This window comes from Mesorhizobium sp. M0136, assembly GCF_040322515.1.
Lineage (GTDB): Bacteria > Pseudomonadota > Alphaproteobacteria > Rhizobiales > Rhizobiaceae > Mesorhizobium.
Genome location: NZ_JAMYTP010000007.1, coordinates 227,127 through 278,337, shown reverse-complemented (window position 1 = coordinate 278,337; position 51,211 = coordinate 227,127). Strand labels below are relative to the sequence as shown.

The following is a 51,211-nucleotide window of genomic DNA, read 5'->3' as shown; positions in this document are numbered from 1 at the left end:
CCGGTCGGGGGCGCCGGCTTATGTTAATCCCACCACGACCCGCCCCCCCCCAGATCCCCCCCCCCCCGGGGCCCCCCACCCTCCCCCCCCCCCCGCGGCCCCCGCCGGCCCCCCCCGAGCTTCAGCGGATCGGCCAGCGCCGGGGCGTGGCGCTTCAGGCCGGCCTCGATGGCGACGATCTTGCGCACGAGGCCGGCATCGTCGACGCCAGTGCCGCGCCCGGTCCATCGTTCGGCGCCGCCGCCGAACAGCGCGGTTGAGATGGCCGCCGCCGGCGTGGTGTTGCCGATGCCCATTTCGCCGAAGCAGACGAGGTCGAGGTCCTTGCTGACCGCGTCGTAGCCGGCCGAGACAGCGGCGAGGAAGGCCTCGTCGTCCATCGACACGTCTTGCGTGAAATCGCCGGTCGGATGATCCAGATCAAGCGGGATGACGTCCAGCTCCGCGCCGGCGATGCGGGCAAGCTGGTTGATGGCGGCGCCGCCGCCGGCGAAATTCGCCACCATCTGCACGGTGACCTCCGACGGGAAGGCCGACACGCCTTGCGCGGTGACGCCGTGATTGCCGGCGAAGACGAAGACCTTGACACGGTCGAGCTTTGGCATGTCGCGGCCCTGCCAGCGCGCCAGCCAGGCGACTATTGTCTCCAGCCGGCCAAGGCTGCCTTGCGGCTTGGTCAGCGTGTCCTGGCGGCGGGCGACGGCATTGGCCGCGGCGTCGCTGCCAATGGGCAGGCCGAGGCAGGCGGCGCGCAGTTCATCGAGCGATTTGAAAGGCATGGGGGCAAAATCTCCGAAACAGAGTCAGGAAAGGGAAATGGAAGCGACGAGCAGGATTGCGATCTCGCCCAGCTGCTGAAGGGCGCCGACGGTGTCGCCGGTCTGGCCGCCGATCTGATTGAGGCAAAGCGCGCGGAAGGCGGCGAATAACAGACCGAGCAGGATGATCGCGAAAACGGCAGCGCCGAACCCAAGCGCCAACAGCGCGACCGCACCGAGTACGGCACCGATGCCAGCTGTTTTAGCCGAGACGGTGCCCGCTTCGGCCGAAAGGCCGTCGCTGCGGGCCGGCTGCAGCAGGTGCATGAAGGCGCCGAGCAGGCCGCGCGAGGCGGCATGCGCGGCAATCAAAGCCAAGAACACGTGGGCTGGGCCGGCGAATCCAGAGAGCACGCTCCAGCGGATCAGCAGCGAGATGCCGAGCGCGCAGGCGCCGTAGGCACCGATGCGGCTGTCACGCATGATCTCCAGTTTCCTGTCGCGGGTCTTGCCGCCGCCAAAACCATCAGCAACATCCGACAGCGCGTCCTCATGCAGGCAGCCGGTGACAAGCAAGATCGCGGCAAGGGCGAACGCTGCAGCAGGACCTCCGGCTAGGCCCAGCCTCGTGCCGACCGCGTAGGCCAGCGCACCGGCCATAGCGGCGGCGAGACCGGCGACCGGTGCAGCCCAGATCGCAGCGGCAAGGCTTCGGCCACGGAAGTCGGCTCGCGGCAGCGGCAGCCGGGTAAAGAAGACGATGCAAAGCGCGATATCATCGAGAATTTGCTGTTGCGAGGCCTTCATCCGCCCCTCGCAATGGCATGGAAGAACGTGCCGCTGACATTGCCGCGCCGGTAGCCGGAGGCGCCGAGCGGGTTGCCTTGCCCGTCGGCGAGATCGGCCAGCGGCTCGTCATTGCCGGTCGCAACCATCTGCGCGTAGTGGAACTCATGGCCGCGGATCAGCGTGCCTTGGCTGCCGAGCGGACAGCCGGACCGCAGCCGCGCCTCGCGGTAGCCGAGATTCATCTTGCGCTTGGCGAAGCTGGTCGAATGGCCGAGCAGGCCAAGCATCCGATGCGTCTCGCCCGATGCGTCCTCGAGCGCCTCGCCGAGCACCATGAAGCCGCCGCACTCGCCATGCACCGGCCGCGTGGCGGCGAACCTCGCCATGCCCGCCCTGAAATTCGCAGCGGCGGCGAGGCGGCCGGCGTGGAGCTCGGGATAGCCGCCGGGCAGCCAGCAGACATCGCAATTGTCGCCGGGCGCTTCATCGGCGAGCGGCGAGAATGGGACGATCTCGGCGCCGGCCTTGCGCCAATGCGCGGCAACGTGCGGATAGAGGAAGGTAAAGGCGGCGTCCTCGGCGAGTGCAATGCGCTGGCCGGGGGGCGGCAGCGCGTCGCCGAAATTGCCCGGCGCGGGCGTGAATGGCGCCGCCAGAGCCATGATGGCGTCGAGGTCGAGCGAGTGCTCGACCATATCGGCCAGCCGGTCGAGATGCGCCATCAGATTCTCATATTCGCCGGCCTGAACGAGGCCGAGATGACGTTCGGGCAGGTTGAGCGAGGGATCGCGCAGGATAGCGCCGACCACAGGCAAGCCGAGCGCTTCGATGGCATCGCCGCACAGTCGGCGGTGGCGTTCACTGCCCAATCGGTTGAGCACGACACCGGCCATGCGCACATCGGGGTCATAAGTAGCAAAGCCCTTGGCAACGGCCGCCGCCGTGGTCGACTGGCCGGAAACGTCGAGCACCAGCAGCACCGGCAGGCCATAAAGTCGGGCAAGGTCGGCGGCCGAGCCGGTGCGGCCCGGAGCAGCCGGAATTCCATCGAACAGGCCCATGGCGCTTTCGAGGAAGATAAAATCGGCATCTTCGGTCGCTTCGCCGGCCAGTGCGTTAAGCAGGGCGGGCGGCATTGCCCAGCTGTCGAGGTTGATGCCGGACAAGCCTGTGGCGGCGGTGTGGAAGCCGGGATCGATATAGTCCGGGCCGGACTTGGCGCCGCGCACCTTCAGGCCGCGCCGGGCGAGCGCGCGCAGAATGCCGATGGTGACGCTGGTCTTGCCCGAGCCCGAGCGCGGCGCGCCGATGATGATGGCGCGGGTCATGGCTCGCCCGCCAGTGCCGCACGCATAGCGACAATACCGCCGACGACGATCAGCGCCGGCGAGGTCAGACCGGCGGCTGCTGCCTCTTCCGCAATGGTGGCGAGCGTGGCGACGACGATCCGTTCCTGCGGTGTCGTCGCAGCGACAATCACCGCGGTGGGCGTCGAAGGCGCCAGCCCGCCCTCGAGCAGCGAGGCGGCGATCAGTGGCAGATTGGCCATGCCCATATAGATGACCACCGGCTGGCCGGTACGGGCGATGGCCGCCCAGTCGAGGTCGTCATCGGTGCCGGCGGCGTGACCGGTCGCCAGGATCAGCGCCTTGTTGATGCCGCGCATGGTGCCGGGAATGCCGGTGGCGGCCAGCGCGCTGAGGCCGGACGTCAGGCCAGGCAGGATGCGGAACGGGATGGTTTTCCCGGCCAGCGCAAGCGCCTCTTCGCCGCCACGCCCGAAAATATAGGGGTCGCCGCCCTTCAGCCTGACGACGCGCCGGCCCGCGCGCGCCAGCCGAACCAGCAGAGCGGTAATGTCGTCCTGCTTCATCGATGGTTTGCCACCGCGCTTGCCGGCATAGAACAGTTCCGCGCCCTCGGCGACGGCGACGACCGCGGGCGAGACCAGCGCGTCATAAACCAGCGCGTCGCACTGTCCGAGGGCGGCCAGCACTTCCAGCGTCAGGCAGCCGGGATCGCCAGGGCCGGCACCGGCCAGCCAGACATGACCGGGCTCCAGCTGGCGCGGCTTGAAGTCCAGCCGGGTGAGCGCCTGCTCGACCGTAGTGTTTCTATTGCTGCCGCTCACAACCCGCCCCGTCCGCGAAAGCGCCGCTGGTAGTGCGCGTCATACAATGAACTTTCGCCAAAGCCTTCCGCCGCCAGCGAGCGGCCGACGAAGATGATTGCCGTGCGCTCCATCGGATCGGCGGCCAATTGCGCCTCGATGGTGGCCAGCGTGGCGGTCAGCACGCGCTCGTCCGGCCAGGAGGCACGGAAGACGACCGCGACCGGGCAGTCGGCGCCGTAATGCGGCGTCAGCTCGGCGACGACGCGGTCGATGGCGTGGATGGCAAGGTGGATGGCCAGCGTGGCGCCGGTGCGGCCGAAGCCAGCCAGCGTTTCGCCGGGCGGCATCTTTGACGCGCGGCCGGAGATGCGTGTCAGCACCAGGCTTTGCGCGACTTCTGGAATGGTCAGCTCGCGGCGCAGCGCTGCCGCCGCAGCGGCGAAGGACGGCACGCCCGGCGTCAGCGTATAAGGGATGCCATGCTTCTCCAGCCGGCGGATCTGCTCGGCAACTGCGCTCCAGACCGACAGATCACCGGAATGCAGGCGGGCGACATCATGGCCGGCCGCGTGGGCGGCCAGATATTCGCCCTCGATCTCGTCGAGTGACATCGGCGCGGTGTCGATCAACCTCGTTCCGGGCGCGCAGTGCTGCAACAGCTCCGGCGCGACGATCGATCCGGCATAGAGGCAGATGGGGCAACTGCCGAGCAGGCGGCTGCCGCGCAAGGTGATCAGGTCGGCAGCACCTGGACCGGCGCCGATGAAATGGACGGTCATGCCGCATCTCCGCTGATCGCGATGGCGCAGGTCACAGCACCGAGCACCGTGCGCGGCCCGAGCAGCTTTGCGCCTTTGCCGGCGGCGGCAAGCGCCGAGGCTTCGGAAACAGACGGCGTGCCGGCATGCTCATGTGATAGGTCGGAACGGCTGGTCGTAGATGCAGCTTTGAGTTCGTCCTGCTCGACAACGATTACCGGGAGGCGGAGTTCACGTCCGGCGGCGAAGATTGCCGCTTCATCCTGCTTGAGAGACGCGGTCGCGAGGGCCGAAAGCGCGGGCAGGGCAAGCCCGTGCGCCTCCAGCGCGGTTTCTACCGCAGCAAGCACGTCGCGTGCGCTGACACCTTTGCGGCTGCCGATGCCCGCGACCATCATGGCTTGGCCCAACTCCATTGGGTGACCGGCATAGCCGGCCGCCAGGCCTGCATCGAACCAACCGGCGAAGCACGGGATATAGCGATCCGGGTAAGCTCGCCTCCGAGCGCAGCGTGACGGGAAAGCAGCAGTGCCTCCATCTCCAGGGTCACTGCGTTGGCGACGAGGCGGCCGCCGGCAGGTAAGGCATCGATGGCTCTTTCCAGCACGCCGGCATCGCTGCCGCCGCCGCCGATGAAGATCGCCGCTGGCGTTTCCAGCCCGGCAAGAGCTTGCGGTGCCGAACCTTCAACGACGGCGAGACCGGGAACGCCGCAGGCCGCGGCGTTGCGTCGGATGCGGGCGGCGCGGGCCGGATCGGCCTCAACGGCGATGGCACGCATGGAAGGATGGGCCAGCATCCATTCGATGCCGATGGAGCCCGATCCGGCGCCGATGTCCCACAGCAGTTCGCCGCGCCTTGGCGCGAGAGCGGACAGGGTGACGGCGCGCACTTCGCGCTTGGTGATCTGGCCGTCATGCTCGAACAAACGATCGGCACGTCCCGCTGTCAGCGGCAGGATGGGTGCTTGCGGAGTCGATTCAACTTCGATCGCGAGCACGTTGAGCGGATTGATCTTTGCGAGGTCGAAGGTGCCGGCGCTCGCCGAGCGCAGCCTTTCGTTCGGCCCACCCAGCGCCTCCAGCACCGTCAACCGCGAAGCGCCGAAGCCGAGCTCGGTCAGGAGACGGGCAATCGCTCCCGGTGCATCGCTGTCCGAGGTCAGCGCGAGAATGCGGGTGCAAGGATGCAGCAACGGCCGGATCAGGTCGAGCGAGCGGCCATGCAGCGAGACCGTCTCGACGTCCTGCAGCGCCCAGCCCAGGCGTGAGGCGGCCAGCGAAAAGGCCGAGGGCGCGGGGATCACCCGCATATCCTCTGCTGCGACCTTGCGGGCGAGGGTGACGCCTACACCGTGGTAGAAGGGATCGCCGGAGGCCAGCACGCAGACGCGTCTGCCGGAGAGCGCCAGCACGTCGCGCATCTCGGCATCGAAGGGCGTCGGCCAGGCGCGCGCTTCACCTTTGATCAGTGATGCGACAAGGGCGAGGTGGCGCTTGCCGCCGAAGACGAACTCGGCCTCAGCGATCAACCGCTTGGCCTCGTCGCCGAGACCCGCTACACCGTCCTCGCCGATGCCGACGATCGTAAGCCACTTTGAGGTGAGCTTGGCGCCGCGCGGAGCTTCAGCAGGCATGATGACCCACCGCATTCTGATCCTCGGCGGAACCACCGAAGCCCGGCAACTGGCCGGCAAGCTTGCCGCGCGCGCGGATATTTCGGTCATGCTGTCGCTGGCCGGTCGCACCGAAAACCCGGCCGCGCAGGGGGTGCCGGTGCGGGTCGGCGGCTTCGGCGGTGCCGGCGGGCTGGCGTTGTATCTCCACCAGAACAAGATCGACCTGCTGATTGACGCCACGCATCCCTATGCGGCGCGAATCTCCGCCAATGCAGCGGACGCTGCGCATGAGGCTGGCGTGCCGATCATGGCGTTCAGGCGCCCAGGCTGGCAGAGGGTCGAAGGCGATCGCTGGATACTGGTCGACACCGTTGCCGGTGCGGTCAAGGCGCTGGGATCGGTGCCGCGCCGTGTATTCCTGGCGCTCGGGCGACAGGAGGTCGCCGCCTTCGAGGCAGCTCCCCGGCATCATTATCTCATTCGCAGTGTCGACCCGGTCGAGCCCAGGCTCGCTGTGCCCGACGCGGCCTATCTCTTGGCGCGCGGGCCATTTCATGAGGTCGATGAGCGCGCGCTGCTCGAAAGCCGTGGCATCGAAGTCGTTGTTTCCAAAAACAGCGGCGGCGAGGCGACCTACGGCAAGATCGCGGCGGCGCGAGCGCTGGGAATCGAGGTGGTGATGATCCGCAGGCCGGCGTTGCCGGACGTTACGTCGGCCGAAACCATCGAATCGCTTGCCGCTATGGTCGATCATTTTCTGGTCGGTCATGTTCTTGGGCCCGCTGCCGAACGCGGCGTGTAGACCAGCGCGGCCTTGTCACGCCGCTTGATGATCCTGGTTTCCGGCGAGCCGATGATGATGCAGGTCGCCATGTCGGCCTTCGTGGCATCGGCGTCGGCCAGCAGAAAAACCTCGATGCGCTCGTCGGGACGGCCGGCGGCACGGCCGAAGATCACCGGCGTGGTGCCGGGCAGGATCGCTGTCAGGCACTCGAAGGCGCGGCCAAGCTGCCAGGGACGTGCCTTGCTGATCGGATTGTAGAGCGCGATCACGAAGCCGGCGCCCGCCGCGGCAAGTAGGCGCAGCTCGATCAAATCCCACGGCTTCAGATTGTCGGACAACGAGATGGCGCAGAAATCATGGCCGAGTGGCGCGCCGATGCGGGCGGCGACAGCGAGCATGGCGGTGATGCCGGGCACGATAGCGATGTCGACCGCGCGCCATTCGGGTGGGCCCGCCTCGATCGCCTCGCAGACGGCCGCCGCCATGGCGAAGACGCCGGGATCGCCGCCCGACACGACGGCGACATCGTGGCCTTCCGCAGCCTTCAGCAGCGCGTCCCTGGCGCGCGCGAGTTCCTCGCGATTGTCGGAAGCGACGCGGGTCTGGTCGGGGCACAGATCGAGCCGGTCGAGATAAGGCTTGTAACCATAGAAGAATTTTGCCTCGGCAACGGCGCGGCTGGCTTCCGGCGTCACCTGATCGGCGTTGCCGGGCCCGAGGCCGATGACGGTGAGGCGGCCGCTCATGCTTCGGCTCTCAATGCACTTGGCTGGCCCGACCAGCCGGCCACCAGCACGATGGCGAAATAGGGCGCCTGGTCGTCCTTTTTGTCGGCCAGCCGCATCGAGACGCCGCCCGGCATGGTGCCGCGCTCGACATAGATGGCCCGCGCCAGCTTGTCGGTTGCCTCCAGCGCGCGCCTGATCTTGGGCAGGTTGCGGCCGACCTTCATGATCACCGCGGCGTCGGTGTCGGCGAGGCGACGCGTCAGCTCGAATTCGCTCATCGTGCCCGGCAGCACCGTCAGCACGTCGTCGCCCTGGACGATCGGCAGGCCGGTCGCCGACCAGCAGCCCGACATGGCGGTGACGCCTGGGATGACTTCGGTCGGAAAACGGTGCGCCAGCCGGACATGAAGATGCATGTAGGAGCCGTAGAAAAGCGGATCGCCTTCCGAAAGCACCGCGACCATCCTGCCGGCGCTTAGGTGCGCGGCGACCTTTTCGGCCGACTCTTCGTAGAAATCCGATATCTGCGAGCGGTAATCGCTGTGATCCTTGTCGATCTCGGTCGTCACCGGATAGAGCAGCGGCAGTTCAATCAAATCGGGGCGAAAATGCGCGCCGACGATGGCCCGCGCGTTGCTGTTGTTGCCGCGCTTGGCGAAATGCGCGACGACTTCAGCCTCGGCCAACACGCGCACTGCCTTCAGGGTCAAAAGTTCCGGGTCGCCGGGTCCGGTGCCGACGCCGACAAGCCTGCCTTTTGCAATCGCATTCATAGGCCCGGCCTCGCCAATGCATTGAGGGCGGCGGCGGTCATGGCGCTGCCGCCCAGCCGGCCGCGCACGACGGCGTAAGGCACGCCATAGGAATTTTCGGCCAGCGCATCCTTCGATTCGGCGGCACCGACAAACCCGACCGGCATGCCGATAATCGCCGCCGGCTTCGGCGCGCCGTCGCGCAGCTTTTCCAGCAGATAAAACAGGGCGGTCGGCGCATTGCCGATGGCGACGACCGAACCGGCCATGCGCTCGCCCCACAGGTCGATCGCCGCGGCCGAGCGGGTGTTGCCGATCTTTTTCGCGATGTCGGCGGTCCGCGGATCGCGCAGCGTGCAGATTACCTCGTTGCCGGCAGGCAGCCGGGCGCGCGTGACGCCGTGCGAGACCATCTGCGCGTCGCAGAAGATCGGCGCGCCGGCGCCCAATGCTGTGCGCGCGGCGGCGACGAAATCGGTCGAGAAAACGAAGTGCCGCGCGGCCTCGACCTGGCCGCATGCATGGATCATGCGGATAGCGACGTCGGCCTCGGCTTCGGAAAAGCGCGACAGGTCGGCCTCGGCGCGGATGATGGCGAAGGAGCGCTCATAGATCGCCGTGCCATCATGGATGTAGTCGTAGGCGGTCATGTTCATTCCTGTCGGTAAGCTTTGACGACGCCCGCCGTGCCGAGCCTCGCCAGGCAGGCGGCAGCGGTTTCGCCGGGATGTCGTGCGCTGCGGATCGCCGCTGCAACGCGGCCGATGCCGTGCGCGGCGTCGTAGCCCGGCCTGTATCCGGCGGGCAATGCCTTTGCCGTCCCGTCCACGACAAGCCCGGCTCCGTTTTCGCCACCGACCAGGGTCAGCTCCGCCGGACCGGGATGGGCGCAGCCCTTGGCGCAGCCGGAGATGTGCAGCGTCAGCGAGGAATCGAGGATGTCGCGGTTTTCTGCAGCGATGATCTCGGCGATGTCGCGGGTGGCGATCCGGCCGGAGGCACAGGCGGGTGCGCCGGGGCAGGCGGCGATTTTCGTGCGCGGATCGGCTGCGTCGGTGACAAAGCCGAGGGTTGCGGCTGTCTGCTGAAGCGAGTGGTAGGCGGTTGGCGAAAGGCCGATGAAAAGCAGCGCGCGGCTTGGAGCGAGGCGGATTTCGGTGACGCCCAGGGCGATGGCTTCTTGCGTGAGGCCGATGAGTTTTTGCGCGGGCATGCTGCCGTAGGGCAGGCCGATGCCGAGAGCGTGGCCATTACTCAGGTTGAAGATGCCAATGAGCGGGTGATGGCGCTCGACGGCGCCCCCCTCTGTCCTGCCGGACATCTCCCCCTCTAGGGGGGAGATTGCACCTTGGTCTCCGCCTTCGCTAATCGCCGAAGTCGCGCCAAATACCAAGGCAGCAGAAGGACGGCCGTCGGCGGAACTGCCGATCTCCCCCCTAGAGGGGGAGATGTCCGGCAGGACAGAGGGGGGCGCGAAGGAATGCCAGCTTGCGAGTGATCTACGCTGCCGTTCCGTCAAATCCCTTGCGTGAGCGTCGCGGCCTTTTTCGGCGACCATCCTTAGAATCGCGACGGCGATATCACGGGCTGCTTCCTCCTCGGCCATGGCGAGAGGCTTGGCATTCTGCCCGTCGCCAGCGACGGCCATCAGCCAGCGGACGCCCGCGTCGGTTCTGATCGCAGCCAGTCGTATGTCGGCCGTAACCGCATCCATTGTCAGCCGCCCGCCGCCGTCGACGATCACCGAAACCTTCGGGCCAAGGCGTTGCGTAACACCGGCGTCCTCAACTGCCGCCCGAATCCGCTCCGCCATCGGGCGCGGGTCGGCTATCTCCTCCGGGTCGAGCCCGGCCAGCGGGCCGGTCTCGACCGGCACGCCGGTGCGCACGGCGATGCCGAGCGCATCGACCTCCATCGCCAGTAACCGCGCGCTTGCCGGCGTCAGGCCGCGTATCTGCAGGCCGCCGCGGGCGGTCACTTCCATGATGCCGTTGCCATGGCGCAAGGCGGATTCGCAGAGTCCGGTCAACGACTTCGGCAACAGTCCTCCAGCGACCGGATTGAGCCGCACCAGCAGCCCGTCGCCGGTTTGCATCGGCGCGGACAAGGCAGGGCAGGCGCCACGGCGCGAGAAAGCGTTCATGCCGCCACTCCCAGAGCTTGCGCTTCGGCAATCAGTGCGGCGAGATCGTTATCGATCGAGTTGCGCAGCGGATGCCAGAGCCCGCGCCGCCGTGCTGACAGCAAACGCTCGGCAATCACCTTCGCCGCCGCCGGGTTCTCGCGCAGGATGAAGGCGCGCACCACGGGGTCGCCGAGATAGGCGTCGTGCACGGCCTCGATCAGCGTGCCTGATATGGCATGGGTAGTCTCGGCAAAGCCGACCAGCCGGTCGACCGTCTCGGCGAATTCCGAGGCGCCGCGCGGCCCGTGCCGCATCTGGCCGGCGATGAAGCGCGGGTTGACCGCGCGGGCGCGAACTACCCGGGATACGGCCTCACCAACCGAGCGCGGCTTGGGCTTTTGCGGGTCCGTGGTGTCGAGCACGATCACGTCGGCGTTCTTGCCGAGCGCGGCAAGCGCTGCCGAAAAGCCGCCGATAAAGGCGACGTCGGCCGAGCCTTCGAGGATGTCGCGGCCGGGGTCGTCGCCGGTATGAACCAGAAGGTCGGCCTCAGCGATGCGACCCTCAAACGCGCCAGGCGCCGAAATGCCTTCGCCCTCGGCGCCGCCATAGGCATGCGAAGTGGCGTCGAGATAGGCGCGGCCGATCTCTTCGCGCGCCGACCAGTCGCCGCTCGACAACATGTCCTCGACGCCGGCGCCGTAAGTGCCGGGCGAAGTGCCGAAAATGCGCGGGCTGATCTTGCCGTCGATGCGGGTCCTGGCCGCCAGCGGGTTTTCCGAATCGTGCTCGTCGCGGGTCGCCACGGCGTTGGCCGCGGCGTCGATCAGCGCGATCTGGGTCGGGAACATATCGCGGAACAGGCCCGATATGCGCCAGGTGACGTCGACGCGCGGGCGGCCGAGCGTTGCCGGCGGCAGCACCTCGATGCCGGTGATGCGGCCGGTGGCTGAATCCCATTGCGGCCGGCAGCCCATCAGCGCCAGGCCTTGCGCGATCTCCTCGCCGCCGGTGCGCAGCGAGGCCGACCCCCAGAGGTCGATGACCAGCGAGCGCGGCCAGTCGCCATGCGATTGCATGTAGTTGCGGACGACTTCTTCCGCTGCCGCCTTACCCAGATCATAGGCGGTCGGCGTCGGCATGGTGCGCGGGTCGGCCGTAAACAAATTGCGGCCGGTGGGCAGCACATCGCTCCGGCCACGCGCCGGCGCGCCGGCCGGACCGGCAGCGACGTGGCGGCCGTCGAGGGCGGCAAGCAGCGCGGTTTTTTCAGCTGCCGCACTTTGCCGCCGTACCGGATCAGCTTCGCCTTCCGGCGAGCGGCCGTAAATGTGCAGGCCGTCCTTGATGGCGAAATCCTTGAGATCGCAGAGCCAGGCGTCGATGCGGCGCAAAGCCTCGTCGGCTGCGTCGGTCCTGGCGACACCAGCCTCTGAGGCGAGGCCGGTCTTTTCCGCCGTTTCGACTATCAGCTTCGCCAGGCGGTCGCGGCGGCGGCGGTCGAGCCCGTCGGCCTGGGCATATTCGTCGACCAGTCGTTCGAGCCTGTGCTGGTTTTCGTCCAGCCCGGCGCCGGTCAGCGGCGGCGGCAGATGGCCAAGCGTGACGGCGGCAACGCGCCGCTTGGCCTGCGCTGCCTCGCCGGGGTTGGAGACGATGAACGGATAAATGACGGGCAGGGCGCCGGTGACGATTTCGGGAAAGCAGTTTTCGCTGAGCGCAACGGTCTTGCCGGGCAGCCATTCCAGCGTGCCGTGGGCGCCGACATGGACAATTGCATGGATGCCGAGCGACTGGCGCAGCCAGAGGCCAAAGGCGACCAGCGCATGGCGCGGCGGCAATGTCGGTTCGTGATAGTCGGCGCGGCGGTCGACCGAGCGCCCGCGATCGGGGGCGAGCGCCACGGTGATGTTGCCGAACGTGGCCGTGCGGAAGCGGAATTTGGCGACAGCAGGCGCTTGAACACCCCCCTCTGTCCTGCCGGACATCTCCCCCTCAAGGGAGGAGATTGCTCCGTGACTTCTGCTTTCGCCAACTACCGACGGTATTAAGGTAGAACCGTCGGCGAAACAGCCAATCTCCCCACTTGAGGGGGAGATGTCCGGTAGGACAGAGGGGGGCGCCTCGCGCGAACCTGTCTCATCTTCCGCCTTACCCCATGCCGCCTCCACGGCAGCGAGTGCCGCAGTCGGTAACTCTGCAGAAAGAGCGAGATAATCGTCCAGTCTCAGCCCACCATTCCCCCGTTCCAGCAAATCCAACAACTCCCTTGGCGTTTGCGGAATCCTTTCAACGGCGTAGCCCTGTTCGCTCAGATCGTGCAGCATTGCCAGCACGCTGGACGGCACGTCGAGGCCGACGGCGTAGCCGGTGCGACCGGGGGCGCTCGGATAGTCGGGGATCAGGATGGCGAGCTTGCGTTCCGCGCGCGGCGTCCGCCGCAGGCGCACGAATGCCTCGATACGGTTCGCCACTTGCGCGACGCGGTCGGGCTCTGGCCGGTTGGCGAAGGCGCGGAAGGCCAATGCGGGATCGGTTTCCCTTTCGCCCTTGAAGGAAATGGCGCCGGCCAGGATGCGGCCGTCGAGCTCGGGCAGGACGACATGCATGGCAAGGTCGGCCGGCGCCAGGCCGCGCTGATTGGTTTGCCAGATGTCGCGGCGGGTGGTTGCGACGATGACCTGGAACACCGGCACCCCGGCGCGGTCGAACAGGGTTTCAACGCCCGGCTCGGCCCCGGAGGCGAAAGCTGTGGCGGTGATGATGGCGGCAGGCTTCAGCGCTGCAAGCGCGGTTTCAACAAAGGCGAGTGAGGCCGGGTCCTTGAGGCTGGAGACGAAGATAGGCACGGGAGCCATGCCGCGCGCGCTCAGCGCTTCGAAAAGCGCGTCGATGGGCGCGACGTCGGCGGCGAGCAGCATCGAACGGTAGAAGAGAATTGGCACGACGTCCCCCTCCCTCTTGAGGGGAGGGTGGCCCGAAGGGCCGGGTGGGGTCATTGCGGCAGTGCTCGGCGCCTCTTTGAGTCGGCGCGCTTCGGAGAGGACCCCACCCCCGGCCTTCGGCCGGACCCTCCCCTCGAGGGGGAGGGGGACGACCCCCAGTCCCGGCTCGTAAAATCCCGCCTTTGGCACGCTAACAGGTTCGGCTACCGCCGCACCCGATCCAGCGAGACTTGCCAGCCTCCGCACCAGCGCCGTCATATTTGTCGGCCCGCCCTCGCGGAAATAGCCAAGCAGGGCGTCCAACTCCTCGCGCGGCAGCGTCGAGCCTTCGATCAGTCGCAAATCCTCGTCGTGGCTCTCGCCCGGTAGGAGCGCCAGCTTGATACCGCGATTTCGCGCGATAACGGCGAGCTGGTCGCAGCCATAGCGCCACCACTCGTAGCCGCCGAGAATGCGGACCAGAATGACCTTGGCATCGCGGGCGACGCTCTCGGTCCAGAGGTCGACGGACATCGGATGGCGCAGGTCGCGCAAGGCGGCGAGCCGCATCGAGGGCAGGCGGTCCGCATCCGCCTTCCACGCCGCCGCCAGCCCGGCCAGGTCGCTGTCGGTGAAGGACAGGGCCACGACATCCGCAGGCGTTTGCCTGAGATCGACAGGCTCGGCGAGATCGTCGAGCGAGGCGGATGTGGTGGTGAGGATGTGCATCGCGGCTCGTACCTGGGGTCAGCCGGCGAGGATACGCTCTATCGCCGGGCGGTTCAGCCCTTTCAGACCGATGACGACGAGGCGCGAGCGGCGGTCGTCGTCAGCCGTCCAGGCGCGGTCGTAATAGTGGTTGACGCGCGGACCGACAGCCTGCAGCAGGAGCCGCATCGGCTTGCCGCCAACCTCGACGAAGCCCTTGACGCGCAACACGTTTTCTTCCTCCGCCGCCGTGGCGACGCGTTGTGCGAGCTCGTCCGGGTTGGACACGGACGCGATGTCGATGACGAACGAGTCAAAATCGTCATGTTCGTGGTCGAGCTCGTCGTCGTGATGGGTCTTGCGGGTCTCGATGTCGTCCTCGACGGCGAGGCCGAGGCCGAGCAGCACCGACGGATCGACCTTGCCTTGCGAAGTCGGCACGATCTTCACCGCCCGCGCAACATGCTTGCCGATGACGGCATTGGCACGGGCCGAGCCGGCTGCGTCCATCAGGTCGCTCTTCGACAGGATGATCAGGTCGGCGCAAGCGAGCTGGTCCTCGAATACTTCCTCGACCGGATCGTCGTGTTCGAGCGTCTCGTCCTGCGCGCGCTGCGCCTGCAGGGCGTCCATGTCGTTGGCGACGCGGCCATCCGCCAGCGCCGGTCCGTCGACGACGGCGATGACGCCGTCGACGGTCACCCGGCTCTTGACCGACGGCCACTGGAAGGCCTGGACCAGCGGCTTGGGCAGGGCCAGCCCGGATGTCTCGATCAGGATATGGTCGACCCTCGGCATCAGCGACAGGATCTGGTCGAGCGCCGGGACGAAATCGTCGGCGACAGTGCAGCAGATGCAGCCATTGGCCAGCTCGACGATGTTTTCCTCGGGGCAGGTGTCGATGCCGCAGCCCTTCAGGATCTCGCCGTCGATGCCGATGTCGCCGAACTCGTTGACGATGATGGCCAGCCGCTTGCCTTTGGCGTTCTCGAGCAAATGGCGGATCAATGTCGTCTTGCCGGCGCCGAGAAATCCGGTAACGACGGTGCAGGGGACGCGCGAAAGGGAGGCAGCGGTCATATCAAGTCCTTCAAAAGGTCGAGGGGAGGGATGCGGGCAACCAGACCGCGCTTCAGGCAATCGGGACGGCCGCGCCACGGAATGAGCCCATCCGTCGAGGTGGCGAAGAGCTTTGCGCCGGTTACGAGATCGGCGCCGCTGGTCGCGGTCAGGTCGCCGAAGACGTAACTCCAGCAGCCGTCGCGCAGCATGGCGGCGCTGAGCCGGCGCTTGCAATTGCCGAGGCATTCGACGGTGCGGATTTTGATGTTTTCGCCGGAAGCGGCGCGGCGCGTGTCCTCGGCGAGCAGTTCGCCGGCGCGGGGATGAGCGTCCGAACCGGTCTCGTCACGGCAGGAAGAGCAGACGATGACGCTAACGCCGGCCAGGGAATCGTCAGGGCCGGACAATAAATCCGCTGTCTCAGCCGAAAAACTGCTGTCGCGTTCCAAATCAGGCTCCTTGCCCGGAAAACCCGCCAGGCGATCGGATTCTTATGTCCTAGACGGCAGGTCTCCTGGCTCGCGGGTCATCGCCTTGGTGCCGCCTTCCCGGGAATATCCCAGTGGTTTTCGGCCTTGGCTCGTCGCTTACAGTTGCGGGGACAGCCGCGGATTTGAAATCGAGATTTCGCACCGCATTCCCTCTTGGCCCCTGCCGTTGCGGGCAGGGGACCGTCTGGAACGGATTTAGGCTTGTGGAGGCAGTCGTGTCAACGCACGTCTACGACGCGGCAATGTCGGCCAGCGCCGGCCCAAGATCACCGGCAGCTGTCACCTCGATGCGCTCAAGCCCGAGCCAGCCCTGCATCTGCTTCAATTCTTCGAAAAGCTCGGCGGCGGTTTGCGGCGGGGCGCCGGGCTCCGCATAGGCGGCATGGACGCGCAATACGCCGGCCGGACGGTCGGCCCTGAGGTCGACGCGCCCGACGATGCTGTCGCCGAGCAGGAACGGCAGCACATAATAGCCATAGCGGCGCTTTTCGGCCGGCGTGTAGATCTCGATGCGGTAGTGGAAGTCGAACAACCGCTCGGTGCGCGACCGCTCGAAGACCACGGGATCGAACGGCGCAAGCAAGGCGCGCGCCTCGGTCCGGCGCGGCAAACGGGCGTTCTTGTGGAGATAGGCTGTTTTGCTCCAGCCGTCGACGCTCACCGGCAACAGCTCGCCAGCCTCGACCAGCTCCTCGATGCGACCCTTGATATCGGCGGGCGAGAGGCGGAAATAGTCGCGCAGATCGCCTGCCGTGGCGACGCCATGGGCGCGGGCGGAGATACGCAGCAATTCGCGGTGCGCATCCTCGGGGCAAGGAACCGGCAGAGCGAGTACCGCCGGCGGCAGTAAGCGCTCCGGCAGATCGTAGAACCGCTCGAAGCCGCGGCGATGCGCTGTGGTGATGCGGCCGGCCCAGAACAGCCATTCGAAGGCGTGCTTGGCATGGCTCCAGCCCCACCAGCCACCATTGCCCTTTTGGCCTTCGAGGGCTGAAGCGGCGATCGGGCCGTGATCGACGACCTGGCGATAGATCTCCTCGATATAGGCGGCGTGCTCGCGGCCCCATTTGGCCAGTCCGCTGTACATTTCCTCGCCGCGCTCGGCCCGCTGCATGCGCCAGCGCATCAGCGGATAGGTCTCGACCGGCAGGAAGGAGGCTTCGTGCGCCCAATATTCAAAGACCATCCGCTTGCGCGTTATGGCGGCGTCGTCGAGCAGCGCCAGCTTGTAGGGGCCAAGCCGCGAATAGAGCGGCATGTAGTGGGCGCGCACCACGGCGCTGACGGAATCGATCTGCAGCAGGCCGGTACGGGCAAGCACGCGGGCCAGATGTCGGCGGTCGGGTGTACCGGCGGGTCGGGGGTCATTGAATCCCTGTGCCGCCAGCGCGATGCGGCGGGCCATGCGAAGCGAGATTTTTTCCTTCATCAATGCGGGTATCCTGATGATGCCGGACAGAGCAGAGAATCTGCGATTCCGCGCCATGCTAGCAGGGTTTTGTCGGTATCCATGTCAGGAGAGAAAAGTGGAGTGAAAAGTGAAAGAAATCAAACAGGAGCGGATCTGACCAGTTTTCCCGGATATGCCGCCCAGTACCGCGATTTGAACAAGGTTTGACTTGCTTCGCCGAAAGCGCTGCGCTAACCCTCGCCGCGTTGCAGCATAGAGCCCCCTTAAAACGGTTCAGTGGTTAAACTGTCACGCTTCCGCAAGTGGGTCCGGTGCTGTAATCAGAGTGGATTGGCCGCCAACGGAAACTGCAGCATGAACGCACTTTTAGGTTCGTACCTGCCCATCGTCCTGTTCATCGGCGTGGCGCTGGTGGTCGGGCTGGCGCTGCTTGCCGCACCCTTCCTGGTGGCCTACCGCAACCCCGATCCGGAAAAGCTTTCGGCCTATGAATGCGGCTTCAACTCGTTCGACGATGCGCGCATGAAGTTCGACATCCGCTTCTACCTGGTGTCGATCCTGTTCATCATCTTCGATCTGGAGGTGGCCTTCCTGTTTCCTTGGGCGGTGTCGTTCAGCCAGATCGGCATGCTCGGTTTTTGGTCGATGATGGTGTTTTTGGCGGTGCTGACCATCGGCTTTGCCTATGAATGGAAAAAAGGAGCGCTGGAATGGGATTGAACGACAGTTCCGGCACGCTCGTCGCGCCGAAGCCCAAGGGCCTCATCGACCCCAACACCGGCAGGCCGGTGGGGGAGGATGATCCGTTCTTCCTGGAGATCAACAACGAGCTCGCCGACAAGGGCTTTCTCGTCACCTCGACCGAGGCGCTGATCACCTGGGCGCGCAGCGGCTCGCTGATGTTCATGACCTTCGGTCTCGCCTGCTGCGCGGTCGAGATGATCCATACCTCGATGCCGCGCTATGACTCGGAAAGGTTCGGTGTTGCGCCGCGCGCGTCTCCGCGTCAGTCCGACATCATGATCGTTGCCGGCACGCTGACCAACAAGATGGCGCCGGCGCTGCGCAAGGTCTACGATCAGATGCCGGAGCCGCGCTACGTCATCTCGATGGGCTCCTGCGCCAATGGCGGCGGCTATTATCATTATTCCTATTCGGTGGTGCGCGGCTGCGACCGCATCGTGCCGGTCGACATCTACGTGCCCGGCTGCCCGCCGAGCGCCGAAGCGCTGCTCTACGGCATCCTTCTCCTGCAGAAGAAGATCCGCCGCACCGGCACGATCGAGCGGTGAGCGGCATGACCCAGGCGTTGAATGACCTCTCGACCTATCTCGGCGAGAAGCTGACCGGCCGGATCGGCGAGGTGGTGTTTGCCTATGGCGAACTCACCATCTCGGTCGAACCGCGCGACCTGATCGAGGTAGTGACCTTCCTGCGCGACGACCCGAAATGCCAGTTCATCTCGATCATCGATGTCTGCGGCGCGGATTATCCGTCGCGGGCAAAGCGCTTCGACGTCGTCTATCATTTGCTGTCGCCGAGGCAGAATATCCGCATCCGCATCAAGGTCCAGGCCGACGAAGAGACGCTGGTGCCGTCAATCACCGGCATATATCCCGGCGCCGACTGGTTCGAACGCGAAACCTACGATCTCTATGGCGTGCTGTTTTCGGGTCATCCCGATCTGCGGCGGATTCTGACCGACTACGGCTTCGAAGGCCATCCGCTGCGCAAGGACTTTCCGCTGACCGGCTTCGTCGAGGTGCGCTACGACGACGAAGCCAAGCGCGTCATCTACGAGCCGGTGGAGCTCAAGCAGGAATTCCGCAATTTCGATTTTCTGTCCCCATGGGAAGGCACGGATTATGTTCTGCCGGGGGACGAGAAGGCGAAACAGTGAGTAGTGAGTAGTGAGTAGGAATTGGAAAAAAGGATCGAATCTTATCGCGACCTGAAGGTGTGGCAATCGGCGATGGTGCTTGCTGAAGATTGTTACCGCATCAGTAAAGGGTTTCCGAAGGAGGAGATCTACGGCATGACCTCGCAGATGCGCCGATCGGCGGTTTCGATCGCAGCCAACGTCGCGGAGGGATACGGTCGAGAAAACAGAGGTTCGTTCGTTCAATTTTTGCGCATGGCGCAAGGTTCGTTGAAGGAACTGGAAACGCACATTTTGCTGGCATGCCGGGTTGGGCTGCTACGAAAAGACGATGAGATTGAACTGCTACTGCGATGCGAAGAGATTGGAAAAATGACGAGATCTCTTATCCGGACGGTGCAGGCCAAGCAGGCGGAATGAAGCAGGCATTGAGGTTGATGATCACTACTCACTACTCACTACTGACTCTTCGCCAGAGGCGCCTCCATGGCTGAAACCTCCGTCCGCAACTTCAACATCAATTTCGGCCCGCAGCATCCGGCTGCGCACGGCGTTTTGCGCCTCGTGCTGGAGCTCGACGGCGAGGTCGTCGACCGCGTCGATCCGCATATCGGACTGTTGCATCGCGGCACGGAAAAGCTGATCGAGCACAAGACTTATCTGCAGGCGGTGCCTTATCTCGACCGGCTCGACTATTGCGCGCCGATGAACCAGGAGCATGCCTTTGCGCTTGCAGCCGAGCGGCTGCTCGGCATCGAGGTGCCGAAGCGCGGGCAGCTTATTCGAGTTCTCTACTCTGAGATCGGCCGCATCATGTCGCACATCCTCAATGTGACGACGCAGGCGATGGATGTCGGCGCGCTGACGCCGCCGCTGTGGGGCTTCGTCGAGCGCGAAAAGCTGATGGTGTTCTATGAGCGTGCCAGCGGCTCGCGCATGCATGCAGCCTATTTCCGGCCGGGCGGCGTGCATCAGGACCTGCCGCAGAAGCTGATCGAGGACATCGGCAAGTGGATTGACCCGTTCCTGAAGTCGATCGACGACCTCGACGCGCTCTTGACCGGTAACCGTATTTTCAAGCAGCGCAATGTCGACATTGCCACTGTCTCCCTGGCGGACGCCTGGGCCTGGGGGTTTTCCGGCGTCATGGTGCGCGGCTCGGGTGCGCCGTGGGACCTGCGCAAATCGCAACCCTACGAATGCTATGCCGAGCTGGACTTCGACATTCCGGTCGGCAAGAACGGCGACTGTTTCGACCGTTATCTGGTGCGCATGGAAGAGATGCGGCAGTCGGCGAAAATCATGCGCCAGTGCGTCGACCTGTTGCTCGGCAAGGAAGGCGGCGGGCCGGTGTCGAACCTCGACGGCAAGGTGGTGCCGCCGAAGCGCGCGGCGATGAAGCGCTCGATGGAAGCGCTGATCCATCACTTCAAGCTCTACACCGAAGGCTACCGCGTGCCGGCCGGCGAGGTCTATGCCGCGGTCGAGGCTCCGAAGGGCGAGTTCGGCGTCTATCTCGTCTCCGACGGCACCAACAAGCCCTACCGCTGCAAGCTGCGCGCGCCGGGCTTTGCGCATCTGCAAGCCATGGACTTTTTGTGCCGCGGCCACATGCTGGCCGACGTCACCGCCGTTCTCGGCTCCCTCGACATCGTGTTTGGTGAGGTCGATCGCTAAATGTCAGTCCGCCGTCTCGCAGAAGCCAGCCTCCAGCCAGCCTCCTTCGCCTTCAACCGGGCGAATGCGGCAGCGGCGAAGCAGTGGATCAAGAAATATCCGAAGGGGCGCGAGCAATCCGCGATCATCCCCTTGCTGATGCTGGCGCAGGAGCAGGAAGGCTGGGTGACCAAGGCGGCGATCGAGGCGATCTCCGACATGCTCGGCATGCCCTATATCAGAGGGCTGGAAGTCGCCACCTTCTATACGCAATACCAACTCAATCCGGTCGGCAGCCGCGCCCATATCCAGGTCTGCGGCACCACGCCCTGCATGCTGCGCGGCTCGGAAGCGCTGATGGATGTGTGCCGCTCGAAGATCCATCACGACCAGTTCCACACCAACGACAAAGGCACGCTGTCGTGGGAGGAGGTCGAGTGTCTCGGCGCCTGCGTCAACGCGCCGATGGTGATGATATTCAAGGACACCTATGAGGATTTGACGCCGGAGCGGCTTGCCGAGATCATCGACCTTTATGACGCCGGTAAGGGCGCCACGGTGGAACCGGGACCGCAAAACGGCCGCGTCACTTCCGAGCCGGCCAGCGGCCTGACGACCCTTAAGAGTGAAAAGGCGATCCTCAAGGCGACCCGCGACCGGGAAACCAGGGCCGCGACCAAGGCCGCCAAGGAAGCGGCGCCGGCGGCCGCTGCCGCAGCGCCGGTTCCGCCTGCTGCCGCGCCTGCACCGGCGCCAGTTGCGCCCTCGAATGCCAGCAAGCCGAAGACCGATGCGGTCGAGACCAGCCCGGCGCTGAAATCGCCGTCGGCGACAAAAGTCGCGCCCGCGGCGGAGAAGGCGGCGAGCGTTGCAGCGCCTCTGCATTCGGCCGCCAATGCCAACAAGGCCGAGCCGCAGGTCGAGGACGTCTCGAAACAGCGCAAAGGCTCCAAGAACAAGGCCGAGCCGGCGTCGGCTTTCAAAGCGCCGGAGGCCAAGGTTAAACCGGCGAAGGCTGCCGCCGAAGCGGCCAAGCCGTCGCCCGGAAACAAGCGCCGGCCGACCGGCAAGAAGCCGGTCTGAGGAACGAGCAATGCTTCAGGACAGAGACCGCATCTTCAACAATATCTACGGCCGCTTCGACAAGTCGCTGGCCGGCGCCATGGCGCGCGGCGCCTGGGACAACACGCCCGGCATCATCGCCAAGGGGCGCGAGTGGATCGTCAACGAGATGAAGGCATCGGGCCTGCGCGGCCGCGGCGGCGCCGGCTTCCCGACCGGGCTGAAATGGTCGTTCATGCCCAAGCAGAGCGACGGCCGGCCGAGTTATCTCGTTGTCAATGCCGACGAATCCGAACCCGGCACCTGCAAGGACCGCGATATATTGCGCCACGATCCGCATACGCTGGTCGAGGGCTGCCTGATCGCGGGCTTCGCCATGGGCGCGGTCGCCGCCTACATCTATGTGCGCGGCGAGTTCATCCGCGAGCGCGAGGCGCTGCAACTCGCCATCGACGAGGCCTATGCGGCCAAGCTGATCGGCAAGAACAACACCTCCGGCTATGATTTCGACATCTACATGCACCATGGTGCCGGCGCCTATATCTGTGGCGAGGAAACGGCGCTGCTCGAAAGCCTCGAAGGCAAGAAAGGCCAGCCGCGGCTGAAGCCGCCGTTTCCGGCCAATGTCGGCCTCTATGGCTGCCCGACGACGGTCAACAATGTCGAGTCCATCGCCGTGGCGCCAACCATCCTGCGCCGCGGTGCGGCCTGGTTCTCGTCCTTCGGCCGGCCCAACAATGCCGGCACCAAGCTGTTCTGCATCTCCGGCCACGTCAACAATCCGTGTACCGTCGAAGAGGCGATGTCGATCCCGTTCCGCGAACTGATCGAGACGCATTGCGGCGGCATCCGCGGCGGCTGGGACAATCTGCTGGCGGTCATTCCGGGCGGCGCCTCGGTGCCGTTGGTGCCGGCCGAGCAGATCATCGACGCGCCCATGGATTTCGATGCGCTGCGCGACCTAAAATCGGGCCTCGGCACCGCGGCTGTCATCGTCATGGACAAATCGACCGATATCGTGAAAGCGATCGCGCGGTTGTCCTATTTCTACAAGCACGAGAGCTGCGGCCAGTGCACGCCCTGCCGTGAGGGCACGGGCTGGATGTGGCGGGTGATGGAACGGCTGGTGCGCGGCGAGGCGCAGAAGCGCGAGATCGACATGCTGCTCGACGTGACCAAGCAGGTCGAGGGCCACACGATCTGCGCTCTGGGCGATGCGGCGGCATGGCCGATCCAGGGCCTGATGCGGCATTTCCGTGGCGAGGTGGAGCGGCGCATCGACGAGTTTTCGCGCAACGCACACCGAGCCGAACCGGTGCTGGCGGCGGCGGAATAGAAGAATTCAAAAAAATGCGGGCGAATGCCCGAAACGAGGAAACGAGCGCGGGGCAGACGGAAACGACCAGGAGACCACCTATGTCGCTGTTTTCGATACCCGACGATTTGACGCCCGATGGGGACCCGTTCTTGAAGATGAACCAGGACCTGACCAGGACAATGCCGAAGGAGATGGCCAGCGCCGTCAATCTCCTGGCGCATCCTGTCGCCGGCGCGGCGGCGATGACGGCACTCGGCATCGGGCTTGCCAACCACGCCTTTGGCGTCTGGATGGGCGTGCTTTCAGGCGTGGCCGAGACCTCGCAGCGGCTTTGGCAGCCGGTCACCGAGGATTTCGAGGCCCGGACCGAACGCGTTTCCGCGACCGGCAAAAGCTCCTCGACCAAGGCGCGCGCAGCCACCAAAACCCTGATTGCCGAGGCGCAGTCCTTCGCCAATGACGTGACCGACATTGCGACAAGCACTGCGGCGCGGAGCGTGGCGAATGCGAGCACCGTTGCAGCGGACGCATCGGCCGGGCTCATGCCGGAAGATTTCAAGCAGCCCAAGCCGATGGACCGGCCAGCCGTGCCCGTCGACCTCAAGGCAATATCGGGCATCGGGCCGAAACTGGAAAAGGTGCTGAACGGCCTTGGCATCTGGACATACGCCCAGATTGCCGCGTGGACGCCGCAAGAGATCGCCTGGGTCGAAGATTACCTGTCGTTGAAGGGCCGTATCGGCCGTGACGGCTGGATCGGTCAGGCGGCCGCATTGGCCGAGGCCAAAAATTGAATTCAATATCGTGCGCGGCGTCGGCTGCGCACGGAAGGAAAGATTGCGGAACGTCCGCAGGGGTTTGAGGCGAAATGGCAAAGCTCAAGGTCGACGGGAAAGAGATCACTGTACCCGACCACTACACGCTGCTGCAGGCGGCCGAGGACGCAGGTGCGGAAGTGCCGCGCTTCTGCTTCCATGAGCGGCTGTCGATCGCCGGCAATTGCCGCATGTGCCTGATCGAGGTGAAGGGCGGCCCGCCCAAGCCGCAGGCGTCCTGCGCCATGGGCGTGCGCGACCTGCGCCCCGGTCCAAATGGCGAGCCGCCGGAAATCTTCACCAACACGCCGATGGTCAAGAAGGCCCGCGAAGGCGTGATGGAATTCCTGCTGATCAACCATCCGCTGGACTGCCCGATCTGCGATCAGGGCGGCGAGTGCGATCTGCAGGACCAGGCGATGGCGTTCGGCGTCGATTCCTCGCGCTACCACGAGAACAAGCGGGCGGTCGAAGACAAGTATATCGGGCCGCTGGTCAAGACGATCATGAACCGCTGCATCCATTGCACGCGCTGCGTCCGCTTCACCACCGAGATTGCGGGCATATCCGAACTCGGCCTGATCGGCCGCGGCGAGGATGCCGAGATCACCACCTATCTCGAAAGCGCGATGACTTCGGAACTGCAGGGCAATGTCATCGACCTTTGCCCGGTCGGCGCGCTGACCTCCAAACCCTACGCCTTCCAGGCACGGCCTTGGGAACTGACCAAGACAGAATCCATCGACTTGATGGACGCCGTCGGCTCGGCGATCCGCGTCGATAGCCGGGGCCGCGAAGTGATGCGCATCCTGCCGCGTACCAACGAGGCGGTGAACGAGGAGTGGATTTCCGACAAGACCCGCTTCATCTGGGACGGCCTGCGCACGCAGCGCCTCGACCGGCCCTATGTGCGCAAGGACGGCAGACTGGCCCCCGCAAGCTGGGCGGAGGCTTTTGCCGCGATCAAGGAAGCGGTGTCGAATGCCGCACCCGAAAAGATCGGCGCCATTGCCGGCGATCTCGCAGCCGTCGAGGAGATCTACGCGCTGAAGTTGTTGATGGCTTCGCTCGGCTCGAGGAACACCGACTGCCGCCAGGACGGGGCCGCACTCGATCCGTCGCTCGGCCGGGCCAGCTATGTCTTCAACCCGACCATCGAAGGCATCGAACAGGCCGATGCGGTGCTGATCATCGGCGCCAATCCGCGCTTCGAGGCATCCTTGCTCAACGCCCGCATCCGCAAGCGCTGGCGGGCCGGCAATCTGCCGGTCGGCGTCATCGGCGATGTCGGCGATACGCGCTATGATTACGAGCAGCTCGGCGCCGGGCCGGAATCGCTGAAGGATCTGGCCGACGGCAACGGCAAGTTCTTCCAGCTGCTGAAGAAGGCGACGCATCCGCTGATCATCGTCGGACAGGGTGCGCTGGCGCGTCCGGACGGCGCGGCCGTGCTTGGCCAGGCGGCGAAGCTCGCCGTCGCCGTCAATGCCGCAAGGGCCGACTGGAACGGCTTTGCCGTGCTGCACACCGCCGCGGCACGCGTCGGCGGCCTCGATGTCGGCTTCGTACCGGGCGAGGGCGGCAGGAATGTCGCCGGCATGCTGGGCGAGACCGACGTGCTGTTCCTGCTCGGCGCCGACGAAATCGACATGGCCAAGACCGGCGGCGCTTTCGTCGTCTATATCGGCACGCATGGCGACAAGGGCGCGCATCGCGCCAACGTCATCCTGCCGGGCGCCGCCTATACCGAGAAGTCGGGCACCTTCGTCAACACCGAAGGCCGCGTGCAGCAGACCAACCGTGCCGGCTTCGCGCCCGGCGAAGCGCGCGAGGACTGGGCGATCCTTCGGGCACTGTCGGATGTGCTCGGCAAGAAGCTGCCGTTCGATTCGCTGCAGCAACTGCGCGCAAAGCTCTATGCGCAATACCCGCATCTTGCCCGCGTCGACCATGTCGCGGCCGGCGACCCGGCCGACATCGCCAGGGTGGCCAAGCTCGGCGGTCGGCTGAACAAGGGCACCTTCACCTCACCGGTCAAGGATTTCTACCTGACCAATCCGATCGCGCGGGCTTCCGCGGTGATGGCCGAATGCTCGGCTTTGGCGAAAAACGGCTTCAGGCAGGCGGCGGAGTAGATATGGACACCTTCTTCTCCTTTTATGTGCTGCCGGCGCTGCTGATCCTTTTGAAGTCGGTCGTGCTGATCGTCGTTCTGTTGATCTTCGTCGCCTATGTGCTTTACGCAGACCGCAAGATCTGGGCGGCGGTGCAATTGCGCCGCGGACCGAACGTCGTCGGCCCGTGGGGCACGCTGCAGGCCTTCGCCGATCTGCTGAAATTCGTCTTCAAGGAACCGGTGATCCCGTCCGGCGCCAATAAGGGCGTTTTCCTGCTGGCGCCCTTGGTGTCGGCGGTGCTGGCGATCTCTGCATGGGCGGTCATACCGGTCAATGAAGGCTGGGCGATCGCCAACGTCAATGTCGGCATCCTCTATGTCTTCGCCATCTCCTCGCTCGAGGTCTATGGCGTGATCATGGGCGGCTGGGCGTCCAATTCGAAATACCCGTTCCTTGGCGCGCTGCGCTCGGCGGCGCAGATGGTGTCCTACGAAGTCTCGATCGGCTTTGTCATCGTCACCGTGCTGCTTTGCGTCGGCTCGCTCAACCTGTCCGACATCGTCCTGTCGCAGCAGGACGGGCTGGGCACGCGGCTCGGCCTGCCCAACACCTTCCTCGACTGGCATTGGCTGTCGCTGTTCCCGATGTTCATCGTCTTCTTCATCTCGGCGTTGGCCGAGACCAACCGTCCGCCCTTCGACCTCGTGGAAGCCGAATCGGAACTCGTCGCCGGCCATATGGTCGAATATTCCTCGACGCCGTTCCTATTGTTCTTCCTCGGCGAATATGTCGCCGTCGTCCTGATGTGCGCGTTGGCAACCATCCTGTTCCTTGGCGGCTGGCTGCCGCCCTTCAACTTCGCGCCGTTCACCTGGGTGCCGGGGCTGATCTGGTTCGTGCTCAAGGTCTGCCTGGTGTTCTTCATGTTCTCCATGGTGAAGGCGTTCGTGCCGCGCTATCGCTACGACCAGCTGATGCGACTCGGCTGGAAGGTGTTCCTGCCGATCTCGCTGTTCATGGTGGTCGCCACCGCCGCTTTCCTAAAGATCACGGGGTTTGCCTGATGTCTGCATTATCCCAGGCCGCCAAGTCACTGCTTTTGCAGGATTTCGTCGGCGCTTTCTTTCTGTCGATGCGCCAGTTCTTCGCGCCGAAGGAGACGATCAACTATCCGCATGAGAAGGGACCGGTCAGCCCGCGCTTCCGCGGCGAGCATGCGCTGCGCCGCTACCCGAACGGCGAGGAACGCTGCATCGCCTGCAAATTGTGCGAGGCGATCTGCCCGGCACAGGCCATCACCATCGAAGCCGGCCCACGCCGCAATGACGGCACGCGGCGCACCGTGCGCTACGACATCGACATGGTGAAATGCATCTATTGCGGCTTCTGCCAGGAAGCATGCCCGGTCGACGCCATCGTCGAGGGACCGAATTTCGAGTTCGCGACGGAGACGCGCGAGGAACTTTACTACGACAAGGACAGGCTTCTGGCCAATGGTGACCGCTGGGAGCGTGAGCTGGCGCGCAACATCTCGCTGGATGCGCCTTACCGCTGATATTTGACGCATGGACGGGGCGAGGGCCTCGTTCAGAGGATGATCCCGAAAAGTTGCAGACTTTTCGGACAAGATCATCCTCCGGAATGAAAGAGTGTCGCATGTTTTCTTTTCGATCGGGTCTTTCAACCCGATCGGAACATGCGATAGGAACACGCAACTTGCCGACCGGAGGCGGTGGCAAAAAACAGGACGAACGTCCTGTTCTGACAGGAAACCCGGGGGAACCCATGCTGAGTGGACTAGAGGCGGCCTTTTTCTACCTCTTCGCCTTTGTCGCGGTGGCATCGGCGTTCATGGTCATTTCGGCGCGCAATCCCGTGCATTCGGTGCTGTTCCTGATCCTGACCTTCTTCAACGCCGCCGGCCTGTTCATGCTGACCGGCGCCGAGTTCCTGGCGATGATCCTGCTCGTCGTCTATGTCGGCGCGGTGCTGGTGCTGTTCCTGTTCGTGGTCATGATGCTCGATGTCGACTTCGCCGAGATGAAGGAAGGCGCCCTGCAATATGCACCGATCGGCGCGCTGGTCGGGCTGATCCTGGCGGCGGAGCTGATCGTGGTGCTCGGCGGCTATACATTCGCGCCGAAACTGGCGGCGACGGTCGCCAAGCCCATTCCGGACCTGGCCGCGCGCTCCAATACGGCAGCGCTCGGCGACATCCTCTATACGGATTACCTCTATTACTTCCAGGTAGCTGGCCTGGTGCTGCTGGTCGCCATGATCGGCGCCATCGTGCTGACGCTGCGCCACAAGCCGGGCGTCAAGCGGCAGTCGATCGCCGCCCAGGTCGGCCGCACGGCGGCAACCGGAGTGGAAATCCGCAAGGTCAAGACGGGCGAAGGAGTCTGAGATGGTCGTCGGCATCGCGCACTACCTGACCGTATCGGCGATCCTGTTCACGCTCGGCGTGTTCGGTATCTTCCTGAACCGCAGGAACGTCATCGTCATCCTGATGTCGATCGAGCTGATCCTGCTTGCGGTCAACATCAATTTCGTCGCCTTTTCGGCGGCGCTCGGCGATTTGGTCGGCCAGGTGTTCGCACTGTTCGTGCTGACGGTCGCGGCGGCCGAAGCGGCGATCGGCCTCGCCATTCTCGTCGTCTTCTTCCGCAACCGCGGCTCGATCGCGGTCGAAGACGTGAACATGATGAAGGGTTGACGGAAACCACCATGTATCAGGCCATCGTCTTCCTTCCGCTGCTCGGCTTCCTGATCGTCGGCCTGTTCGGCACTTCGCTCGGCGCCAAGGCTTCCGAATACATCACCTCCGGCTTCCTGGTGATCGCCGCTGTGCTGTCGTGGGTTGCCTTCTTCTCGGTCGGCTTCGGCGGCGGCGAGGTGTTCACCGTGCCGGTACTGCGCTGGATCCAGTCAGGCGGCCTCGAAGCGTCGTGGGCGCTGCGGATCGATACGCTGACCGTGGTGATGCTGGTCGTCGTCAATACGGTGTCGGCGCTGGTCCATGTCTACTCGATCGGCTACATGCATCACGACCCGGACCGGCCGCGCTTCTTCGCCTATCTGTCGCTGTTTACCTTCGCCATGCTGATGCTGGTGACGGCCGACAACCTCGTGCAGATGTTCTTCGGCTGGGAAGGCGTCGGCCTTGCCTCCTATCTGCTGATCGGCTTCTGGTACAAGAAGCCGTCGGCCAATGCAGCTGCGATCAAGGCCTTCGTCGTCAACCGCGTCGGCGATTTCGGTTTTGCGCTCGGCATATTCGGCGTGTTCGTGCTGTTCGGCTCGGTCAATCTCGGCACCATTTTCGCCAATGCGGCGACGTTCATTCCAGCCGAAGGCGCGCCGCAAGGCGCGGCCGTACTGACCTTCCTCGGCTATGCGCTCGATAAGCAGGCCGCGATGACGGTCGTCTGCCTGCTCCTGTTCATGGGCGCGATGGGCAAGTCGGCGCAGGTGCCGCTGCACACCTGGCTGCCGGATGCCATGGAAGGCCCGACGCCGGTCTCCGCACTGATCCATGCGGCCACCATGGTGACGGCAGGCGTGTTCATGCTGGCGCGGCTCTCGCCGCTGTTCGAGCTGTCGCATTCGGCACTGACGGTGGTCACCTTCATCGGCGCCTTCACCGCCTTCTTCGCGGCGACAGTCGGTCTTGTCCAGAACGACATCAAGCGCGTCATCGCCTATTCGACCTGTTCGCAGCTCGGCTACATGTTCGTGGCGCTCGGCGTCGGCGCCTATGGCGCGGCGATTTTCCATCTGTTCACCCACGCCTTCTTCAAGGCGCTGCTGTTCCTCGGCTCGGGCTCGGTCATCCACGCCGTCTCCGACGAGCAGGACATGCGCAAAATGGGTGGCCTAAGGACGCTGATCCCGACGACTTACTGGATGATGGTGATCGGCACGCTTGCGCTGACCGGTGTCGGCATTCCGGTAACGATCATCGGCACGGCCGGCTTCTTTTCCAAGGACGCCATCATCGAAGCGGCCTTCGCCGGCCACAATGCGGTCGCCGCGTTTGCCTTCATATTGCTGGTCATTGCTGCCTGCTTCACCTCCTTCTACTCCTGGCGGCTGATCTTCATGACCTTCCACGGCGAGCCGCGGGCCAGCCACGAGGTCATGCACCATGTCCATGAATCGCCGCCGGTCATGCTGGTGCCGCTGTTCATCCTGGCCGCGGGCGCGCTGTTCGCGGGGGTGATCTTCCACGGCGCCTTCATCGGCGAGGGCTATGCCGAATTCTGGAAGGCGTCGCTGTTCACGCTCCCGGACAACCATATCCTGCACGAAATCCACGAAGTGCCATTATGGGTCGAGCTGTCGCCGTTCATCGCCATGCTGATCGGCTTTGCGATAGCCTGGCAGTTCTATATTCGCGCGCCGGAAATGCCTCGGAGCGTCGCCGCCAACCACCGCCTGCTCTACGCCTTCCTGCTCAACAAATGGTATTTCGACGAGCTCTACGACTTCCTGTTCGTGCGGCCGGCAAAGCGCCTCGGCAGCTTCCTGTGGAAGACCGGCGACGGCACCGTCATCGACGGGCTCGGGCCGGACGGCATTTCGGCGCGCGTCGTCGACGTCACCAACCGGGTCGTCAAGCTGCAGACCGGCTATCTCTACCACTATGCCTTCGCCATGCTGATCGGCGTTGCCGCACTCGTCACCTGGATGATGCTCTGATGACCGCCTGGCCGATCCTATCGCTGGTCACCTTCCTGCCGCTGGTTGGTGTGCTGCTCATCCTTTTCGTGCGTGATGACAGCGAGAACGCGCGCCGCAACATCCGCGCCATCGCGCTTTTCACGACTGCGTTCACGTTTGTGATTTCGCTGTTTATCTGGACCGGCTTCGACAATTCGCAACCTGGCTTCCAGTTCGTCGAGAAGTTTGCCTGGCTGGATTCCGGCATCTCCTACCATATGGGCGTAGACGGCATCTCCATGCTGTTCGTCATCCTGACCACCTTCCTGATGCCGCTTTGCATTCTCGCCTCGTGGGAATCGATCGAGAAGCGCGTCAAAGCCTATATGATCGCCTTCCTGCTGCTCGAGACGCTGATGATCGGCGTGTTCTGTGCGCTGGACATCGTCTTGTTCTACGTCTTCTTCGAAGCCGGCCTGATCCCGATGTTCATCATCATCGGCGTGTGGGGCGGCAAGCGGCGCGTCTATGCCTCGTTCAAGTTCTTCCTCTACACCCTGGCCGGCTCGGTGCTGATGCTGCTCGCCATCATGGCGATGTTCTTCCAGTCCGGCACCACCGATATCCCGACGCTTCTGACGCATAATTTCCCGGCCAATATGCAGACCTGGCTATGGCTTGCCTTCTTCGCGTCCTTTGCGGTGAAGATGCCAATGTGGCCGGTGCATACCTGGCTGCCGGACGCGCATGTCGAAGCGCCGACGGCCGGCTCGGTGATTCTGGCCGCCATCCTGCTCAAGATGGGCGGGTACGGCTTCCTGCGTTTTTCGCTGCCGATGTTTCCGATCGCATCCGAAATGTTCGCGCCGCTGATCTTCACGCTTTCCGTTGTCGCCATCATCTACACCTCGCTGGTGGCGCTGATGCAGGAGGACATGAAGAAGCTGATCGCCTATTCGTCGGTCGCTCACATGGGCTTCGTTACCATGGGCATCTTCGCGATGAACCAGGAAGGCGTCCAGGGCTCGATCTTCCAGATGCTGTCGCACGGGCTGGTCTCCGGCGCGCTGTTCCTCTGCGTCGGCGTCGTTTACGACCGCATGCACACGCGCGACATTGACGCCTATGGCGGGTTGGTCAACAACATGCCGAAATATGCAACCGTGTTCATGATCTTCACCATGGCCAATGTCGGCCTGCCCGGCACCAGCGGCTTCGTCGGCGAGTTCCTGACCATGCTCGGCGTGTTCCGGGTCAACACCTGGGTGGCGTTCTTCGCCGCCACCGGCGTCATACTGTCGGCGGCCTATGCGCTCTGGCTCTACCGCAAGGTGATCTTCGGCGCACTGACCAAGGAAAGCCTGAAAGGTTTGCTCGACCTGTCGACGCGCGAAAAGGTGATCATCTATCCACTGGTCGCGCTGGTCATCTTCTTCGGCGTCTATCCGGCGCCGATCTTCGACGCGACGGCCGAATCGGTCAAGGCGCTCGTTACCAATGTCACCGCATCCATCGGCGCCGCGCAGACCGCGGCGGCGAACTGACTGGGGGTTTGCGAACCATGACGCCGGACCTTCTCTCCAGCCTGTCGCTCTCGACGCCAGAGCTGATCCTCGCCATCGGCGCCTTGGCGCTGTTGATGCTCGGCGCCTATTCTCGCGCCAACACCGCCGTCACGATGAGCGGCCTTGCTGTTGCCGTGCTGGTGATCGCCGGCGCCTGGCTGATCTTTTCCCCGGGGCAGGGCAACGCCTATGGCGAAGCCTTCATCCAGGACCCATTCGCCCGCTTCATGAAGATGTTGGCGCTGATCGGCTCGGCGGTGACGCTGGCCATGTCGGTTCGCTTTGCCCAGGCGGAGCGTTTCGACAAGTTCGAATATCCGGTGCTGATCCTGCTCTGCACGCTCGGCATGATGCTGATGATCTCGGCCAACGGCATGATCGGGCTCTATCTCGGCCTCGAGCTGCAGTCGCTGGCGATCTACGTGCTGGCGGCGATCAACCGCGATAATCTGCGCTCGACCGAGGCCGGGCTGAAGTACTTCGTCCTTGGCGCGCTGTCGTCGGGCATGCTGCTTTACGGCATCTCGCTGGTCTACGGCTACACGGGCAACACGGGCTTCCAGGAGATCGCCGCGGCGCTCAGCGGCGGCGAGCGCCAGCTCGGCCTCGTCTTCGGCTTGGTCTTTGTGCTGGCCGGCCTTGCCTTCAAGATCTCGGCGGTGCCGTTCCATATGTGGACGCCCGACGTCTATGAGGGCGCGCCGACGCCGGTGACGGCCTTTCTGGCGGCGGCACCCAAAATGGCGGCGATGGCGCTGATGGTGCGCGTCACCATGGGCGCCTTCAAGCCGATCGCCGCCGACTGGCAGCAGATCATCGTCTTCATCTCGATCGCCTCGATGGCGCTCGGCGCCTTCGCTGCCATCGGCCAGACCAACATCAAGCGGCTGATGGCCTATTCCTCCATCGGCCATATGGGTTATGCTCTGGTCGGCCTTGCCGCCAACAGCCAGGACGGCGTGCGCGGCGTCGCCATCTACATGCTGATCTATCTGGTGATGACGCTCGGCACCTTCGCCTTCATCCTGGCCATGCGGCGCAAGGAGGGCAATGTCGAGCAGATCAGCGATCTCGCCGGCCTGTCGGCGACCAACCCAATCATGGCGACGATCCTCACCATCATGATGTTCTCGCTGGCCGGTATCCCGCCGCTCGCCGGCTTCTGGGGGAAATGGTACGTGTTCCTCGCCGCCATCAATGCCAACCTCTACGCGCTCGCGATCATCGGCGTGCTGGCCTCTGTGGTGGGCGCCTATTATTATCTGCGCATCATCAAGATCATGTGGTTCGACGAACCGGTCGGCGGCTTCGTGCCGATGGCGACCGAACTGCGCGTCGTGCTCGGCGCCTGCGGCGCTTTCGTGCTGTTCTACGTGCTGATCGGCGGCCCGATCGGAACCTACGCAGCCGCCGCGGCCAAGACCTTCTTCTAACGGAATGACGTTCAGGCTGGCTCCAACCGCGGCTTCGGAAGGGTTCCGGCTCGAGGCGCACGATACGGTCGGCTCCACCAATGCGCTGGCGCTGGAGCACGCGCGGGCCGGCGATCCGGGCAAACTCTGGGTCGTCTCAAAAAAGCAGGAGGCGGGGCGTGGCCGCCGTGGCCGCGCCTGGGCGACGCCCGAGGGCAATCTGGCAGCGACGCTGCTGGTGATCACCAACACCGAGCTTCGACTTGCCGCGACGCTCGGCTTCGTTGCCGGACTGGCGCTGGCCGACGCGCTCGACGCCGTCGTGCCGAAAGGCAGGATCGCAATTGGCCTGGACGGCGCGAGCCAGGGCAAGAACCGCTTCGAGTTGAAATGGCCGAACGACGTGCTCGCGTCGGGCGCCAAGCTCGCCGGCATCTTGCTGGAATCGGCGATGCTGGATGGCGACCGTTCGGCGGTGGCTGTCGGCATCGGCGTCAATGTGGTGGCTTATCCCAATGATTTGCCCTATCCAGCGACGTCGCTCAACGCGCTGGGGTCGGCTTGCGATGCCGAGACGCTGTTTCTGGCGCTGTCGGATGCGTGGAGCGAGAATGCCCGGCTGTGGAACGAAGGGCGTGGGCTTGCCGCCGTCAGGCGGCGCTGGCTGGCGCGCGCGGCGGGGCTTGGCGGGCAGGTTGCTGTCAGAATTGACGGTAATGTGGTGCGCGGCACCTTCGAGACCATTGACGAAGACTGCCGTTTCGTGATCCGCGACGATGAAGGCTCGGTTCTGACGATCGCCGCCGGCGACGTGCATTTCGGCGCGGTCGCATCGGCCGTCGGTTGACTGGCCAATACGTTTGACTGGCCAGGTATTTGACCAGCTTGAATTTGACCGGCCGACAATTTTGATTGGCCGACAATTTTGACCGGCCCACAATTTGACCGGCAAGGAAGGAAAGACCATGGCGACAGCGGAAAATGCCGAACTTGTCTTCGTGCCGCTCGGCGGTGTCGGCGAGATCGGCATGAACTTCGCCCTCTACGGCTATGGGCCGGCCAATGCGCGCGAATGGATCGTCGTCGACGTCGGCGTTACTTTTCCCGATGCAACCCTGCCCGGCGTCGACCTGGTACTGCCCGACACCCGCTTCATCGAGGAGAATGTCGCCAATCTGCGCGGCATCGTCATTACCCATGCACATGAGGACCACTACGGCGCGCTGCACGACATCTGGCCGAAGCTCAAGGCGCCGGTCTGGATGACGCCGTTCGGCGCCGGCCTGCTGGAAGCCAAGCGGCAGGGCGAGCAAGGGGCGCCGAAGATCCCGGTGACGATCTACCAGGCCGGCGAGAAATTCACCGTCGGTCCGTTCGAGATCGAGGCCATCCCCGTCGCGCACTCCATTCCCGAACCGATGTCGCTGGCGATCACCACGCCGGCCGGCGTCGTCATCCATACCGGCGACTGGAAGATCGATCCGGCGCCGACGGTGGGGCCGATGACCGACGAGGCACGCTTCCGCGCCTATGGCGACAAGGGCGTGCTGGCGTTGATTTGCGATTCCACCAACGCGCTGCGGGAAGGGGAATCACCGTCGGAAGTGGCGGTGGGCGAGGGTCTCAAGGGTGTCATCCAGAATGCCAAGGGCCGTGTCGCCGTCAGCAGCTTCTCCTCCAATGTCGGCCGCATCGTCTCGATCGCCAAGGCAGCGCGGGATGCCGGCCGCCAATGCCTGGTGCTTGGCCGCTCGATGAAGCGCGTCATCGATGTGGCTGATGAACTCGGTTATATGGACGGGTTGCCGGAATTCATCGCCGAGGAGGATTACGGCTTCATCCCGCGCGAAAACCTCGTCATCATCTGCACCGGAAGCCAAGGCGAGCCGCTTGCCGCACTTGCCAAGCTGTCGCGCGACGAGATGAAGTCGGTGGCGCTGACGGCCGGCGACACGGTGGTGTTTTCCTCGCGCACCATTCCCGGCAACGAGAAGGCGATCCTCGAAATCAAGAACCGCCTGATCGATCTCGGCATCAAGATCATCGAGGACGGCGATGCGCTGGTGCATGTCTCCGGCCATCCACGCCGCAGCGAATTGCGCAAGATGTATGAATGGGTGCGGCCGCAGATCGGCGTTCCCGTTCATGGCGAGGCGGCGCATCTGGTGGCGCAGGGCTCGCTGATGTCGACGTCCGGCATCGGCCAGGTGGCGCAGGTGCGCGACGGCGACATGCTCAGGCTGTATCCGGGTGCCGCCGCCATCATCGACCAGGTTCCGTTCGGCCGCATCTACAAGGACGGAAGGCTGATCGGCAGCGATCAGGCGATGGGCATTCGCGACCGCCGCAAGCTGTCCTTTGCCGGCCATGTCGCCGTCAATGTCGTGCTCGACGACAAATACGAACTTGCCGGCGATCCCGACCTCGTCGCCATCGGCGTCGCCGAGGCCGACGGCAGCGGCGAGAGCCTGGAGGACCTGATGATCGATGCGGCAATCGGCGCCGTGGACTCCATCCCCCGCCAGCGCCGAAAAGATCTCGACCTGGTCCAGGAGGCGGTGCGGCGCGCGGTGCGCGGCGCGGCCAACGAAGCCTGGGGCAAGAAGCCGCTGGTGACAGTGTTCGTCACAAGATGAGGGAGTAGGGGAGTATGGCAGTAGGGAAGTAGGAAGTAGGAAGTAGGAGCGCAAACAGTCTGCACTTCTAGATCCTTTTTCCCTACTCCCCTACTGCCTTACTCCCCTACTCCCTTAACCCGGGAGTACCCTATGCTCGGACGCCTCAACCATGTCGCGCTTGCGGTGCCGGATCTGGCCGCGGCTGCGGCGGTCTATCGTGATACGCTTGGCGCCCGCGTAACCGCGCCGCAGGCGCTGCCGGAGCATGGCGTTACGGTGGTGTTCGTCGACGTCGGCAACACCAGGATCGAGTTGCTCGAGCCGCTCGGCGAAGCCTCGCCGATCGCCGCATTCCTCGAGAAGAATCCGTCCGGCGGCATGCACCATCTCTGCTACGAGGTGGACGACATTGTTGCGGCGCGCGACCGTCTCAAGGCCAGCGGCGCGCGCGTGCTGGGCGACGGCAAGCCGAAGACCGGCGCGCATGGCAAACCGGTATTGTTTCTGCACCCCAAGGATTTCTTCGGCACGCTGGTCGAACTGGAGCAAGCATGAGTTGGGTTTCGTTTGTCGCCCTGTTCTTCGCCACATGGTGGGTGGTGTTGTTCGCCGTGCTGCCGTTCAGCATGCGGACACAGGACGAGGACCGGGACGTGACGCTTGGCACGGTTCCGAGTGCACCGCGCGGACCGCATATGCTGCGCGCGGCGCTGCGCACGACAATCGCCACGCTGGTCCTCATGGGTATCTTCTACGGCATCACGAGAGGGCTTGGCCTCGGCATCGACGACATCCCGCATATCGTGCCGGATTTCAACCAGAGCCCAGCGCATTAGCCGGCTATCTACCGTGTCCGGCTATCCCAGCCTAGCCGACGCCCTGAAATCAAGCCGAGCCAGCAAGGTCAACCCAAGAAAAGCCCCGGCGCGGGCTTGGGCTGACGCAACGTCATGTAGTTTGGTAATCTGTCGTGCTAACCAAATGATTGCACAAAAAAAATGCAAGGCGCGAGGCCTTGCAATTTAAACGCGTCCGATCTGTTTCCGGTGTCCGGCGGCAGCGAGTTACCGCGCCTAGATCGCATCCTCCCAAGACTTTGACCGCGTAGGAGGGCAGATTTTTCTCTACCCTCTCGGTTATCTGGGCACACTAGCCTAAGGCGGGTGAAAATGTCACGAAGAATTTTGCCCGGAAACAGGCAATCTCGTGCTGCAGTGCACAATAGTACGGCAGGCGTTGCTTGCGAAACGGCCAGCAAGCCGTGTGCGGCATTTGCGGCGCCTGTGCAGCGCCTGGGCCGGGTTTCCATTCCGCCATGAAATGGCTATGAAGCCGGGGCAAGCAAGCCTGTGCCGCGCCGATTCCGGCGCCGCCATCCTCTCTCACGGACCAGTTCATGCGTTTGTCGCGCTATTTCCTGCCCATCCTCAAAGAAAACCCGCGCGAGGCCGAGATCGTCTCGCATCGGCTGATGCTGCGTGCCGGCATGATCCGCCAGCAGGGGCAGGGCAGCTTTTCCTGGCTGCCGCTCGGCAAGCGGGTGCTGGACAAGGTCTGCCGGATTATCCGCGAGGAGCAGAATCGCGCCGGCGCGCTCGAAATCCTGATGCCGACCATCCAATCGGCCGAGCTGTGGCGCGAAAGTGGCCGCTATGAAGATTACGGCAAGGAGATGCTGCGCATCAAGGACCGGCAAGACCGCGATATGCTCTACGGGCCGACCAACGAGGAGATGGTCACCGAGATCTTCCGCTCCTACGTCAAGTCCTACAAGGACCTGCCGCTCAATCTCTATCACATCCAATGGAAGTTTCGCGACGAGGTGCGCCCGCGCTTCGGTGTCATGCGTTCGCGCGAGTTCCTGATGAAGGACGCCTATTCCTTCGACCTCGATTATCAAGGCGCCAAGGCCGCCTATAACCGCATGTTCGTGTCCTATCTCAGGACGTTTACGCGCATGGGGCTTCAGGCTATCCCGATGCGCGCCGACACCGGGCCGATCGGCGGCGACCTCAGCCATGAGTTCATCATCCTGGCCGACACCGGCGAGAGCCAGGTGTTTTGCCACCGCGATTATCTCTCGCTGGCAGTGCCTGGCGCAGACACGGATTTTTCGAACGACCCCGAGATCGGCGCCATCGTCAAGACATGGACGACGCCCTATGCCGCCACCGACGAGATGCATGACGAGGCGGCATGGGAGAAGGTGCCCGCGAGCGACCGGGTCTCGGCGCGCGGCATCGAGGTTGGGCATATCTTCCATTTCGGCGACAAATATTCCAAGCCGATGGGCGCCAAGGTGACCGGCCCGGACGGCAAGGATCATTTCGTTTCTGGCGGTTCCTACGGCATCGGCCCGTCCAGGCTGGTCGCCGCGATCATCGAAGCCAGTCATGACGATAACGGCATCATCTGGCCGGAGGCGGTGGCGCCGTTCGATGTCGGCTTGATCAACATGAAGGCCGGCGATGCCGAATGCGATCGCGTCTGCGGCGAGCTGCACGCCGCTTTTGTCGCCGCCGGCAAGGAGGTGCTCTACGACGACACCGACCAGCGGCCGGGCGGCAAGTTCGCCACCGCCGATCTGATCGGGCTGCCTTGGCAGGTGATCGTCGGGCCGCGCGGCATCGCCGCCGGCGAGGTCGAAATCAAGAACCGCAGGACCGGCGAGCGCGAGACGCTGCCGATCGCGGACGTGAAGCAGCGTTTCGGTGCCGCCGCATGAACAAAGCGGCGGCAGCAAGACCATCGGGCGCCGGGCCTTTTTCCGGCTTCGAGCGCATGGTGGCGTGGCGCTATCTGCGCTCGCGTCGCAAGGAGACGGTGATCTCGGTCATCGCCTCGATCTCCTTCCTCGGCATCATGCTGGGCGTCGCCACGCTGATCGTCGTCATGGCGGTGATGAACGGCTTTCGCGCCGAACTGCTGACGCGCATCCTAGGCGTCAACGGGCACCTGATCGTGCAGCCGCTCGACATGCCGCTGGAGGACTATGCCCAGGTCGCCGGCCGCATCAACGGCGTGCCCGGCGTTAAATACGCCATCCCCCTGATCGACGGGCAGGTGCTGGCGCAAGGCAATGTCGGCGGCGGCACCGGCGCGCTGGTGCGCGGCATACGCGGCGAGGATTTCGGCAAGATCACCATCGTCGCCAACAATATCAAGGAGGGCTCGATCGTCGGCTTCGACACCGGCGAAGGCGTCGCCATCGGCAGCCGCATGGCCGAGAATCTCGGCCTAGTGCTTGGCGATACGATCACGCTGATTTCGCCCGAGGGCGACATCACGCCGCTTGGCACGACGCCGCGCATGAAAGGCTATCCCGTCACCGCGATCTTCGAGGTCGGCATGTCGGAATATGACAGCTCGATCGTCTACATGCCGTTCTCGGAAGCGCAGCTTTATTTCAACATGGACGGCCGGGCGCAGACGATCGAGATCTACGCCGACAATCCCGACAATATCGACGCGCTGAAGCCGAAGGTCGAAGAGGCGGCGCAGCGGCCGATCGGCCTTGTCGATTGGCGGCAACGCAACAAGACGTTCTTCGACGCGCTGCAGGTCGAACGCAACGTCATGTTCATGATCCTGACCCTGATCGTGCTGGTGGCGGCGCTCAACATCATTTCGGGCCTGATCATGCTGGTGAAGGACAAGGGCCACGACATCGCCATCCTGCGCACCATGGGCGCGACGCGCAGCGCGATCCTGCGCATCTTCCTGATGACCGGGGCTGCGATCGGTGTTGTCGGCACCATCGCCGGCGTGCTGCTCGGCATCGTGATCTGCCTCAACGTCGAGCGCATCCGCCAGTTCTTCTCCTGGCTGGCCAACGAGCGGTTGTTCAATCCCGAGCTTTATTTCCTGAGCCAATTGCCAGCTCGCATGGATGCCAGCGAGACAATCTCCGTCGTTCTCATGGCGCTGGCGCTGTCGTTCCTGGCGACGCTGTTTCCGGCGTGGCGCGCGGCCAGGCTCGACCCGGTCGAAGCGCTGAGGTACGAGTGATGGCCGATGCCATTATCGAGCTGAAGAGCGTCGAACGGCACTATGTGCAGGGACCGCGCAAGCTGACCATCCTGAACGGCGCCGATTTTTCGCTGAAGCGTGGCGAGATGGTGGCGCTTGTGGCGCCGTCGGGCACCGGCAAGTCGACGCTGCTACACACCGCCGGGCTGCTGGAGCGACCGGACGCCGGCGACGTGATCCTGGCGGGGCGCGCCTGCGGCCGGCTTTCCGACGACGAGCGCACGGCGATCCGCCGCAACGACGTCGGCTTCGTCTATCAGTTCCATCATTTGCTGCCTGAATTCTCGGCGCTGGAAAACATCATGATGCCGCAGCTGATAAAAGGGCTGCCGCGCAAGGAGGCGGCCGAGCGGGCGGCGCAATTGCTCGACTATATGCAGATCGGCAAGCGGGCACAGCATCGCCCCTCCGAGCTCTCCGGCGGCGAGCAGCAGCGGGTCGCCATTGCGCGTGCCGTCGCCAATGCGCCGCTGGTGCTTTTGGCCGACGAGCCGACCGGCAATCTGGACCCGGTGACCGCTTCCTATGTGTTCGAGGCGCTGGCAGCACTGGTCCGGCAATCGGGCCTGGCGGCGCTCATCGCCACCCACAATCACGAGCTCGCCTCGCGCATGGACCGCCGCGTGACGCTGGCCGACGGCAAGGTTGTGCCGCTTTAGGGTGCGCTGCAATTGAGGCGATGACGGCCTGCGAGCTGCCGTGCGCCGTCCCGCCGCTTTCGCGCGCCTGTCGGCCCCGAAACGCCCGGCATCTCCCCCTCAACCCTTTCTTAACCCTGTCGAAATGACCGAGCGCAATTCCGGTGACGCCCGGGCTGCGATCGTTGACATTCGAACAAAATTAGAACAAAATACGAACATACTAACAACAGGAGAGAGTTATGACCGATCTTGTTCAGGATGTCGTTTCGTTGGTGTGCATGAGCACGTTCCTCATTTCCATGGCAATCTGGATCGGCGCGATGTGAGGATTGACGGGCGGGCTCGATGCTGATGAGCGAGGGCCGCCTTCGCATATTGGCGCAGGCATTGGGCGAGTGTTTCAGCCGGCCATGCGGGACACTTCGACAGGCGACACCGCGGCGGGCCCGAACACGTCCTCGAAAGCGGATTTCAGGGCCAGGTCGAGGTCGGCCATGGTCACGGGAAGGCCGAGGTCGACAAGGCTGGTGACGCCGTGGTCCTGGACGCCGCACGGCACGATGCCGCTGAAATGGCTAAGGTCCGGCTCGACATTGATGGCGATGCCGTGAAAGCTCACCCAGCGCCTCAGCCTGATGCCGATGGCGGCGATCTTGTCCTCGGCCGCCGAGCCGTCGGGCAAAGTGGGACGGTCCGGCCGAACCACCCAGACGCCGACGCGGTCCTCGCGGCGTTCGCCGCGTACGTTGAAGGCGGCCAGCGTGCCGATGATCCATTGCTCGAGTGCCGCGACGAAGGCGCGGACATCCTCGCGCCGCCGCTTCAGGTCGAGCATGACGTAGGCGACCCGCTGGCCCGGTCCATGATAGGTGTATTCGCCGCCACGCCCGGCGGCAAAGACCGGGAAGCGGTCCGGCTCGATCAGGTCCTCGACGCGGGCGCTGGTGCCGGCGGTGTAGAGCGGCGGGTGCTCGACCAGCCAGACCATCTCGCCGGCGGCGCCGCTGCGGATTGCCTCGGCGCGCGCCTCCATCACGGCGAGCGCATCGGGATAGGCGGTGAGCCCAGGCTCGATCCGCCATTCGACCGGCGCCGAGCCGGGCAAGGGCAGGAACGACGTGGCGATCTGGCTGCGTTCTGTCATGATATCTCGTCTCGCCACTCATATGGCGGCAATCGGTACAAACGTCCAGTTCCGGCACGTTCGGCCCCTTGAAGAGTTGTGCCGATGTCCGGCCGATTATTGCTAGCCGCGCACTTGTTTCACCGGAAACGATTTGCTACACGCCGCGGGCCGGTTGGTTCCGGCTCCTACCACGTGCGGTCGTGGCGGAATTGGTAGACGCGCAGCGTTGAGGTCGCTGTGGGGCAACCCGTGGAAGTTCGAGTCTTCTCGACCGCACCAATCAGTCTTTTGGCTGTGGAAGTTATTGCGATTTTTCAGGCTTGTCGCACAGCCGTGCAAATACGGCAAAAAGCGCACTGTCACCGTAATTTGTTAATTCGCGTCCTATGCCGTCTGTTCTTTCCCGGACATCTGAGTTCACGGTTGGTGATGGGCATCGCAGCGAAAGCAAGCACCTTTGCGCTTGCCTTGAAGGCATCCTATTCTGGAGGATAGCATCCGCTCGTGGGCATAGAATGTCGGTACTGCCGTTCTTAAGAATTTACGCGCCGCTCAACGCGGTGCTGGCTGCGACTGGGCTTGTGGCGGTGGCTGCGCTCACGACACCGGACATGTCCGGGCGAAGCAGACTGGCTTTGGCTGCCGTGCTCGCGGTCATTTGGGGCATCTATCTCCTGGAATTGGCCGAGAAACTGCTCAGGCGCCGGGCGGGAGACGTTCGGGACAGGACGCCGGCAATCGCCATTGATGCGCTCGCGGTTTTGGTTCCACTCGCCGCATTTCTGCTCGTCGGCACGCCCGACCGGAGCCTCTACTGCGCTGTCTGGCTGCTGAAACCGCTGCGCGATTCAACTTTCTTCCCGCTGCTGGGCAGAATCCTGACCAACGAAGCGCGCAACCTGATCGGCGTCGCCACGGTCTTCGGCATCGTTCTGTTCGGTGTTGCGCTCGCAGCCTATGTGATCGAGCGCGACGTCCAACCGCAAAAGTTCGGCAGCATCCCCCAGGCAATGTGGTGGGCGGTGGTCACGCTGTCCACCACCGGCTATGGCGACGCTATTCCGGAAAGCTTCGCCGGCCGCGTCCTTGCCGGGGCGGTCATGATGAGTGGCATCGGCATCTTCGCGCTCTGGGCTGGCATTCTTGCCACCGGCTTTTATCAAGAAGTCCGTCGCGAGGATTTCGTCCGCAATTGGCAATTGGTCGCCGCCGTGCCGTTGTTTCAGAAGCTCGGCCCGGCCACACTAGTCGAGATCGTGCGCGCATTACGACCTCGCAGCGTGCCGGCAGGCGCTGTGATCTGCCGCAAGGGCGAGACCGGTGATCAGATGTTCTTCGTCGTGGAGGGGCGCGTCAGCGTCGCGACGCCGAACCCGGTGGAGCTGGGCCCTGGCGCCTTCTTCGGCGAGATGGCGCTGATCACCGGCGAACCGCGCTCGGCGACCGTCAGCGCCACAACGGTGGTCTCACTCCTGTCGCTACACTCGGCGGATTTCCAGATGCTGTGCAGCAGCAGCCCGGAGATCGCAGAAATCATTCGCAAAACCGCGCTCGAGCGGCGCGGCGCGGCGCCTAAGGGTTGACCGCACTAGGTGTTTGTCAGGAGGAGGATGCGCTGCCAGGGCGGCCAATTGCCCGCCGACAGTGGCTGGCTGGAACTACATGCTCTGCCGCTGCCGAACCGCCCTCAATACAAATCGCCGCGGAATCGTAGAGAAATGCTTTAGAATCAACGCGGCAGGCGTTGCGGCGCTGCATCTCGACCGCACCATTAAATTCGAAAGCGGAATCTCTTCCTCGTTGAATTCTCGCACGGCGGGGAGCGTCCTTGTCGGGGCACGTGCTTTGTGCCTGATTGCGGTCGCGAGTTTGGCTTATGCGAACTGGCCATCGGCGGGCATGGCCATCCATCGACAAGCGCACATAACTATTCGCGCACCAGGCGTCCGGTCGCCCACCAGATCACCGATACAACAACGATCGATGCGTAGCCGTCCACGGCATAGTGCCAGCCAGTGAACACCGATCCGTACAGGATCAGGGCTGCAAAGGTCCAACCCAGAACGCCAAGCCAGCGATTGATCGATGACAGCAAATAGGCGTTCAATACGGCAAAGGCGACATGCATGCTTGGCATGGCCGAGATGCCGCCGCCAAGACTTGGCCGGCCGCTCTGGTAAGCCTTCAGGAGATATGCCGCGGGTTCCCGCACCATGTAACTATGGTCCAGCCTGTCCAGGGCCGCATTCAATCCGTGGAAGCGATCCACGCCGACAAAGTGGTGGTAGTAAACCGGTCCGACCGATGCCAGCGCCAGGGCCAAGACCGTTCCGAGGATGGACAACGTCAGCGCTGCTGCGCAGAGATAGCGGATGCGGGCAATCTCGTCCGACCAGAGCGACACGAAAAGGATGGTGCCGAACCACTGGTAAAACCAAATGACTTCATAGCTGTTGAAGACGACGGACGACCAATTGTTGCTGTCGAGCTTATGGACGATCTCCCATGGCGGCATCCCGTGCAGCCATTCATCAGCGTCGGCCAACCAGTTGTCGGCATAGTATGGGACGACGGACGGGATGGCGATCTTGTAGGTAGAGAACGCGGTCAAGCTGGCAAAGAAGAACAGCAGCACCAGCAGACAACCACGCCAGCGCCCTTGAGCCAAATCCAGTGCGTAGCGAACCGGTTGCCGCCGGCCATGGATTAGCGCGGCACAGCAGACGCCACCGATAAACAACACCGGGATCCCAACAAGAAATTTGTGAGAATAGATTAAGGCAGACGTATAGAATACTTCCGGGTATAGTGCGGATGCGCCTAAAACATATGTCGCCATGAACAATGAGAGGCGCAATTGCCATATGGCGGAGGGCCTGTAGCGAGAGGCTTCCGTGGTTAGGGCCAAACCAATTTACCCGTTCTTAACGTTTCGCCGGAGAGACACATATACCGATAAGGTAAAAACCTTGCCGCCAGGTTTACTTTTCCCCGGTGGTCGACATTTGCCGCCGGCTCGCATGCGACGGATTGTTTCCCTGTAATCTTGCATCCGCATTTGCTGTCCAAGCCCCTGCGTGAAGGGATTGCCCCGGGGGCTGGAAACCGAACTGGCCGGTGCTTAACGCGGCCTGCCGCCTCCTGTTGACGTATCATAAGTGTTAGCTTATCATAAGTCATGATTTATGATTACGCAGGCATGGTGGCCTTGGCCGATCCGACACGCCGCAAGGTATTCGAGCTCATCGCCGATCGGCCACGCTCGGTCATCGATCTGAAGCGAGTGCTTCCGGTCTCGCAGCCGGCGGTATCGCAGCACCTCAAGGTTTTGAAGGAAGCCCGGCTGGTCCGCGCAGAGCCGAAAGGTGCCAGCAACATCTATCATCTCGACCCGCATGGGCTCGGCGAGATGCGCGCCTGGCTCGACCGCATGTGGGGCGATGCGCTCGACGCCTTCAAACGGGAAGTCGACAACAGCAAGGAGAAGAGGAAATGACGACCATGATCAAGCCCGCGCCGGTCAGGAAGTCGGTGACCGTGGAGGTGCCGCTCGACAAGGCATTCGATGTGTTCACCACAGGATTCGGGCGCTGGTGGCCGGCTTCGCACTCGATCGGCAAATCCGCCCTGACGACCGCGGTGATCGAACCGAAAGCCGGCGGCCGCTGGTACGAGATTGGCGAGGATGGGTCACAATGCGATTGGGGCGACGTTCTCGCCTGGGATCCGCCGTCCAGGCTGACGCTCGCCTGGCGCATTGGAGCCGGCTGGCGCTACGATCCGGCACTGCTGACCGAAGTCGAGATCCGCTTTGTCGCGCTCGGCGAGAACGCGACGCGTGTGGAACTCGAGCACAGGCTTCTGGAGAACATGGGCGAAACCGCAGAGGCGATGCGCGAGGCCTTCGAATCCGAGGGTGGCTGGAGCGGTCTCCTGGACCGCTATGCGGCCGAGGCCAAGCGCCACGCCGCCTGATCGGGAAGCCTTCCATTCCAATACAGCGAGGCCCTCGCACTGTCGGCCTCGCCGTTTTGAATCAGTGTCGATCTCCCCATCTTGTTGACCGGGGCGGGGAGATACGCTGCCCTTTACCTGCCGCCGCGAAGGTTTTGCAGCGCCGCAGGTTTGTAGAACGTCCTCTCCTCCTACCATCCGGTATGCGTTGCGTCGTTTGGACGCGCGAACGGCGCTGTAGCAATTTGCCGTTGCGCATGGTCCTTTCGCAAAATCGATTCCGATTGTCAGGGTCATGCGTTAGACCTGACAGGCACCTTATCCGGAAATCCGATGGCGGGAGGCGCTGGTGGAAGGCCAGGACGAACAGATGACCGGCGCCAGGGCCGTCGAGGAGCGCCGCGCCGACATCTATGACGAGGACGGCGTCATCCTGTCGTCGTTCCTCGCCCAGATCGGGGCCGCGATCGCCGATCGCGATACGCTGACGCTGAAGCGTGAAGTCGACGATCTACACCAGTCGGAACTCGGCCACCTGCTCGAGGCGCTGCACCCCGAACAGCGACGCGCGCTGGTCGAATTGCTGGGCAAGGATTTCGATTTTTCCGCGCTGACCGAGGTCGACGAGGCGATCCGCCGCGACATTGTCGACAGTCTGCCCAATGCGCAGATCGCCCAGGCGGTGCAGGATCTCGATTCCGACGATGCCGTCTACATTCTCGAAGACCTCGACCAGGAGGACCAGGACGAGATCCTGTCGCAACTGCCGTTCACCGAGCGGATCAGGCTGCGGCGCTCGCTCGATTATCCCGAAGAGACCGCCGGCCGCCGCATGCAGACGGAGTTCGTCGCGGTGCCGCCCTTCTGGACGATCGGCCAGACCATCGACTACATGCGCGAGGACAACAACCTTCCAGACCGTTTCAGCCAGATCTTCGTCATCGATCCGAGCTTCAAGCTGCTCGGCGCCATCGACCTCGACCAGATCCTGCGTACCAAGCGCTCGGTCAAGGTCGAAGAGGTCATGCATGAGACCAGGCATGCCATCCCGGCCACAATGGACCAGGAGGAGGCGGCGCGCGAATTCGAACAATACGATCTTCTGTCCGCCGCCGTCGTCGACGAGAACGAGCGGCTGGTCGGCGTGCTGACCATCGACGACGTCGTCGACGTCATCCAGCAGGAGGCCGAGGAAGATCTGCTGCGCATGGGCGGCGTCGGCGACGAAGAACTCTCGGACAGCATCTTTTCGACCTCGCGCTCGCGCGTGCCCTGGCTGCTGGTCAATCTTTTGACGGCTTTCCTGGCGGCTTCGGTAATCGGCCTGTTCGACCGCACCATCGAGCATATCGTGGCGCTGGCGGTGCTGATGCCGATCGTCGCCGGCATGGGCGGCAATGCCGGCTCGCAGACCATGACCGTCACGGTGCGGGCGCTGGCGACCAGGGACCTCGACATCTACAATGCCGGCCGCATCATCCGCCGCGAGATCGGGGTGGGCTTCATCAACGGCATCATCTTCGCCATCCTGATCGGCCTGGTGGCTGCTGCCTGGTTCCACGATCGCAATCTCGGCGGCATCATCGCTGCTGCGATGATCATCAACATGTTCGTGGCGGCTCTGGCGGGCATCCTTATCCCGCTGCTGCTGGACCGCTTCAAGATCGACCCGGCTGTGGCTTCGGCGGTTTTCGTCACCACGGTCACCGATGTCGTCGGTTTCTTTGCCTTTCTCGGGCTCGCCACATGGTGGTTCGGCGTGCGCTGAACGGCACCTCAATTGACTTTTACGTAAATGCCGTGCGAGGCTTTGGAAAGCGCCTTGTCCGCCGATTCTGGTACGCGCCTGAGCGCCGGCGGCGCCGGTCAGTTGGAACTCGCGGCGTGGTCGGGGCATTGGAGTGACGATGCGGGAATATTATTCGATCACGGAACTGACCCGCGAATTCGACGTGTCGACGCGGACGTTGCGCTTCTACGAGGATGAAGGGCTGGTGCAGCCGGTAAGGCGCGGCCGCACCCGGCTGTTCCGTCCGTCGGACCGGCATCTCATCCGCCAGATCATGCGGGGAAAAAGGCTCGGCTTCTCGATCAACGAGATCCGCGAAATCATCCAGATGTACAGGGAGCCGCCCGGCGAGGTCGGCCAACTCAAATTGATGATCAAGCGAATCGAGGAAAAGCGCGAGCATTTGCGCCAGAAACGCCGCGACCTCGAAGAGACCCTGGCCGAACTCGACCAGGCCGAGGAATCCTGCGTCGAGCGGCTGGTGGAACTCGGCGTCACCACATAGGCGCGGTGTCAGCCTCGGCTCAAATCCAGCGCCGCACCCTTTTGGCGTAGTCCCGGTACTTTTTGCCAAATTTGGCGGTCAGCACCTTCTCCTCGCTCTCGATCGTCAGCTTCTGCGTCAGGAACGCCGCGATGACCGCCAGCGGCAGGAACCAGGCGATCCCCGTGACAAACGCGAGGCTGACCAGCAGCAATGTGTTGGCGAGGTAGATCGGGTTGCGGCTGACGGCGAAGGATCCGGTGGTCACCAGATGGTCAGGCACGCCGTTCGGGTTGAGCGTCGTCTTGGCGCGGATCATGGCGCGAATTGCCGTGAACCAGAGCGCGGCAACCGCCACCAATCCCACAAGGCCGGCGGCGAACAGGATGTCGCCGAGAAGATCGCCGATCCACGGCAGCGGATAGAACAGCCCTAGCGCGACGCTGACGATGATGGCGGCGATATAGATCAGCGGCGGCCATGGGATGTGCCCCAGCTTCGGCTGCCCAGGATTTTGCTGCACGGGTTTCGGGTGACTGTCGCTCATTATTGTCCTCCCTCGATTAGCGCGTTCCCGGTTCCGCCGCCTCGGCTTGGGCGGTGCAGGTGCCGGCGAGCTCGCCAATATGCGCCTTCCACTCCAGGGACTGGTCGTTGCTGTAGAGCCGGTCAAGCGAGGCTTCGCCCTGGAGAGTGTCCAGCATGCAGGCACAATAGCTGGAGCAGAACTCGGTGTCGCGTGCCTGCTGGCAGGATATCTGGCAGGATTTCAGAAAACTCACCTCCCTGGTTTCGGCCTGCGCCGGCATGAATTGCGAAAACAGCCAGACCGAGCCGATCAGCACCGGCTGATGGATCAAATAGAAGGCAAGGCTGTGCCGGCCGATGAAGACCAGCGGGTTTGCCCAGCGGCCGGGCGCCAAGGCCGACAGCCGCGTCAGTGCGCCGGAGGTGGCGGCGAGCTTGGTAACCGCGATGCCGGCAAGTACGGCGCCGAACCAGGGCAGCAGCGGAACGTAGTCATTGGAGCGCGGGTTGGTCGCCGACAGGCCGACCCACCACAAAGCCGGATGATCGAAAAGCTCGGATCGCAAGTAGAAAGGCGCGGCGATAACGAGGGCCGCCACGGCAAGCGTCAGCAGCGCCGGCAGCCGCAGGAACGCCAGGCCGAGCAAGCTGGCGAGCGCGATCTCGTGCAATATGCCGAAGAAGATGAAGCCGTCGGGCGTGGCGATGCGGGTGACCAGCGATATTGCGAGCGCTGCCCCGGCAACCATGGCGAAGCGCTTCCAGAAGCCGGTCCAGCGGATTTTTTTGCCATGGGCGAGATAGAGGCTGATGCCGACCAGGAACAGGAAACTCCAGGCGATGCAGCGCGCGTAGATTTTCCACCAGCCGAAGGCGGTGAGGCCGGGATCGGTGTAGCCGAAGAATTCGAGGTCCCAGGTGAAATGATAGCTCGCCATGGCAAGCAATGCGATGCCGCGTGCAATGTCGATAGCGGCGATGCGCTTCGACTTCGGTTGATCCTGAACGGCTGCGCTCGGCGTGTCGATGCTCATTGGTGTCGCTGTCTTGGTTCAGCCCCGGCAAGACGACTATCACGGTTGCCACCGTCAATAGAAGCAGGGCCTTGCGTCGCGTTGGTGACGGTCGGCATCAGGGCTGCTTTAGGCCAGAGCCGGAAAGCCTTTGGCCGGCTTCGTTTTTTGCCGTGAAGGCGTCGGTTTCCTGTTACCCGGCCAGGAATCGCCGCGGCAGATTTGTGCTCCAACCCTGCTTCGGGCGATTCGGCTTCGGGGAACACAATGGCTACCCATGTGCGCCATCCGATCTGGCTTGCGGCCTTGCGGCCGGCGGATGCCCGCACCTTCGCCTCGCTCTATGCGGTCGAATCCTTCGCGCGCGCCACCGTGTCCAGCGTCATCCCGATCCAGGCCTATGAGATACTGCACAACGAGCAGATCGTTTCGATCCTCTACACGATCGTGGCGATGCTCGGCCTGTCGGCGACGCTGTTCATGCCGATGCTGATCGCCCGCTTTGCCCGGCGCTGGGTCTATACCGCCGGCGCCTGCCTGCTGGCCGCCGGCTCGCTGTTCTTCGTCACCCATACGCTGGCCGGCCAGGTGGTCGGCATGCTCTGCCGCGTCGTCGGCGCCGGCGCGCTGGCGATCACGCTCAACCTCTACATCATGGACCATATCCGCAAGACCGATTTCATGCAGGCCGAGTCGCTGCGCATGGCGTGGTCGATGCTTGCCTGGACCGCCGGGCCGACCCTCGGCATTTACCTCTACACGCGTTTCGGCGTCTATGCCGCGCATGGCGCGGTGGCCGTCTTCGCCATGGCTTTGCTGGCGCTGTTCTGGACTTACCGGCTTGGCGATAACCCGTCGATCCGCCCCGGCAAGACGCGGCCGGTCAATCCGCTGGCCAATATCGGCCGCTTCGTCGCGCAGCCAAGGCTGAGGCTGGCCTGGCTGATCGCCTTCGGCCGCTCCTGCTTCTGGACGACGTTCTTCGTCTATGGGCCGCTGTTCATGGTGATCACCGGCGAAGGCAAGCTCGCCGGCGGCCTCTTGGTTTCGGCCGGCAATGCGCTTTTGTTCATGGCAATCTTCTGGGGCAGGGCAGGAAAGCGTTTCGGCGGCCGGCGCACCATGACGTTCGCCTATTTCGCGATGTCGGCAACGCTGCTGGCGGCCGGCGCCGTCGGCGAGGCCGCACCGCTCATCACCGGCGCCTTGCTGCTTTGCGGTGCCTTCTTCACCATCGCGCTGGATGCGCTGGGCTCGACCGCCTTCATGCGCTCGGTGCGCTCGTATGAGCGGGCACAGATGGCGGCGGTCTACCGCACCTATCTCGACTTTTCCGAGCTGACGCCGCCGCTGGTCTATTCCGTGGTGCTGGCGTTCTTCGGCCTGGGCGCGGTTTTCGCGACCCTCGGCCTGCTGGCGGCGATCTGCGGCTTCGTCACCTGGCGCTATCTGCCCAAATCGCTTTGATGTTCGAGCGCCGCATGGCGCGCGCGCACCCAATTGTGGAAGCGGTGCGGTGCCG

General features: G+C 64.0%; 48 protein-coding genes, 1 tRNA gene, 1 pseudogene and 1 riboswitch. Of the genes and pseudogenes, 31 read left to right on the top strand and 19 right to left on the bottom strand.

Features of this window, described 5'->3' with window-relative positions; genetic code table 11:
* Positions 1-104 precede the first annotated feature (104 nt).
* The 7 genes and pseudogenes from NKJ35_RS11540 to cbiE form a co-directional block, all read right to left on the bottom strand.
* Positions 105-779: pseudogene (locus NKJ35_RS11540) on the bottom strand (nicotinate-nucleotide--dimethylbenzimidazole phosphoribosyltransferase); the annotation flags it as partial.
* Between the two features lie 24 nt (positions 780-803).
* Positions 804-1,565 carry an adenosylcobinamide-GDP ribazoletransferase gene (locus tag NKJ35_RS11535; protein ID WP_352647043.1) on the bottom strand — a complete coding sequence of 254 codons (762 nt, stop codon included), beginning with the start codon at positions 1,563-1,565 and terminating at the stop codon, positions 804-806.
* On the bottom strand, positions 1,562-2,875 hold the full coding sequence (locus tag NKJ35_RS11530) for a cobyrinic acid a,c-diamide synthase CobB (RefSeq protein WP_352647041.1): 1,314 nt from the start codon (positions 2,873-2,875) through the stop codon (positions 1,562-1,564). Before NKJ35_RS11530 ends, NKJ35_RS11535 begins: the two co-directional genes overlap by 4 nt.
* Positions 2,872-3,678 (bottom strand): uroporphyrinogen-III C-methyltransferase, encoded by an 807-nt coding sequence (gene cobA / locus NKJ35_RS11525; RefSeq protein ID WP_352477538.1) that lies wholly within the window; start codon positions 3,676-3,678, stop codon positions 2,872-2,874. Before cobA ends, NKJ35_RS11530 begins: the two co-directional genes overlap by 4 nt.
* Positions 3,675-4,439, bottom strand: coding sequence for a precorrin-4 C(11)-methyltransferase (gene cobM, locus NKJ35_RS11520; protein ID WP_352647039.1), 765 nt, complete (start codon positions 4,437-4,439; stop codon positions 3,675-3,677). The genes cobA and cobM overlap by 4 nt, the downstream gene beginning before the upstream one ends.
* Positions 4,436-4,816: a cobalamin biosynthesis protein gene (locus NKJ35_RS11515; RefSeq protein WP_352647038.1), complete on the bottom strand. Its 381-nt coding sequence runs from the start codon at positions 4,814-4,816 to the stop codon at positions 4,436-4,438. The genes cobM and NKJ35_RS11515 overlap by 4 nt, the downstream gene beginning before the upstream one ends.
* Positions 4,813-6,054: a precorrin-6y C5,15-methyltransferase (decarboxylating) subunit CbiE gene (gene cbiE, locus NKJ35_RS11510; protein WP_352647035.1), complete on the bottom strand. Its 1,242-nt coding sequence runs from the start codon at positions 6,052-6,054 to the stop codon at positions 4,813-4,815. Before cbiE ends, NKJ35_RS11515 begins: the two co-directional genes overlap by 4 nt.
* A gap of 1 nt (position 6,055) precedes the next feature.
* On the opposite strand from cbiE, the gene NKJ35_RS11505 reads away from it, so the two are divergent.
* Positions 6,056-6,838, top strand: coding sequence for a cobalt-precorrin-6A reductase (locus tag NKJ35_RS11505; RefSeq protein WP_352647060.1), 783 nt, complete (start codon positions 6,056-6,058; stop codon positions 6,836-6,838).
* On the opposite strand, the gene NKJ35_RS11500 is transcribed toward NKJ35_RS11505, so the two are convergent.
* The 8 genes from NKJ35_RS11500 to NKJ35_RS11465 form a co-directional block, all read right to left on the bottom strand.
* Positions 6,802-7,566 (bottom strand): precorrin-3B C(17)-methyltransferase, encoded by a 765-nt coding sequence (locus tag NKJ35_RS11500; RefSeq protein WP_352647032.1) that lies wholly within the window; start codon positions 7,564-7,566, stop codon positions 6,802-6,804. The genes NKJ35_RS11505 and NKJ35_RS11500 overlap by 37 nt on opposite strands.
* Positions 7,563-8,321, bottom strand: coding sequence for a precorrin-2 C(20)-methyltransferase (locus NKJ35_RS11495; protein WP_352647030.1), 759 nt, complete (start codon positions 8,319-8,321; stop codon positions 7,563-7,565). The genes NKJ35_RS11500 and NKJ35_RS11495 overlap by 4 nt, the downstream gene beginning before the upstream one ends.
* Positions 8,318-8,950 (bottom strand): precorrin-8X methylmutase, encoded by a 633-nt coding sequence (locus tag NKJ35_RS11490; RefSeq protein ID WP_352647028.1) that lies wholly within the window; start codon positions 8,948-8,950, stop codon positions 8,318-8,320. The genes NKJ35_RS11495 and NKJ35_RS11490 overlap by 4 nt, the downstream gene beginning before the upstream one ends.
* A gap of 2 nt (positions 8,951-8,952) precedes the next feature.
* A complete protein-coding gene (cobG, locus tag NKJ35_RS11485; protein WP_502904627.1) occupies positions 8,953-10,443 on the bottom strand; it encodes a precorrin-3B synthase in 1,491 nt (496 codons plus the stop codon).
* Positions 10,440-14,078, bottom strand: a complete 3,639-nt coding sequence (locus tag NKJ35_RS11480; protein WP_352647026.1) for a cobaltochelatase subunit CobN — start codon at positions 14,076-14,078, stop codon at positions 10,440-10,442. The genes cobG and NKJ35_RS11480 overlap by 4 nt, the downstream gene beginning before the upstream one ends.
* An 18-nt stretch (positions 14,079-14,096) precedes the next feature.
* Positions 14,097-15,137 (bottom strand): cobalamin biosynthesis protein CobW, encoded by a 1,041-nt coding sequence (gene cobW, locus NKJ35_RS11475; protein ID WP_352647024.1) that lies wholly within the window; start codon positions 15,135-15,137, stop codon positions 14,097-14,099.
* The gene (locus NKJ35_RS11470) at positions 15,134-15,568 is read right to left on the bottom strand and encodes a DUF1636 family protein (RefSeq protein ID WP_352647021.1); all 435 of its coding nucleotides are present in this window, start codon (positions 15,566-15,568) and stop codon (positions 15,134-15,136) included. The genes cobW and NKJ35_RS11470 overlap by 4 nt, the downstream gene beginning before the upstream one ends.
* Positions 15,569-15,606: 38 nt before the next feature.
* Positions 15,607-15,810, bottom strand: a riboswitch (cobalamin riboswitch).
* A gap of 29 nt (positions 15,811-15,839) precedes the next feature.
* Positions 15,840-17,039: a winged helix-turn-helix domain-containing protein gene (locus NKJ35_RS11465; RefSeq protein ID WP_352647019.1), complete on the bottom strand. Its 1,200-nt coding sequence runs from the start codon at positions 17,037-17,039 to the stop codon at positions 15,840-15,842.
* Positions 17,040-17,375: 336 nt separating this feature from the next.
* On the opposite strand from NKJ35_RS11465, the gene NKJ35_RS11460 reads away from it, so the two are divergent.
* The 23 genes from NKJ35_RS11460 to NKJ35_RS11350 all read left to right on the top strand — a co-directional run bounded on the left by NKJ35_RS11460 (position 17,376) and on the right by NKJ35_RS11350 (position 40,813).
* The gene (locus NKJ35_RS11460; RefSeq protein WP_023720750.1) at positions 17,376-17,741 is read left to right on the top strand and encodes an NADH-quinone oxidoreductase subunit A; all 366 of its coding nucleotides are present in this window, start codon (positions 17,376-17,378) and stop codon (positions 17,739-17,741) included.
* The gene (locus NKJ35_RS11455) at positions 17,732-18,313 is read left to right on the top strand and encodes a NuoB/complex I 20 kDa subunit family protein (RefSeq protein WP_023720749.1); all 582 of its coding nucleotides are present in this window, start codon (positions 17,732-17,734) and stop codon (positions 18,311-18,313) included. Before NKJ35_RS11460 ends, NKJ35_RS11455 begins: the two co-directional genes overlap by 10 nt.
* 5 nt (positions 18,314-18,318) lie before the next feature.
* Positions 18,319-18,921 (top strand): NADH-quinone oxidoreductase subunit C, encoded by a 603-nt coding sequence (locus NKJ35_RS11450; protein ID WP_254818102.1) that lies wholly within the window; start codon positions 18,319-18,321, stop codon positions 18,919-18,921.
* A 21-nt stretch (positions 18,922-18,942) separates the two neighbouring features.
* Positions 18,943-19,320, top strand: coding sequence for a four helix bundle protein (locus NKJ35_RS11445; RefSeq protein WP_352505698.1), 378 nt, complete (start codon positions 18,943-18,945; stop codon positions 19,318-19,320).
* Between the two features lie 66 nt (positions 19,321-19,386).
* Positions 19,387-20,577, top strand: a complete 1,191-nt coding sequence (locus NKJ35_RS11440) for an NADH-quinone oxidoreductase subunit D (RefSeq protein WP_254818103.1) — start codon at positions 19,387-19,389, stop codon at positions 20,575-20,577.
* Positions 20,578-21,639: an NADH-quinone oxidoreductase subunit NuoE gene (gene nuoE / locus NKJ35_RS11435; protein WP_352477550.1), complete on the top strand. Its 1,062-nt coding sequence runs from the start codon at positions 20,578-20,580 to the stop codon at positions 21,637-21,639. It abuts the gene before it with no gap.
* Between the two features lie 10 nt (positions 21,640-21,649).
* Positions 21,650-22,954 carry an NADH-quinone oxidoreductase subunit NuoF gene (nuoF, locus tag NKJ35_RS11430; protein ID WP_352505700.1) on the top strand — a complete coding sequence of 435 codons (1,305 nt, stop codon included), beginning with the start codon at positions 21,650-21,652 and terminating at the stop codon, positions 22,952-22,954.
* Positions 22,955-23,034: 80 nt separating this feature from the next.
* Complete coding sequence (locus tag NKJ35_RS11425; protein ID WP_352647016.1) at positions 23,035-23,730, top strand: helix-hairpin-helix domain-containing protein; 696 nt, start codon at positions 23,035-23,037, stop codon at positions 23,728-23,730.
* A gap of 74 nt (positions 23,731-23,804) precedes the next feature.
* Positions 23,805-25,886: an NADH-quinone oxidoreductase subunit NuoG gene (nuoG, locus tag NKJ35_RS11420; RefSeq protein WP_352647014.1), complete on the top strand. Its 2,082-nt coding sequence runs from the start codon at positions 23,805-23,807 to the stop codon at positions 25,884-25,886.
* Between the two features lie 2 nt (positions 25,887-25,888).
* Complete coding sequence (gene nuoH, locus NKJ35_RS11415; protein WP_292663045.1) at positions 25,889-26,932, top strand: NADH-quinone oxidoreductase subunit NuoH; 1,044 nt, start codon at positions 25,889-25,891, stop codon at positions 26,930-26,932.
* On the top strand, positions 26,932-27,423 hold the full coding sequence (gene nuoI / locus NKJ35_RS11410) for an NADH-quinone oxidoreductase subunit NuoI (RefSeq protein ID WP_254818109.1): 492 nt from the start codon (positions 26,932-26,934) through the stop codon (positions 27,421-27,423). The genes nuoH and nuoI overlap by 1 nt, the downstream gene beginning before the upstream one ends.
* A 230-nt stretch (positions 27,424-27,653) precedes the next feature.
* Positions 27,654-28,274 (top strand): NADH-quinone oxidoreductase subunit J, encoded by a 621-nt coding sequence (locus NKJ35_RS11405; protein ID WP_023676621.1) that lies wholly within the window; start codon positions 27,654-27,656, stop codon positions 28,272-28,274.
* Between the two features lies 1 nt (position 28,275).
* Complete coding sequence (gene nuoK, locus NKJ35_RS11400) at positions 28,276-28,584, top strand: NADH-quinone oxidoreductase subunit NuoK (RefSeq protein ID WP_023676620.1); 309 nt, start codon at positions 28,276-28,278, stop codon at positions 28,582-28,584.
* A gap of 11 nt (positions 28,585-28,595) precedes the next feature.
* Positions 28,596-30,569 (top strand): NADH-quinone oxidoreductase subunit L, encoded by a 1,974-nt coding sequence (gene nuoL, locus NKJ35_RS11395; RefSeq protein ID WP_254818111.1) that lies wholly within the window; start codon positions 28,596-28,598, stop codon positions 30,567-30,569.
* The gene (locus tag NKJ35_RS11390) at positions 30,569-32,074 is read left to right on the top strand and encodes an NADH-quinone oxidoreductase subunit M (protein ID WP_352450009.1); all 1,506 of its coding nucleotides are present in this window, start codon (positions 30,569-30,571) and stop codon (positions 32,072-32,074) included. Before nuoL ends, NKJ35_RS11390 begins: the two co-directional genes overlap by 1 nt.
* A 17-nt stretch (positions 32,075-32,091) precedes the next feature.
* Positions 32,092-33,528, top strand: coding sequence for an NADH-quinone oxidoreductase subunit NuoN (gene nuoN / locus NKJ35_RS11385; protein WP_352647011.1), 1,437 nt, complete (start codon positions 32,092-32,094; stop codon positions 33,526-33,528).
* Between the two features lie 4 nt (positions 33,529-33,532).
* Positions 33,533-34,354, top strand: a complete 822-nt coding sequence (locus NKJ35_RS11380) for a biotin--[acetyl-CoA-carboxylase] ligase (RefSeq protein ID WP_352477556.1) — start codon at positions 33,533-33,535, stop codon at positions 34,352-34,354.
* A 118-nt stretch (positions 34,355-34,472) separates the two neighbouring features.
* Positions 34,473-36,143, top strand: coding sequence for a ribonuclease J (locus NKJ35_RS11375; protein WP_352647009.1), 1,671 nt, complete (start codon positions 34,473-34,475; stop codon positions 36,141-36,143).
* Positions 36,144-36,275: 132 nt separating this feature from the next.
* The gene (gene mce / locus NKJ35_RS11370) at positions 36,276-36,680 is read left to right on the top strand and encodes a methylmalonyl-CoA epimerase (RefSeq protein WP_352477558.1); all 405 of its coding nucleotides are present in this window, start codon (positions 36,276-36,278) and stop codon (positions 36,678-36,680) included.
* Positions 36,677-36,961 carry a DUF1467 family protein gene (locus NKJ35_RS11365; RefSeq protein WP_254818117.1) on the top strand — a complete coding sequence of 95 codons (285 nt, stop codon included), beginning with the start codon at positions 36,677-36,679 and terminating at the stop codon, positions 36,959-36,961. The genes mce and NKJ35_RS11365 overlap by 4 nt, the downstream gene beginning before the upstream one ends.
* Positions 36,962-37,521: 560 nt before the next feature.
* A complete protein-coding gene (gene proS / locus NKJ35_RS11360) occupies positions 37,522-38,850 on the top strand; it encodes a proline--tRNA ligase (RefSeq protein WP_352647006.1) in 1,329 nt (442 codons plus the stop codon).
* A complete protein-coding gene (locus tag NKJ35_RS11355) occupies positions 38,847-40,133 on the top strand; it encodes a lipoprotein-releasing ABC transporter permease subunit (RefSeq protein WP_352647003.1) in 1,287 nt (428 codons plus the stop codon). The genes proS and NKJ35_RS11355 overlap by 4 nt, the downstream gene beginning before the upstream one ends.
* Positions 40,133-40,813: an ABC transporter ATP-binding protein gene (locus NKJ35_RS11350; protein ID WP_502894202.1), complete on the top strand. Its 681-nt coding sequence runs from the start codon at positions 40,133-40,135 to the stop codon at positions 40,811-40,813. Before NKJ35_RS11355 ends, NKJ35_RS11350 begins: the two co-directional genes overlap by 1 nt.
* 382 nt (positions 40,814-41,195) lie before the next feature.
* On the opposite strand, the gene lipB is transcribed toward NKJ35_RS11350, so the two are convergent.
* Positions 41,196-41,939, bottom strand: coding sequence for a lipoyl(octanoyl) transferase LipB (gene lipB, locus NKJ35_RS11345; RefSeq protein ID WP_352647000.1), 744 nt, complete (start codon positions 41,937-41,939; stop codon positions 41,196-41,198).
* A 176-nt stretch (positions 41,940-42,115) separates the two neighbouring features.
* Here lipB and NKJ35_RS11340 point away from each other — a divergent pair.
* Together NKJ35_RS11340 and NKJ35_RS11335 are read left to right on the top strand one after the other, a co-directional pair.
* A tRNA-Leu gene (locus NKJ35_RS11340) sits at positions 42,116-42,200 on the top strand.
* A gap of 236 nt (positions 42,201-42,436) precedes the next feature.
* Complete coding sequence (locus NKJ35_RS11335) at positions 42,437-43,504, top strand: cyclic nucleotide-gated potassium channel (RefSeq protein ID WP_352646997.1); 1,068 nt, start codon at positions 42,437-42,439, stop codon at positions 43,502-43,504.
* Between the two features lie 344 nt (positions 43,505-43,848).
* Here the strand turns inward: NKJ35_RS11335 and NKJ35_RS11330 are convergent, their stop codons facing one another.
* Positions 43,849-44,664: a phosphatase PAP2 family protein gene (locus NKJ35_RS11330; protein ID WP_352646995.1), complete on the bottom strand. Its 816-nt coding sequence runs from the start codon at positions 44,662-44,664 to the stop codon at positions 43,849-43,851.
* Between the two features lie 435 nt (positions 44,665-45,099).
* On the opposite strand from NKJ35_RS11330, the gene NKJ35_RS11325 reads away from it, so the two are divergent.
* From NKJ35_RS11325 to NKJ35_RS11310, 4 genes are all read left to right on the top strand, one after another.
* Positions 45,100-45,417 (top strand): ArsR/SmtB family transcription factor, encoded by a 318-nt coding sequence (locus NKJ35_RS11325; protein ID WP_352646994.1) that lies wholly within the window; start codon positions 45,100-45,102, stop codon positions 45,415-45,417.
* Positions 45,414-45,896 carry an SRPBCC family protein gene (locus NKJ35_RS11320; RefSeq protein ID WP_352646991.1) on the top strand — a complete coding sequence of 161 codons (483 nt, stop codon included), beginning with the start codon at positions 45,414-45,416 and terminating at the stop codon, positions 45,894-45,896. Before NKJ35_RS11325 ends, NKJ35_RS11320 begins: the two co-directional genes overlap by 4 nt.
* A 349-nt stretch (positions 45,897-46,245) precedes the next feature.
* Positions 46,246-47,643: a magnesium transporter gene (gene mgtE, locus NKJ35_RS11315; protein ID WP_302895619.1), complete on the top strand. Its 1,398-nt coding sequence runs from the start codon at positions 46,246-46,248 to the stop codon at positions 47,641-47,643.
* A gap of 139 nt (positions 47,644-47,782) precedes the next feature.
* Positions 47,783-48,169 (top strand): MerR family transcriptional regulator, encoded by a 387-nt coding sequence (locus NKJ35_RS11310; protein WP_254818129.1) that lies wholly within the window; start codon positions 47,783-47,785, stop codon positions 48,167-48,169.
* Positions 48,170-48,188: 19 nt separating this feature from the next.
* Here the strand turns inward: NKJ35_RS11310 and NKJ35_RS11305 are convergent, their stop codons facing one another.
* Both NKJ35_RS11305 and NKJ35_RS11300 read right to left on the bottom strand, forming a co-directional pair.
* A complete protein-coding gene (locus tag NKJ35_RS11305; protein ID WP_352646988.1) occupies positions 48,189-48,695 on the bottom strand; it encodes a methyltransferase family protein in 507 nt (168 codons plus the stop codon).
* A gap of 16 nt (positions 48,696-48,711) precedes the next feature.
* Positions 48,712-49,710, bottom strand: a complete 999-nt coding sequence (locus tag NKJ35_RS11300; RefSeq protein ID WP_352646986.1) for a heparan-alpha-glucosaminide N-acetyltransferase — start codon at positions 49,708-49,710, stop codon at positions 48,712-48,714.
* 246 nt (positions 49,711-49,956) lie between these two features.
* Between NKJ35_RS11300 and NKJ35_RS11295 the strand changes: the two genes are divergently transcribed.
* Positions 49,957-51,156, top strand: coding sequence for an MFS transporter (locus NKJ35_RS11295; protein ID WP_352646983.1), 1,200 nt, complete (start codon positions 49,957-49,959; stop codon positions 51,154-51,156).
* Positions 51,157-51,211 lie beyond the last annotated feature (55 nt).

What these genes read in the sequence shown, in the direction of transcription:
- NKJ35_RS11535 (WP_352647043.1), bottom strand. Translation starts at nt 1,565, where the DNA reads ATGAAGGCCTCGCAACAGCAAATTCTCGATGATATCGCGCTTTGCATC.
- NKJ35_RS11530 (WP_352647041.1), bottom strand. Translation starts at nt 2,875, where the DNA reads ATGACCCGCGCCATCATCATCGGCGCGCCGCGCTCGGGCTCGGGCAAG.
- cobM (WP_352647039.1), bottom strand. Translation starts at nt 4,439, where the DNA reads ATGACCGTCCATTTCATCGGCGCCGGTCCAGGTGCTGCCGACCTGATC.
- NKJ35_RS11515 (WP_352647038.1), bottom strand. Translation starts at nt 4,816, where the DNA reads ATGATGGTCGCGGGCATCGGCAGCCGCAAAGGTGTCAGCGCACGCGAC.
- cbiE (WP_352647035.1), bottom strand. Translation starts at nt 6,054, where the DNA reads ATGCCTGCTGAAGCTCCGCGCGGCGCCAAGCTCACCTCAAAGTGGCTT.
- NKJ35_RS11505 (WP_352647060.1), top strand. Translation starts at nt 6,056, where the DNA reads ATGACCCACCGCATTCTGATCCTCGGCGGAACCACCGAAGCCCGGCAA.
- NKJ35_RS11500 (WP_352647032.1), bottom strand. Translation starts at nt 7,566, where the DNA reads ATGAGCGGCCGCCTCACCGTCATCGGCCTCGGGCCCGGCAACGCCGAT.
- NKJ35_RS11495 (WP_352647030.1), bottom strand. Translation starts at nt 8,321, where the DNA reads ATGAATGCGATTGCAAAAGGCAGGCTTGTCGGCGTCGGCACCGGACCC.
- NKJ35_RS11490 (WP_352647028.1), bottom strand. Translation starts at nt 8,950, where the DNA reads ATGACCGCCTACGACTACATCCATGATGGCACGGCGATCTATGAGCGC.
- cobG (WP_502904627.1), bottom strand. Translation starts at nt 10,443, where the DNA reads ATGAACGCTTTCTCGCGCCGTGGCGCCTGCCCTGCCTTGTCCGCGCCG.
- NKJ35_RS11480 (WP_352647026.1), bottom strand. Translation starts at nt 14,078, where the DNA reads ATGCACATCCTCACCACCACATCCGCCTCGCTCGACGATCTCGCCGAG.
- cobW (WP_352647024.1), bottom strand. Translation starts at nt 15,137, where the DNA reads ATGACCGCTGCCTCCCTTTCGCGCGTCCCCTGCACCGTCGTTACCGGA.
- NKJ35_RS11465 (WP_352647019.1), bottom strand. Translation starts at nt 17,039, where the DNA reads ATGAAGGAAAAAATCTCGCTTCGCATGGCCCGCCGCATCGCGCTGGCG.
- NKJ35_RS11460 (WP_023720750.1), top strand. Translation starts at nt 17,376, where the DNA reads ATGAACGCACTTTTAGGTTCGTACCTGCCCATCGTCCTGTTCATCGGC.
- NKJ35_RS11455 (WP_023720749.1), top strand. Translation starts at nt 17,732, where the DNA reads ATGGGATTGAACGACAGTTCCGGCACGCTCGTCGCGCCGAAGCCCAAG.
- NKJ35_RS11450 (WP_254818102.1), top strand. Translation starts at nt 18,319, where the DNA reads ATGACCCAGGCGTTGAATGACCTCTCGACCTATCTCGGCGAGAAGCTG.
- NKJ35_RS11440 (WP_254818103.1), top strand. Translation starts at nt 19,387, where the DNA reads ATGGCTGAAACCTCCGTCCGCAACTTCAACATCAATTTCGGCCCGCAG.
- nuoE (WP_352477550.1), top strand. Translation starts at nt 20,578, where the DNA reads ATGTCAGTCCGCCGTCTCGCAGAAGCCAGCCTCCAGCCAGCCTCCTTC.
- nuoF (WP_352505700.1), top strand. Translation starts at nt 21,650, where the DNA reads ATGCTTCAGGACAGAGACCGCATCTTCAACAATATCTACGGCCGCTTC.
- NKJ35_RS11425 (WP_352647016.1), top strand. Translation starts at nt 23,035, where the DNA reads ATGTCGCTGTTTTCGATACCCGACGATTTGACGCCCGATGGGGACCCG.
- nuoG (WP_352647014.1), top strand. Translation starts at nt 23,805, where the DNA reads ATGGCAAAGCTCAAGGTCGACGGGAAAGAGATCACTGTACCCGACCAC.
- nuoH (WP_292663045.1), top strand. Translation starts at nt 25,889, where the DNA reads ATGGACACCTTCTTCTCCTTTTATGTGCTGCCGGCGCTGCTGATCCTT.
- nuoI (WP_254818109.1), top strand. Translation starts at nt 26,932, where the DNA reads ATGTCTGCATTATCCCAGGCCGCCAAGTCACTGCTTTTGCAGGATTTC.
- NKJ35_RS11405 (WP_023676621.1), top strand. Translation starts at nt 27,654, where the DNA reads ATGCTGAGTGGACTAGAGGCGGCCTTTTTCTACCTCTTCGCCTTTGTC.
- nuoK (WP_023676620.1), top strand. Translation starts at nt 28,276, where the DNA reads ATGGTCGTCGGCATCGCGCACTACCTGACCGTATCGGCGATCCTGTTC.
- nuoL (WP_254818111.1), top strand. Translation starts at nt 28,596, where the DNA reads ATGTATCAGGCCATCGTCTTCCTTCCGCTGCTCGGCTTCCTGATCGTC.
- NKJ35_RS11390 (WP_352450009.1), top strand. Translation starts at nt 30,569, where the DNA reads ATGACCGCCTGGCCGATCCTATCGCTGGTCACCTTCCTGCCGCTGGTT.
- nuoN (WP_352647011.1), top strand. Translation starts at nt 32,092, where the DNA reads ATGACGCCGGACCTTCTCTCCAGCCTGTCGCTCTCGACGCCAGAGCTG.
- NKJ35_RS11380 (WP_352477556.1), top strand. Translation starts at nt 33,533, where the DNA reads ATGACGTTCAGGCTGGCTCCAACCGCGGCTTCGGAAGGGTTCCGGCTC.
- NKJ35_RS11375 (WP_352647009.1), top strand. Translation starts at nt 34,473, where the DNA reads ATGGCGACAGCGGAAAATGCCGAACTTGTCTTCGTGCCGCTCGGCGGT.
- mce (WP_352477558.1), top strand. Translation starts at nt 36,276, where the DNA reads ATGCTCGGACGCCTCAACCATGTCGCGCTTGCGGTGCCGGATCTGGCC.
- NKJ35_RS11365 (WP_254818117.1), top strand. Translation starts at nt 36,677, where the DNA reads ATGAGTTGGGTTTCGTTTGTCGCCCTGTTCTTCGCCACATGGTGGGTG.
- proS (WP_352647006.1), top strand. Translation starts at nt 37,522, where the DNA reads ATGCGTTTGTCGCGCTATTTCCTGCCCATCCTCAAAGAAAACCCGCGC.
- NKJ35_RS11355 (WP_352647003.1), top strand. Translation starts at nt 38,847, where the DNA reads ATGAACAAAGCGGCGGCAGCAAGACCATCGGGCGCCGGGCCTTTTTCC.
- NKJ35_RS11350 (WP_502894202.1), top strand. Translation starts at nt 40,133, where the DNA reads ATGGCCGATGCCATTATCGAGCTGAAGAGCGTCGAACGGCACTATGTG.
- lipB (WP_352647000.1), bottom strand. Translation starts at nt 41,939, where the DNA reads ATGACAGAACGCAGCCAGATCGCCACGTCGTTCCTGCCCTTGCCCGGC.
- NKJ35_RS11335 (WP_352646997.1), top strand. Translation starts at nt 42,437, where the DNA reads ATGTCGGTACTGCCGTTCTTAAGAATTTACGCGCCGCTCAACGCGGTG.
- NKJ35_RS11325 (WP_352646994.1), top strand. Translation starts at nt 45,100, where the DNA reads ATGATTTATGATTACGCAGGCATGGTGGCCTTGGCCGATCCGACACGC.
- NKJ35_RS11320 (WP_352646991.1), top strand. Translation starts at nt 45,414, where the DNA reads ATGACGACCATGATCAAGCCCGCGCCGGTCAGGAAGTCGGTGACCGTG.
- mgtE (WP_302895619.1), top strand. Translation starts at nt 46,246, where the DNA reads ATGACCGGCGCCAGGGCCGTCGAGGAGCGCCGCGCCGACATCTATGAC.
- NKJ35_RS11310 (WP_254818129.1), top strand. Translation starts at nt 47,783, where the DNA reads ATGCGGGAATATTATTCGATCACGGAACTGACCCGCGAATTCGACGTG.
- NKJ35_RS11305 (WP_352646988.1), bottom strand. Translation starts at nt 48,695, where the DNA reads ATGAGCGACAGTCACCCGAAACCCGTGCAGCAAAATCCTGGGCAGCCG.
- NKJ35_RS11300 (WP_352646986.1), bottom strand. Translation starts at nt 49,710, where the DNA reads ATGAGCATCGACACGCCGAGCGCAGCCGTTCAGGATCAACCGAAGTCG.
- NKJ35_RS11295 (WP_352646983.1), top strand. Translation starts at nt 49,957, where the DNA reads ATGGCTACCCATGTGCGCCATCCGATCTGGCTTGCGGCCTTGCGGCCG.